The following is a 57,671-nucleotide window of genomic DNA, read 5'->3' on the forward strand; positions in this document are numbered from 1 at the left end:
AAACATTCATCGCTCATTTCAAATATGGGTGAAAACGGCGGTGAGTAGCCACAAACTGATAGAAAAAAGGGATAACAATTGTCATCCCTTTAAGAATCATTACAGCGATTAATGAAAATCGCACTTACTCATCAAAGTACCAGTATCCCTGATTGACCAAATCAGTGAGTTCAGCAACAAAGGCGGGATTATTCAGTGCATCACCCAGCTCTTTTTTACCTACCGTAGTATAACGGCACAGCGCATCGGCGGCTTCAGGCTCAACGGCGTCCATTGGCTCGCTGTTAACAAAGAAACTATCACCAATGTTCAGCACACGTAGACCGCTCAGGCGAGTTAAGACTTCATCGCCCAGCAACGCATCAAGGATTTCATCAGGTTCATAAGCCGGTTCAGCTGGTGCGATATCCAACTCATGACGCGGCGTAGTCGCAAAACGACCCAGCCATTGTTTGAAATCCTCAGGCTGATTGAGCATCTCGATCATCATCCCGCGCAGGCGATCGACTTCATATTCTTCGATACGACCTACATGTTCACGGCAGGTCAAATCAGGATCGCTGTAATGCTCACCGCCAAGATCGTTTTCCAGCGCATAGTCAGCAAAGCTGCTGATTAAATCTCTGCCGTTCGGCCCGCGAAAACCAACGGAGTAGTTCAACGCCGTTTCATGAGTGAAACCGTCATGCGGGAATCCAGGTGGAATATACAAAATATCCCCTGGTTCAAGATCTTCATCAATGATTGGCTCGAACGGATCAACATGCAAGAGCGCTGGGTGTGGGCAGAACTGACGCATAGGTAATTTGTCCCCCACGCGCCAGCGACGGCTGCCCATCCCTTGAATAATGAATACGTCGTACTGATCGATGTGAGGCCCAACGCCGCCGCCAGGAACAGAGAACGAAATCATCAGATCGTCTAAACGCCAGTCCGGCAATACGCGGAACGGACGCACCAGTTCTGCAGAAGGCGCATGCCAATGGTTAACAGCCTGAGCCAACAACGACCAGCCGGTTTCGCCCAAACCATCAAAGTGCTCGAATGGCCCGTTGCTCGCCTGCCATTCGCCGTTTTTCTGGCTAACTAAGCGACTATCCACTTCCGGCTCCATCGCCAAGCCTGCCAACTCATCCGGCGTGATTGGATCAACGAAGTTTGGGAAGGCGTTTTTCAATACAACAGGTTTTTTTTGCCAGTATTTCTCTAAAAATTCAGGCCAATTAAGATTCAGTTGATAAGCCATACTTTCACACCAGTGAGCAGATAAATGGGCTCGATTATAAAGAGGCTAATGGCTTGGGTACCTTGTCATTGGTCAAGGATAATGTTGAATAATTCGCGAGGGGTAAATCAGATGGGTGAAAAACAAAACGGCGTGCTGCACTATCTCTGCAGTACGCCGAATTAAAAGCGGCTTCCGTTAGAGGATAAAGTCTTTGTCATCAATAATCCGCAACGGATCGATATCACTCTCTTTCTTGATGACTAACCCCGTTTCAGAACGCACGCATACGCCGCCGTAGTGGCCGCCGACGGTAAAGGTACATAGCTGAATATAGCGTCCAGCAACTTCCGGCAAACACCAAAGCTGTTGGTAGATATTTTTCTGTTCAGCGAACTTACCGGACGTTTCATCCAGCACCCGATCTTCATGGCTGATTAGGCCGATGTTGTTACCACAGCGTCCAGCAATAGGTTTCACCGCGTAGCCGCTCTGCTCCAACTCTGCGTTCAGCTCAAAATCAGCGTCCAGCAGATAACGATGGTGCGGGAATAACGACCACAGAACCGGCAAAATGGCCTTATTGCTTGGGATCACGGTCCACAACGGCTCAAAGACCATCACTTCAGGACGCAACAACACGTCAATCAGACGCACTGCATTTTTAGGATGGCCAGTCCGGATCGGAAGCGCTGCGTGATCGGCCTCGCTCTCTTCACGCAATTGATCGAGAGCCGTTTCCCATGCCCATGTTTTCCACACACAGCTCACCGGACGGTTTTCACCATCCACCAATTGACCTGACTCAGCCCAATGCAGCTCGTCTAAACCATGCAAGATCTTACTTTCAAAACCGGCTTTCGTTAACGCACACTGCATAAACTGCGCGTGGTAGCTCTCTTCGGCGTCATGATCCTGAAGAATATGCACGAATGGCGTCGCATCACTGTGTTTCCACGTATTGGCTAACGCATCTAACAGATACTCGCCGGGATCGCTGCCAGACACCTCACCCGCCTGCTGCGCCCACTTGTCCAGAATCAGCCCAGTTTCAGCATGGCATGAGGCTGAATCCGCATTATATTCATAGACTTTTAGCCCGCGCTCATCCATGCAGAAGTCGAGACGACCGGTGATCATATGATGACGACGGCGCTGCCAAGAAAGTCGCAGGCGCGGCCATAACGCTTCTGGAATATCAAACAGCGCCAGCAGATTGTCATCCTTGAGCACCTTGTCGGTCGCGTGCAAATACATCAAATGCAGCTCGTTAGTGGCGTGGATCAACTCTTGTTCGGCGCTGCGAGAAACGGCGAAATAGCGATAAGGATCGGCATTTAGCGTATGCCCACCGTTAGCCTGAACGTAGGTATGCTCCAATGGATCCTGCTCGTTCAGCCAAGTTCCAGCAAACTGCCCGTGGTTTTCAACACGTTCACAGTGGATCGCCAAATACGGTGCCGGTGTCTGAGGCTGCGGTAAGCTGTGGCGATCATCGGCGGTCTGGGTCATCCAGCCCAGAATCTCGGTATCGTCAAAGGTATCTTGGATAGCGTACTTTCCATCGCGATAAGTCAGCGGCAACTCGCGTGTCCACTGCTGCCCTGCGGGCAACGGATGATGAATGACATTCTGCTCAACGACACGAATTTTGTTATCCAATACCTGAGTGATAATCGCGACGTGCCCCGTGTGTTCAAACTCACCGCCCTGCTGCCAAATGAGCAACGAACCGGCAACTGGCGGGCGCAGGCAGCCATTAGGAAACGCTTGTAGCGGTAAAATATTGTCATTCACCACTTGGCGCAGATAACGCAATGAGAAGATCTCATAGGCCATTCTGACATCGGTGAAAACCGTGCCATAGTTGAGATAAAGAAAGCGGCGAGCGAACTCAACGCACTGCCACTTATAACCCATATATTCTTTATCCAGATAGTGACGGAATGACGCATCATCCATCTGTTCCAGATCTTTAAGGGATTCATAATTCGAAGAGTAAATCGCTACGCCTCCAGGGGCATAGCCTAACAGCGTACCAAAAGGGGCGTGTTTTTCTGTCGTGTTTACACACATAGCGGAAGCCTTACGCGAATATCACTGTCGCGACGACAGTTGGAGGAAAAATCCATCTTAAAACCACTGGCCATCATCACCATGATTTACAGCCCGTTGCAGGTGGACAACATATCAATAAGTTGCCTGACTCCTTCAAAACCTGAATCAATATGATAGCACCGTTGAAGGTGTGGGAAAGATGAATTGGGCGACGTGATAGTGGTTCTGTTGTGATGCAAAATGAACAGGCCGAGCTCGGCCTGTTCGCAAGGAGATAAATTATAATGGATAAGATGAGCTAATTTTTGCCGCGATATCTCGCATAGCATTTCGCGCAGTCGGGCTAATACCGCCAAGCTGGAAAAACCCGTGGATCACACCAAGATAACGCTGTGCACTACAGCTAACGCCCTGCTCCGTCATACGGGCGAACAACACTTCACCGTCATCACATAACGGATCGTATTCGGCCGTGAGAATATGTACCGGAGGTAAACCGAAAAAGTCATCACGCCACAGCGGACTGACTTCTGGATGCATCAACTCAGTCTGTGGGAAATAGGCTTCAAAACCGCTGAGCAGCGTGTCACGGGTGAGTACATAATCATCACCATTGCGCTTATAACTTTCAGACGATGCTGTTGCATCAATCATCGGATAAATCAGAACCAGCTGCTGAGGCAACCACTGATTAGCATCACGCAGGCGCAGAGCAGTTATCAAAGCAAGATGACCGCCCGCGCTGTCACCTGCCAATGTGATCTGACTGCGTTCAATGTTCAGCTCATCGGCATATTGCCAGATAAGATCCGCAGCACGTTCCGCATCGTCATGAGCGGCAGGATAAGTGTGCTCCGGCGCTAAACGATATTGTACGGCAATGACCCTACAACCACTGAGAAAGGCCAACTGCCTTAGCTGGTTGTCATGGGTCGCAAAACCTCCGCTGACAAAGCATCCACCGTGATAATAAATAACGGCAGGCAGCTTACCTTCAGCGTTGAGAGGCGAAACCACGCGCAGCGAAATCCCAGCAATTTCCCTATCTTCAACGGTGACTCGCTGTTCTATCTCCCCCGCTAAAACCGTGCTAGCGACATATCCGGCGCGACGTTCATCAAAGGTTTGATGACGAGATGAGGGACGTCCCTTGGTAATAAAATCAGCGACTAACTCTGCAATTGCGGGTTCAAGTGCCATTGACTCTGCTCCATGAGTGAAGTTTTTTTCTAAAGCGAAAACGGCTCACCATAATATATGATCTAGTCTCAAGCCTGTGGCTGAAAATAATGATTAATGATTTCAACCATCTGGTCGAGAACATGTTGTACTCGATATGGCAGATAGTCGCGCTTTTTGAATATAACGACTAACTCCAGCATCCAATCCTCATTTTGGCTAAAACATGGCATGAGTCTGCCCGCCTCAAGATCGGCTTCTATGCTTTGCCTCGAAGCAAAAACAATCCCCATGCCATGGCGAGCCAGCTCTGTTGCCGCATAAATGTTGTCGCAAATATATTTCCCCGTCACCTTATACTCTTTTCGCTCATCGCGTCCATGCTGACAAAAGTTCCAAATATTATTGTCATTAATCAGCATTGATTGCATCAGGATGCAGGAGTGATTAGCGAGTTGCTCAGGGCTTTCGATCGGGTGCTGTGCAAGATATTCAGGACTAGCATATGCACTGAAAGCAAAGGAGGCGAGTGAACAGGCCACCAGCGACTCATCTTTGGGACGTGCATAGGTAAGCAGAATATCCGCATCATCAGGAAACGTGACACCATCGTAGAATTCATTGCGGCCAAGGTTTAATGTGCGCAGTTCAATGCGGATCTCCCCACTGTCGGCCAATTTGGGAATAACATGCTGTGACAAAAAAATCACAATGCCCGTTGGGGCGTAAAGAGTGACCTTACCTCGCTTTTCTTTTTTGTAATCAGTAATAAAACTTTCCAAGTCATCCGTTTGACTCAGATATTGATTCACTTTGGGGAGAAGATGTTCACCGAACGGCGTCAATGAGATGCGGCGAGTCGTCCGTTCAAATACTTTTAAGCCAACCCGGCCTTCAAAATCGGAAAGGTATTTACTGATATTAGCCTGTGCAATACAGAGAATTGTAGAAGCCTGGCTCAAGCTGCCACTTGATGCTACAACAGAAAAAACCTTTAGTTCGTTCATTTTAAAACGAATTTGACTCATTACTCTTCTCCGCACACCATTTCCGCACGCCGCTAATGAATTATATAAATTTATATATAATCCTATATAAACATATTTATTGCTGTTTTATTCCGGACATAGGGATAATACCAAGTACTAAAGAGGTTCGGAATAGTCTCTACAATAGTTATCCATTTTAATTTAAAGGTGCAACATCGTGATTGTTCGCGCATGTACTTGTGTTGGTATTTCTCTGGCAGTTTTGATATCTGCCAATGCATCAGCCAATGAGCTTTCTGTTGGCCTCGGCGGCATATATCACATATCGCCTTATGCAGATTATACAAAAGATTTTAGCGCGATTCCTTTTGCCCATTATGAAAGTGATAAGATATATTTTAGAGAAACGTCTCTTGGCTATATTATTTCTCATGACGATAAAAATGAGTTCAGCGCGACGCTATCTTATTTACCTTATGAATTTAAACCCGGTGATAGCGATAAAAAATCACTACAACAACTGGACAAAAGAGAGACTACCGCGTTGGCTGGCATGTCTTATTATCGACATGAGAAATGGGGAACGGTAAAATTCTCTTTTTCAGGAGACATTCTTGATAAGAGCAATGGGTTTATCGGTGAAGCCAGTTGGATGCAAGCAATAAAAATGGGCAAATTGAGCATTATCCCCTCTGCTGGGATCACTTGGTATAGCAACAGCTTTACTCAATATTATTACGGCATATCCGACCATGAATCACATGATAGCGGATTAAAAAAATACCAGCCAGAAGATAGCTGGAATCCGTTCTTAGGCCTCAGTGTTAGCTATAAATTATTACCCCGACTCACGTTGCTGAGCTCGGCGCGCTATACGATGCTGGATAACCAAATCAAGAATAGCCCAATGGTTGATAGTGCCTATGATTTTAGCCTCTTTACTGGCGTAAGCTGGAGCTTCTAAATAAATAGGCAGAACACTGGTGATATACAAAGACGTCATGTTGTCTTATATCGCCAGTGCTCCGTTATTTTTCTAATCTTTCAACCTAGCATCTTGCAACCTAGCCTTCGTTGCTGTCTCTCATTGGAAAACTGTCAATTATCCATTCAATATCAAGTTGTATAAATCTCAGCAGAAGACCTATTGCTGCAGCATAAAAGCCAAAATTATCACGCTGGTAGCTACGTTTAGAGAATAATGGTAGCCAAACCAAAAGATGTTGGCGCAAAAAATGATACTGCTGCGCCAACAATATTTCAGAGTGAGGGTCGCCTTCGATCAACGCAGCCATCAGTCCGAGTTGAATGGCGATATGGTCGGCCGCTTCATTGTTTTCCGGGGCGAGTTCCAACTCCACCAGCCATTGACGCATGATTCTGCGTTCCTCGGAAGGCGTCGTATGTGGATAATGTCCGGCGTATGGAGATACCCCTGTAGGTGACGGCAGCAAAAACAGCGACGCAAAATCAGCAGCTAACTCCTGCTGACGAGCTTTACGCTTAAGGGCCGCGCACAGTCGTCGCTGGAACTGCCGTGTAGGCAACAGCAGTTCAGGAATAAACTTCAAACCATTCATCAGCGCCAGATTGTTTTTGTCGCGCAATCCAGCCAGAGCCTCATCTGAAAGTTCTTGAAACAAAAGCAGCGAGAACCAACGATAAATTTGGGCTCGTTGCCGAGCCATATCATCAAATAGCTGCATGAGCTCCTCCGTTCTCTGACTTAACCTCCAGTGGTCCACCGAATCCGGTGACAGCAGGAAGCTCCTCGCGATACCGTTCCACCTGAACCAAAGCAGTATGCGCCGATGGCCCCTGAGCTAGCTGTGATGTGCCAATGTCTGCACTTAAAACGTTAGGATCGCCGTAGGTACACAATGTTCCTGCTTTACCACCCACCAACGGCGAATACCATGCACCTTCGTGAATACGTACAACTCCTGATGCATAATCGCTACTTATCACAACGCCGGCCAATACCTGCCCACGATCGTTGAATACTCTCGCTACATCGCCCGCTTTTAGCCCACGAGATTTTGCGTCTTTGGGGCTGATATAGAGTGGTTCACGCCCTGCTACAGAATACGTTTTACGAAACTCCTCGCTGGAACACAGCTGTGAGTGCAGCCGCTTATCGGGATGACACGATTGCAGATGCAGCGGGTATTTTTCAGCACCTTTGCCGCCATGGCTGCGCTCAAACGGCTCCATCCACACCGGATGCCCCGGACAACCTTCATAATGAAAATCGGCAATGGTTTTACTGTAAATTTCAATTAGCCCTGATGGCGTACCTAATGGATTGAGATCGGGTTGTTCACGGAAATCACCGTGACGTACCCAAGGCTGTCCTGCGGGATATTCAATATAGCCATCGCCATTCCAGAAAGTATCAAAATCTGGCATGGGAACACCGGTAGCCTCACCTTGCTTTACCCCCTCTTGGTAAATAGCCTTGATCCATTGCATTTCATCGCGCTTTTCGCTGTAAACATCATCCCGCCCGAAGCGCTGGCACAAACCACGAAACACATCGAAATCGTGACGAGCTTCGAACTGTGGTTTAACGATCTGGCGGATCGCCATCAACCCTTTATTAGAATGGGTGCCAAACTGTTCCACGTCATTGCGTTCATAGCGCGTCGTCACCGGCAATACAATATCGGCAAATCGACAAGAGGCGGTCCACTGATGATCCAGCACGACCACCGTTTCCAGCTTTTTCCAAGCCTCGATCATACGGTTACGATCCTGCTGGGCATGAAATGGATTGGCCGCACTATAAATAGCCATTTTGATATCGGGGTACGTCAATGTTTCACCGTTAAACGCCACTTTTTTTCCCGGCGAAAGCAAACAGTCAATCAAACGTGAAACCGGAATGTGCTCTGAAGCGCCACGAAAATCGGCCGCATGAATCGGCGGTGGAGGATTCGTAATACTCCCCAAACCAGATAAGACTGGCCCCAACGATGTTATCGTGCCACCGCCGTTGTAATGCCAGCCAAATCCCACCCCGCCACCAGGTAAGCCGATCTGCCCCACCATGCTGGCTAATACCACCAGCATCCATGGATACTGTTCGCCGTGATGCATACGCTGGGCGCACCAGCCCCCCATAAACTGAGTGCGGCCTTTGACCAATAAACGGGCAAACTCACGGATTTGGTCAGCGTCTAAGCCACAAATTTTCGCCGCCCACTCGGCATCTTTTGGCTGTTTATCACTCTCTCCCAACAGGTAGGGCAGGAACTGTTCAAAACCAACGCAATAATCTTTGATAAAAGCAGCGTCGTAAATTTTTTCCTGATATAGCGTATGCGCTATACCAAGCATTAATGCGACGTCAGTTTGCGGATTTAACGCCAACTGCTCACCGTTGAGATAATTTTGAGTTTTATTACGCACCGGATCGACGCTGATCACCCGCATTTTCCCCTGCGCAACTCGCTCTTTAATTTGCAACCAATAACCAAAGGGATCGTGATCGGGTACCAGATACTCAATTTGCAGATTTTTGATCGGATCACACCCCCACAGAACGATGGTGTTAGTGTTTTCAATCACTAAAGGTAGCGACGTTTGCTGTTCGTAAACCTCCAGTGAACCAATAACGTGCGGTAAGATCACCTGAGCCGCTGCCGCCGAGTAATCTCCGACGGTCGTCACATAACTTCCATGCAAACCCAGCCCGCGATCCATCGCACCACCTGCTTTGTGCAATTTGCCAACCATTTGCCAATCGGCAAGGCCGGTAAAAACGCCGGATGAGCCGTAATGCTTTTGGACTCTCTCAAGCTCTTGGTAAACCAAATCGAGAGCCTGATCCCAACTTACCCGTACAAAGCGGTTATCCCCACGCTGGCTTCGATCAGACTTATCACGATTACGTAGCCAGTCGAGACGCACCATCGGATAGCGCGTACGCGATGGGTTATAGACAATTTCCCTTACCGCTTTGAGCATATCGCACGGAAATTTATCATGCTTGAATGGCCGAGTATCAATCCACTCGCCGTTACTCACCCTAGCTTCAAAGGCACCAAAATGTGAACCAGACTGTATCCAAAGATCCGTTTTTTCATCTGCAGCCCATACGCGGCTTAGCAGTGGCTGAGGGGAAAGGATATTTGCCGCGCCAACGGCCAATACCCCGGTAATAAATCGCCTGCGTGAAGGGCTGAAATCGTTAAAGTCCATCATTATTTCCTCGATTGCTCATGGAGTTAGCTTTCTAATTTGTTGTTTTAATTGGAGCGACTTTCACCCGTGTCGCTGGCGTGCGTTTGCAGGTATTTCAATAAGGTGCGTTCTTCCTGCTGATTCAGACGATAGTAGGCCGACATCGCTTTTAGCCCGGCAATCCAGCCATTAGCGTTATAACGCGTTGTCGGGGGCACGCTATGACAAGCACTACAGGTTGATTGCAACATTTGATCTGCGTATTGCCACACAGGCTCGATGCTGGCAGTAAAGCCATCATTCGACGTCCATGCCGCTACGCTGATTTGTTGCCACTCTTGATGAGAGATAGGATCTACTTCAGTTTTGAGGATCTTTACCGCAGGCATCAACGAAGGATCCAATACCGCAGCAAACACGCGTTTTCCGAGGTATTGAGTAATCACGCGTCCACGTCCACTGCTCTCACGCCAGCCCACAATCTGAATCTGTACTTTGTTACCTTGTTTTTGCAGAACGGCAACCTCCGTAGCAGGCATGAGTAGCGCTTTATCCGCAGAGCCGTCGACGGTAGCACTAAGCGATTTTTCACTCAGGGCATACAACGTGGATGCGTTAGGTAGGCTTGAACTCTGCTGAACGAGCATTTTGTATTGATCGCGAAACCCGTTGCTTGTGTTCGGTTTGTGATGGGCAATGCCTTTGTGACAATCGATACAGTTGCTGTCTTTTAGGGCTGCGGGTGTCATTTGTGCGGCTGCATTGGCCGACTGTTTACTGTGATCCATCGCATCATAGGCATGACAGGATTTACAGGCGGCCGAACGGTTCTCACTCATACGCTTCCATTCGCGCTGCGCCAATTCAGCTCGCTTGCTTTCAAACTTTTGCGGGGTATTAATCGATGGAGAGACAAACTCGTGATAAATATCGTTAATCGCTTCAGTTTTACGTACTAATGTTGGAATAATTCCTGGTGGAATATGGCAATCCTTACACTCAGCACGTACACCAGAGGCGTTTTTAAAATGTATACTCGCCTTATACTCCTGCCCGACACTACTCATCGAATGGCAAGATAAACAAAATTCTGTCGTGCTGGTCTGATGTACTCCCTGCCAGCCGCCCCATACCAGCATGAGCATCGCTGCTGCTCCAGCAATAAAGAGCCAAAGCGTTTTCTTTCGTATCCATGACATTATGGTATTGCCTCAGTTTTCATTATTTATAGCGACTAAGCTAACGGAGAAAACATGCATTCAAATAGATACGGGCGGCGGCAAAAATAGGGCCAGATACCACATTATGAGTAGAGTCAAACTATGGGGTGGCAAAGCGAAGTAATGTACAGAGCTTGATTATGTAAAAAGAGACAAGGCTAATAATTTTATGCAGGAAATCGAACTTGATAGGCAATGTGATATACCACTGCAATTACAGATTTTTCAATACTACTATCAGGCGATAACGCATGGAGAATGTATTGCTGGTGATATGTTGCCATCAATTCGTGAATTATCCCGCAGATTAAAAATTGCGCGAATTACAGTGACATTGGCTTATGAGAAACTAGTCGCTAATGGCTATATAAAAAGCCGCCCCGGAGTGGGTTATCACGTCTGTTTTGCACGGCCGGTCAAACCCGTTGGTCGCAAAATTCCCTACTTTAAAGGCCCAGCGCCCACAAGTCTGGTACCTGCAGAGGTGCCGGTAGATTTATATAGCCAGCCGGCCGCTGAGGTTTACTGTAAAATGGGCATTCCTGACCCTAATGCTTTTCCTTGGTCTAGTTGGCGAAAATGGAATAATGCACCATCAAATCTCAAAGAACAGTTAGTCACACGCTACCACTCGCCACAAGGCCTACTTTCTCTACGCCAAGAGATTGTTCGCTATTTGCGCTTTTCTCGCGGCGTTGATACCCAATCTGAAAACATCATTATTACCAACGGAGTACAAGAGGGATTATCACTGCTCAGCCAACTCTTTGTGCTTAATAAATTAGCCACAAAAGCCGCTCCCTGCCACGTGGTGACGGAGTCTCCATGCTACTCCGGCGCTTGGCATATATTTAATTACCATGGAGCCACCATCACCGCTGTAAATGTCGATAAACATGGATTGTGTGTAGCTCAACTACCAGAACATCCAACACAACTCTGCTACGTGACTCCTTCTCATCAATATCCATTAGGCTGTCGCCTATCGCTTTCTCGGCGTAAAGCATTGTTGCTTTGGGCACAACGCGTTGGAGCTTATGTAATAGAAGACGATTATGACTCTGCATTTTCCTATGAAGAAAATCCGCTGCCTGCGCTCAAAACAATGGATACCCAAGATCGGGTCATTTATGCCGGAACCTTTTCAAAAACGCTAGGGCCAGGAATTCGCTTAGGCTATTTAGTTTGCCCAGATGCGCTTCTACCCGCAGTAAAAAATATGAAGGGGCTTAGTAATAGCGGTAGCAACTGGCTATTACAGCAATTCCTAGCAGACTTTATGCATAGTCAGGTTTTTTATACCCATTTAAGTAAGTTAGCCTGCGAATACGAAGTACGGCAGCGAGTGCTATTCAAAGGTCTACAACACTTATTTCCTCAAGGAAAAATATGGGGGCACTACGCTGGACTACACCTAACGTTGTTGACGTCGCTTTCTCCTGAAATCATTCAACAACTACGTGCCCGCTGCCTATTATCAGCGGTACGCTTTGACACGCTGCACGAACTAAAAAATGGGTCAGAAGAAGTATGGGAAGGTCACAGTGCAGAAACAGCAATTTTTTTTGGTTTTGGAGGGCTGAACGCAACACAGTTGCAAAAAGTATTGATGGTTATCGAGCAAGAACTACCGTTTCTCACATAAAGCGATTTACCTTAAGCTTAGTGATCATCCTAGAGAAAGTTTTGTCGCTATCGCTTACCTAATACAATTACTTACAAAATCAGAAGCCCAATATTGGATTGTTTTTTGTATACCTTAGTCATTTTTCACTGATATATACTTGTTTCAACGTAAATGTAATAAGTTTGTGATGATTGATTCAACTCAGTCAGGAACAATTATCATTTTGCGCATGGATATGGTGTTGATTATCGCAGCATCACCTCTTTAAATATCGCTTTAATAATTACACTCCATATAAATGAATCCGTCGTTTACATACTCAATTTCAATATAATCTATGCTAAATCTCATTTCCTACACAGAAAATTACTATCTTGAAAGTGCTGTTCGCAGGCTATGCATTTTAGATAATGCCACCAGCATAGAATTACGTAAGGATTTGGCTCTCCCGCAAAACAGCCTTGAACATATAGTTCTCATCAATGATAAAGCGCCTTCAGACAGCCTACTGCATCTTGCCGAGTATCGCGGTTTTAAAGCTGGCGATAGAATTCTCGTTATTTCCGATATTGTTAGTGCCCAAGTGGCCGCCCGCTTTATTACAAAGACATGCCATCTCGTCGTTCAAAACAACAAAAGTATGCCCTCTAAATGGTTAAGCACATGCGAAAACCAAACCGTAGTCACCAGTGGGTCTTATCCCACAACATTGTTAACCGCTAGAGAAAAGAGGTTCTTGCATGTATTTGGAACAACTCAGTTCACTCACGAGCAAAGTAAATCTTTAGGCGTGAGTGAAAAATCGATCAGTGCTCGTAAGCGTAGCATTATGAGAAAGTTAGGAGTTAATCATACTATTCAATTACTGAATTACATGAATACCACTAATCTTTCTAAGGTTCTTATTTATCTTTAAGACCTGCATACTCAGCGAGTAAAGTTCCTCAACTGGCCACAACACATTAAATACTTTTATTAAATAACAGTTATAGCAACATCCCCACTCATTTATTACCGCATCTAATTTAACAATAGAAACGGTGTTTAACGCTATCTGACTGGTATTCAGAGTCATATTGGCAAGCCGCTGTAGATTCAAAAACCAGTTAAGTAAAAATGTTGATTAATATTTTCAAAAAAGATAATGAGATATTGAGTTAAGTTGAATATTCATGATAATTATAAATCGTGACGAATAATTTTTCTAATCAAATCCATTTCATTGGTTTTATTAGGATTTAATACCCACACACCCAACAATGATTAAAATTTTCTTTTTTTGGATTTTTGCATTATATAGACCATATGCTAAACTGTTTTTGAATAAATAATATATATAAAGATTAGCTTATCTTATGAAGATACTACTCCTGTATATACTCTCCACCCCAATATGCAGGATAATTCCTAATTTTATTCATTTGACACTCTTTATTTTCCTACTCAAATACAAGGAAGATACTCGCTCAAACTAGAACAGGGATGCATTTAATATGTTTAAAATTAGCACTAAATTGTTTTACCTTATACTTTAATTGCATAAACCTCGGATTTATCTCAATGTTATTGAACCGTAGAAAATCATGATGATTAAATAACAAAAAAATTAACAGAGCATGTGATAATGTTACAGACTCCAGACTCATCGATTAAAGCACTCTTCCAATGTATCGCTAATGAAGCACAGCCAATTCTTATCGCCGAAGGTGAAGAGATTATGGACTTCTCTAATGGCTCAGAGCCCCTGTTTTATTTCATTGAAACAGGCCAAATTCGCTATGAGTTTGTAAATAATCAATATTGGCTAGGTTCACTGAGAGCCCCCGCACTAGTAGGTATTGTCGGTTATTATTATCCAGAGCGTGCGGGTCGTTTTTTTGCAGAAATCGATTGCTCGGGATACTGCATTTCAGCCAAACGGGCTATTGAGCTAATTAATCTTAACAATCTCTGGCCTGATACGGTGAACTACCTTACCTACCTGATTAAAAAGCTTTTAGAACATGAAATGACTATGTCGTCAGGAAGTTCTTATTCAGCAATATGTTATCTACTGCGTCAACTCGAAAATGAGCCTGAAAGTGTGAGAGGAAAGATCAGCGTATTGCAATACTTATATAAAAGGACAGGGTACTCTAAGAGTATAATTTCATTGGTGATTAGTGAGCTAAAAAAAGGACGATACATTGAAACCAAAAAGAGTCATCTAGTAAAGATAAACCATCTCCCTGAAAAGTTTTAAGCATCTCAAAAAATTTAAACTGGCTAAAAAGCGAAGTCTTGTATTACTACCGCATACTCTGACACCTAGCGTACTGTCTTTTTCATTGCGATGAGGTTAGAGACTCATTACTCGCGAAAGAGTTGAGTCTTCTTTTTTAGCCAGATTAAACAACATTGAACTATTCTTATAGTCCCCCCACTATACTCATGAATATCCTACCCTATCTCTATAAGCATGATAACTTTCCCATTTGCATAATAATTTTCTCACACTCAATTCAACGCAGTCCCTCATCTAAAAATATAAACGGGGTTAATAGTCTACCATAACGCTACCGACATTAATCCCCAGCAAAATTCCTAATTTTTCTCTCATTTACGAATAATACAAAAACGGAATTATATAAAAAAATCCAATTTTGGGTTTCATATATAAATAACTTGAACCAAATGATAGCTATTGATTAACTATTTGTGCTTTCTGCGACAGGAGCAATACGGATAGTTCATTGATAATTTTCTTCGTTGTTCGCGTAGATTCGTATGTTTTTGTTCTTTATTTAAATCAAAGTCACATCGTATAGATGATTGGGGAAATTCAATTGAAAAGTAATAGTAAGTTTCATGTATCCCGCCTAGCAATTGCTTGTTCTGTCGCGTTAGCCTTTCAGGCGTCAGCAACAGATATTTCAAATGGCACTTGGGATACGTTTTCTTATGATGCTACAACCGGTGCCGTTTCTTACCAAGGATATGTTGGTTGGAACGGTGATTCTGATAGCGATTATCAAGCAGAGATTTATCCTGTTATTAATAACGCCGTCGTTAATGGTGTTATTTCAACAAACTACTTAAATCAAGATACAACTAATTCAAATTCGTTATCTATCAGTAATAGCACCGTTCATGGAATGATCACAAGTCAGTGCATGACGACCGATTGCTCCGAGGTACAGGGTTATAATGATCCATTGTCATTGACCGTTGATAATACAACGATTGATGACAGTTTTGAGCATTATGACTATACCGATGCCACAGATACTACTGGTAGAGTTAATACCTATAACCTAGGTACAGCTATTACGCTGGATGAAGAAAGCAATATCGTTATTGAAAATAATTCACACGTTGCAGGCATTACTCTGGTTCAGGGACCTCAGCAATATGATGAGAATGTTGGTAACGATACATTCAATAATACCCTAACGGTAAATGATTCAACGGTTACCTCAGGTGCATGGACCGAGCTGGACACCACCGGTTTCTACGGTCAATCAGAACGCCCTGAAGACTATAACGGCAATTTGGTTATGCCGGTTAATTACGATGTGAACCAAGACGGTGTTATTAATGCAAATGACACCATCATTAACATGAATGACGTAGCGCTAGCGGTAATTGATGATCCTACCGCGACGGAATCCATGAAAAACAATGCAACCTTCAATAATTCCACCTTAACTGGAGATGTATTGTTTGTCAGCGACTTCAATGCAGGTTTTGCTCCACAGGGCGCAGACACCAATGCTGATGGTATCATTGACTCCAATCTGGGCTATGCAGACGATGCATTAAACACAGATGAAATGAACCTCACCTTGGATAATGGCAGCAAATGGGTTGGTGCAGCGATTTCTGATGTGCAGGCAACTGCAGATCTCTATGATGTTGCGGCGAACAGCCTGTGGCCAGATTCGACCTACGATGGAACCACTGGATATGTAAATGGCGCTGAAGTATTCCAGAGCGGCGTATTTAATGTCACATTGGATCATGGTTCTGAGTGGGATACACGCAAAGCGTCTGACATTGATACATTAACCGTTTCCAATGGTTCTCAAGTCAACGTCGAGAGCTCTAGCCTGTTAGCTGATACGATCAATCTGAACAGCTACTCCTCTATGAATATCGGTGATGACGGTAAAGTTGCTGCGAACAGCATCAATATCGATGGCTATAGCACCGTTGATTTAACCGAAGAAACTGCCTCTCTGTATGCCAACCAGATCAGCGTTACAAACGGCGCAACTCTGGCGTTAGGTTTGGGTCAGGTAGACACTCATAATCTGGTACTCAGCAATGGCGGCGTTCTGGATGTTGCTAGCCGTGATTATGTACTGAACAGTGATATGAACACTGGCTATACCAACGGCAGCACTGACAACTCCGCTGATTATGGTGTTATTGGATTAAATTCTGATGGTCATTTAGCCGTTAATGGTGACGTGGCAGGCAACTATCAAGTTCGTATCGATAACGCGACAGGGGCTGGTTCTATTGCTGATTACAAAGGCAACGAGCTGGTACGCGTTTATGATGACAACGCCGATACTCACGCAACCTTTACCGCAGCAAACAAAGCTGACTTGGGTGCATATCAGTATGAAGCCCAACAGCAAGGCGACAGCGTTGTTCTCAAACAAGATGGCTTAACTGACTATGCCAATATGGCACTCAGCATTCCTTCTGCAAACACCAACATTTGGAACCTGGAACAAGATACTTTAGCTAACCGTCTCGACAATGGACGTAATGCACAGGCGAAAGATACTGGTGGCGCTTGGATCGCATATACCGGTGGTCATTTCAATGCTGACACTAATACTCTCAGCTACGATCAGAGCGTCAGTGGTGTGATGGTCGGCTTAGATAAGCAGATTGAAGGCAACTACGCGCAGTGGATTGTGGGTGCCGCAGCTGGTTTTGCTAAAGGCGATATTGATGATGCATCAGGTAAGGTTGACCAAGACAGCCAGTCCGCTCGTATCTACAGCTCAGCCTTGTTCACTAACAACATCTTTGTCGATGGTTCTCTGAGCTATAGCCGCTTTAGCAACGATCTTTCTGCAACGATGAGCAACGGTGATTCTGTCAACGGCGACAGCATTTCATCCGATGCTTGGGGCTTCAGCCTGAAAACTGGCTATGACTGGAAATTTAATGAGCACGGTCATCTGACTCCGTACGCAAGCGTTTCTGGCCTATTCCAAGATGGTGATAGCTACCAGCTAAGCAACGATATGAGTGTCGATAACCAATCTTATGACAGCATGCGCTATGAAGCTGGGGTTAACGCCGGTTATACCTTTGATTTTGGTGACCAATCCTTTACTCCATATGCAAAACTGGCATACGTGTATGACGACGCTAATAGCAACAGCGCTGATGTCAATGGAGATAGTATCGATAATGGCGTTGAAGGCTCTGCTGTACGCGCTGGTATTGGTGGTCAATTCAACTTTACCCAAAACTTCAGTGCTTATGCTGGCAGTGATTATCTTGGCGGCGGCGACGTCGAACAGGACTGGTCTGCAAACGTCGGCGTAAAATATAGCTGGTAATTTTTGTGGTTAAAAAGGCCTCTTGTCGATAATGCCGATCAGTTAAAGCTCGGTTGACCGATTCAGTGGCTGTGTAAGAATCCGTAATCTCTCAGGGATTACGGATTTTTTTATGTTTGGGCATTGCCTGACATAGACTCGCACGATGGAAAAGCCCACTGACCTTTTATTGGACACCTCTTTTATATTGGAGATAACTTATCATCCTTATTCAGTGTCCAAGCTTATTAGGTCGCAACAAAAAACATTATCAAACAGAGATATACCTGCAAGTGTATCCACAGCAGTAGGTTGATGTAGATTAAACTAGGTTAAAAAATGGGGAAAGCCTTGCAGGGAACGAGGTTCTGGCACAAAAAAAGACGTCCGTTGACGTCTATTGATGTTCCGATGGGAAGGCCGCACCGCGATTTACACCATAATCAATTGAAATAAAAGAGTTTATAAAAATAGGGATTGTTTGTTTTGTAGTCCCAGCTTAACCCTTTAAACACATTGATAATGCCGCGCTCGAACGCATCCTGTTTGTTGTGGTGTAACTGCTCAAAGGTGCTAAGGATATTGGCCTCACGGATTTCCGGTAGATTGCCCTCTTCCGGATTTTGCTCCCACTGACTGCGGGCTTCAGCGTCCATCAGACTCAACATGCCGGATTTCAACATCATTTCGCGCCAGATGCTGCAGTCGATATTACGGGTGATTACCGGCATCGCTTTGTCCACGGTCCACGGACTGCACCAGCCAGCAGTCAAAAGAATGCCTCTGACGCATCGCCCAGTAATCCGCCACATTACCGCCAATTGCGAAAGTCAGGCGTGAGATATTGTCGAGTTGGCGGATCAACATTTCAATCTGCTTCAGCGCAGCGTCGCGCCCGGTGACAATGCGCTCAATACTGGTCGAGCAAATCAGTTCGTTATGTTCGGTTAACACTTCAGCTTCTGTTTGCATGGTATTTAGTCCATATAAAAGCAAACGCGCCTGCCAAGTGTGGCAAGCGCATTATGCGGTGAATAAGGGGATTAGGAAGGTCAGAAAGTTAAATCGGGAAAGCAGTTCGCAGGAAATATCGCAGGTTTGCATTTGTTCCATCTTGCTACGTAAAGCAGCCCACCAACAGATCGTAAAACTTGAACAGGTTTAATTTCTTCCCCTACTTTTATTTTCAATATATAGATAACTGAGGATCGCAATACCCCTCAGCAAAATCCATGAGTTCTAGAACAACATTTTCCTCAGAAATAGATCTGAGATGACTCAGGCATAAAAGCATTTCATCTTTAGGCATACCCCGATTTTTGAAACAAACAAGCAGCTCTCTTAGCGTCATAAGAGCAGAGTAGGAAGCTATTTCATGGGATATAACATCAATAAATTCTTCTCTTAATCGCATAATTTCACTTCCTTTTCGTCGAAGACGATGCTCTTTGATACTTATCCAAGTTTAATCCATTTAATTGGGTTTGGCGCATACTGGTAAAAGTTTAACTCCCCCACCAGCCCTATCAGATCATCAGAGTGATTCGGACGAAACCGTACTTTTCAACACGCTACCACCACCATAACCTATCCTTATTCACTCTCGCTGAAGGGAGTTAAAAATGGTGTGTGTGATGCTCTGGATAATAGTGACTAAATAAAGTTAATCAGGAAGATGAGAGATCTTACCTAGCTTTTCTTATTTTAATATTACATCTTTTGGTTTTTTATCAGCGGATATAAGCAAAGAGTCAAGGTAGTTGGGGTCGTAAAAATTATCCCATATACCTAATTTATAGTAAGCTTTCATTAATTTAATGATAATACCTGAGCCTATAGAACTAACACCAATAAACTCTTTGTGTCGAAGAGAATATAAATCAATATATTTAATGAGTGGAAATTCGTCAGTACAATGTGAGAACACCTGCCAGTCGCCAGAGTCAAGTAAATCTCTTGTAACAAAAAGAATAGATATTAGTTCATCTTCACTTAAATTTAATTCCATATTAGGAAAAACATCTACTCGGTGAGCATAAAATGCACACACCGCACTATTTAATGCTTCTGGCTCATAACCAACAACTCTTCCAATAGAATATGTTCCATCTGCTAACGGAATAGTAAATAAATCACCAATATTCCACGTCTGCTTACGTCTTCTTTTCTTTACTGTCATATGTTCCCTCTATTATTATCGTACCAGCGTCGCGCTGCTATTATCCTTATAGCTTTATCCTGACATTTTATGATGTTTATTGGCTCACAGGCTACCTTTTTGTGTTCCACAGAATGTCTCTTTTATTCCTACAAATTCTCTAATTTTCGTTTCTTCCAGAACGTACAGCGCATTACCTGGTTTAGCCTTTCGCGTGTTCTACACTTGAGTCGGGGCATGTTCCCCTTACTGGGTGTATAGAGGACTTTCACCTTCGGCTCGTCTTTTGACTACCACAGTCAAAGGACAGTGCCTGTCAGGGCACTCCGCGTCATGACCGGCGCACCATAAAATGAGCGGGAAAGATCAGAGGATCCTTCCCGCCCAAATAGTTTCATATACGGCTATATATTGTTCTTAATTCATTTGCAAAACTTTTGTAGCCAGCTATTTTTCTTTTCTTCAAGTAACCATCTAGCTCATCTTGTTTATTTTTTAGCATGTAATAATCGACGAGATGGCCTATGAGAAAGTTTCTATAAAAAGGAACGATTTCTAAAGTTTCACTATCGTCATCCTCATCTTTTTCATCACCAATTATTTCTGAGAAATAAAGATCAATGAATTTTATTATTTTATCTTTATCATCACATAATTTCACCAAGTCATTAACCGTTATATTTGCATTATTCACATCACTAGCGTAAATATTAAAAACCTGACTGGACGGCTCTTTTTCATTCATGACAAGGTTGAGCCCTAAAACAACAGAATTCATCAAATCAATATAGCCATCTGTTTTTACAAACCTTCTTAGATCATTGGTCGTTACCATGCGTTTGTCTCCTTTATAATTCTTATCACTTTATAACCTGTATGCCTATAAAGCTCCATTGCCTCATCCCCCCACAGAGTGGCTTTTTCCAGATCCCATGATTCATTAATTTTTGGAGTACGGCCTCGCTACAGCAAGCTTCTATGATGTATTTCCATACTGACATCTTTAATGTCTATTTCTATTTCTATTTCTATTTCTATTTCTATTTCTTGTAATTAAACACTTTAACTCTCATTTAAGCGCAAGGCCATCCTTCATTCTAGCGAGGTTTTCCGATGAATATTTATGATAATTAATATTAGATTAATTTATTTCAAAAGTGTTTTCTTGCTGTTTATCAACACTTAATACCTAACGGATCGATCCAATTTAATGGATTCGGCCTATAAGCATACAGGTTTAGCTCGCCTCGCAACGAAATAGGATCCTAGCTGATAAACCACCTGCATTCTGGTGAATAATTTCTGAACTGATTGTAATGCAGCTCCGTTTCTTCGTCAAAATACTAGCCCGTCATCTTCAGTGGCGACTGAACGTATTCTGAATAAATGGATGACCTGAAGCATGACCAGGAAGCCCTTCCCAAGCAACTGCGGGGGGATATTAAGCAGGCTAACAGGGATATGAAGAACGCCGCTAAAGTGGTGCTCCGGGGGATAAAGGTTTAATATACTGAAAGGCTAAAAATAGCCAGATAGATGTAAATATATACGATACTCTAGTCATCAAGTGAGGAGGAAAGGATAAATAAGAGTTGTGTAAATTCAATTTATTACACAGGTTTTCATCCTCGAAGTTAATCAGTATGCATCTCGAAATCCGTTACTTGTAGGGTATTTTATAAAGAAAGACAGATTTTTTTATCTTTTATTACAACACAAAATATCCTCTCATTTGCATTTTTTAGTCTTAGATCGTATTCTTGTATTTTTTCTTCCACCTCGTCTAAAAGCGATAAGGCCATTCCATTCAAAATATCATCGTAATCCATTATAAGATTATACAAATCATCAGGGAGTTTAAAGTCTAACACCATTCCTTTATAATAATATTTAACATCGCTATCCTTTTCATAATAAATTGCAGCGTATATTTCCTTATTCTTATGAGAAAAAATATAATCAAGCATTCTATCCTCCACAACATTTGAAAATACTAGTAAGCTTCCATTTATTAGCATTAAATCCTTCGAATCCATCAGGATGAATTAATCTCGCATGATTTTCCCTCATTCTCCCTTTGAAGATGGGTCATGAATAACATTATAGCCGGCGGTTCTAAGAGCTCCAGAACTTCCAGTCCTAATTGCGGAGACTCCTTGAGGATTTAATCTTCCACTATTAATTGCATCAATTTCTCGTGGGTTAAATCAAAATTGTAAGGACCATCTGTGCTAATTCTATAAACTTTGGTTCCATCAGGCAGAGACGCACCTTTTTCAAGAGGTGTTCCCGTTAATCCAAGCAGAACAATCCACCCCAGCGAATTCAGCCTCCCGCAACCCTATCAGATCAACTTACGTAATCATCCCCACACGAACATCATACGACTAGACTCGTTTGCACACTCCCGAGACTATCACATCATAGTTCATATGTTACCGCCATCCACGGATAATTAAGTTATAGCATAAAAATAATAATCCTATGATTTATCTATTGCAGTAATAATTCCGTCTCCGACGATTTTACCATCTCTTATATTAAATTTCGTACCAATACTTATATATGGGAAAATTTTATCTGGAGATAAAAAGGCGACAGGAACATTCTCCATCGTCTCACCGGGACAGATCCCTCTTTTGCCTTCATTAAAAAATATCCGACAGTCATATGGATAATGAGATAGTTCATCTATATTTTTAAAAAGCAGTAAACACCTAAACGGGATAAGTGGGATTGGGCCTCTTCTCCCCCCGTCTTCTGTACTATGTAAATGTATAGTAACGTATACTTTCCTCACTCGCACCTCACGGCAAAGCTGAATAGTCTAGAACAGTATGTTTCACCATAGTATATGGCTCATCACCAAACTCCAGCACTGCTTTTTTAACATACTCTGAAGCTTTTGTACCCTATGTTGCAAAGTATTAGTTTCTAATATCTGAGATAATTCATCTGGAGTAACAGTTCTATATAAGTTTACGTACTCTTCTGACTCTCTCTTACATAAACCAAGTGGCTCGATGTATTTCAGCGGATTCTTGACGTATGAGTATGTATTAATCCCACCCGACAGCCCTATCAGCTTACAAGTACGATTCTCCTCCCTGAATTTGTAATAACGTTAAATTGCCGGTGAAGACGGCTCCAGTATCGATGTAATGCTGGTTGGCAAACTGCAACAGCACATGAAGCGGCGTGTAGCCGAAGATAAACTGGTCTGCGCCGCTGATAGCCTTAACCCATCCACGATCTGACTCGGTAATGCGATCCCGATTCCAGATCACGTCATCTTCATTCACTGACTTGCCATATGCATAATAGTTGCCAGGATAATCGGCTTGGCAGATAACGTATTTTTTGTCTGGTGTGGCAACCTCGATAATCAACGGCAGCGCGACAATCTGCGGCAATAGTGCTCTGACCTGCCGTTCCTGCTCGCGCTTCAGCTCAAAAAACCAGCCGCCGCCGGTAAAGGCAGTGCTAGTATGTGTTGCATGTAAATTTCCTTGTTTATTCGACTGGGTAAATCGTTAGCTAGACATAACTGTAGCTACCGTTGGTATCAGCTTCACAGGTCAGGCCATTAAGGGTGAGGGTAAAACGACGGGAGTAACGTGGATCCAGCCCACCGTTTTTCAGCGCGACCTCCATCCGTTTTACAAACTTTGGAAAAGCGGTATTCAACGCCTTCAACTGCTTTGGGGTTAAATCACCGCAAAACCCAGCACGGTCAGCAAGGTAGTGTAGCCGATTGCCTTCTTGTACCAGTCTGGCTCCAAAGCAAGGATAAATGTCGCGCCGTAGACCCCATTCAGGGACTGGTGTCGGGTTATCTTCTGGATGCATAGGGTATCCTCATGGTGCGGGGAGCTCATCAGATTGCACGCAGCGAAATATCGTGCTGGCGATATCAATACACACCTCACTGGTCACGGTGCCCTAACGTGCGTCGCTTATCGTCGTTTCTGAATCGTCGGAAAGTCCACACAGGGTGGTCATGCCACTTAGCCATCCGGCGGGTAAGTGATTTTCCCCGTGCTCGTTGTCTGTGTGAATAATCGCCATGGTTTTTCTCCTTTATCATTAAATTAATAAGGGTGCTGTACCCTGTGATTGCTCCTAAATCAAACCGAGTTCGGTAAAAGATACTGGCAGGTTGTCACCGATGATTAAGTGGTACAGCACACGAACGTCTATCAATTCCAATCCCCCCATTAATTTTTGCGTCAATACGCGGTCAGCCTGACTCGGCTCGGTATTGCCGCTGGGGTGGTTGTGGGCAAGAATGACCGCTAAAGCGTTGTGGAACAGCGCCATTTTGAGTATTTCGCGGGGATAGACTTCGGTTGACCGAATGCTACCCAATGACGTGGTTTCGCTGGCGATGAGCCGATATTGCGTATCCAGATACAACACCATAAACACTTCACGTTCGAGCGGGGCAAGCTGGAGGTAGGCTTTGGTATTATCAGAAGAGGTAAAATAAGGTGCATTGGGTTCTTGCCTTAGGCGCGACGCCAGCAGCGTCAGCATATGGGCAATAGCGGCGTCGTCTTCCTTACTTTCGGGTGTGGGCAGTAAGGCGCAAGCTGTGACCAACTGATCGCAACGACCTGTTTATCACGAAAACCATCATAGAGTTTGCCGCCATCACCACGGATCATCCACATTTTACCAGCCATACTTTTCTCTTTATTATTAGTCTGTTAACGAGAAACTTAGCACAACACACTATGCCATTATGGAGGTAAGTCAATCTTCGCCATCAAACCTTAACTCCCCTGAACACCTCTCTCCAATGCCATTCAACAAACACATCGCTGGGATAATTATCCTTAACCTGCGGTAACGCGATCTCTTTCCCCGCAAAATCCCAGAATAGGCGTTGCACTACCCCACCACCATTCACCGCATCGGATACGACTACGCGCATATTTTCATCTAAACCAATAGAACCGCGATCAAACGCTTTGTGGTGGATAGCGCACAGTGCCAGACCATTAGGAACTTCACAGGGTCCGTGGTGTTGCTTCCATCTGATATGGGCGGCTTCCAGGGCTATTGGCGCATTGTCGTGTCGCATATTGAAGCCGCAAACCGCACACTGATAGTTATACGCGCGTAGCACTGCCTGACGGAACTTCGGATCACGTTGTCTGAGTGAATGCTGGATATCAAATCCCATCTCATCAGCAATATCATCCTGAATACTGGTAGGGAAATGAGCCTCAAGGAGCTGATGGGCAAGCGTGTCGATTAACTTACGATTTTTAACCAGCAGAGCAAAATTGCCGGCATCAAATCCACCAGCGACATTATGTTCGGTGAGTTCGCGCCGGGGAGGCTGCTGGCTGCCAGTGGTTGAACATCGTTCTGCATTTTCCAGTTCCCAGAAACCATCGCCCTTCAGACGCCAGAATGGCATATCCGGCCGCTGTTCACGGCGCTGTGGCCCGTAGCGTTCCAGGAGGTCTAACAGTGGCTCATGAATTTCAGCGCTATAATTAAACAGACGACCATGCCCCTGTCGGTAATGTGAAAGGACATACAGCAGTAATAACGGCTTATGCGGCGCTCGTTGTTCGCCTTTGCGCCAGATTGTGATGTTCGTTATCGCCTGCTTTAAAGTCTTATCGGAAGTCATCAGATCAGAGAGTCCACGTACATATATTTGCGATGATGCTCGCAACATACAGCGCAATCAAGGCGTTATTGCATAGAACGCGACCTCAGCTTGATCATTGAATGCGCCAACATGCTCGCAGCATTTATGGTTCCCTAACTGACCGCCCTTTCATACGTACGTGACCTATTCTACTGACAGACCAATGACATCAATGTTTTTCGGTCCTTCAATCAAAAGATCTCCTTCCTTCGATAAATAATCCTTGTTGTTGATCAGGTGTATCGATCGAACCGATCGATTCTTTTCACCAAATCTTTCAACGACTGGCAGTATGATCGTCGTTGCTGGTGTGTTGCTCGAAGAAGCGGTTGAAAAGCTTATTGCTGGTGTACCGTTTCTTACACCGATTGCCTCAATCATCACTGCGGTGCTTGTGGCAGTCTGACCGCAACAGCAATGGCGCTAGCCTGTTACCTGCTGGATCAGGCCGATCCGTTTGGTGCAATCCGCCGGGATAAAGAAGCATTTATTGCTTTCATCTTCCTTCAGACCCCACCTGACGATGGGCGGGCTCCTGCGCCCCCGAAAAAAATCGACGGCAGTGGGAAATACCTCAGGGGTAAAGGTTTCTGGATGTCATGACCTTACTAAAATGATTATTCAGCACAAATATTTTCGTGTTGCCACCATCCAGATTATGTAGGGATTCGAATCTAGACACTTTGAGAATTTACTATCAGTATCCAGCCAGAAAAATGCCATTTGCCAGCGCTTTCAGCTCCAAGGTTCGACCAACCAGTAACCGGCTGATAATGAACGATAACCTGACAGACAGGCGGTCATAATGATCATGTTATGTTTTCATGGTGAGAACAGTCCTGTACTCCCAAAATAACCTGATATTGATATGGGAGGTTATGACGTACTGGTTCGACACGTTATGTCGTACCAAAGGGAGGTGGATTGAAAAAATGGTGGGGGGTAACTGAAGCTATCTGGCAAAAAGTTTGCCCGTCGTTGACAGTGCTCTGCAGAAGGCCAAAGAAACCGGGCTACTTAAGCGTATGTATTGGAGTTTGAGAAACCGTGTTTTTGCCGCTTTTTTGCCTGAAACCTGCACCAGTACTGTGGATGAGAATGCTTTTAATAAAGCAGCAGAATTCCTAAATCAGCACTTCCACCTCGGTTTAGCACTGACCGGAAATTGGTTACAGAAAAACCATGAATTGAAGCAAGCCATACACGCACAATCTCCCAATGCAGATCCCTATTACGTGAATATGGCTATTTGGCATCTCTATGAATTATTACGCGAACGCGATAATGAGCAGAAACAGGAGAAAGTATCCAGCATCACATCAACAGCCAGCAGTGAGCTCACTGAAATTAATACCCGACAACATTCACCAACTAATGTGATCTTCTTTGGGCCCCCGGGCACTGGCAAGACCTTCACGTTACAGCAAAAAATGAAAGAGTACACCTCTCATGCTGTACCAGCCGATCGAGATGCCTGGCTGGATTCTCGCCTTGAATCGTTGAACTGGATGCAGGTCATAGTGTTAGTGTTGCTCGATCTTGGGAAACGAGCCAAAGTTCGCCAAATGACAGAACATCAGTGGTTTCAACGCAAAGCTCTATTGAACGGCCGTAGTAGCAACTTTTCGCAAACTGCCTGGGCGACGTTGCAATCCTTCACCATACCAGGATCAACTACAGTCGCTTACAAAGGTCGTCGTGAACCTGCGATCTTCGACAAAACAGCTGATAGTGAATGGTTCCTGGTTGAATCCCAGTTAGAGCAAGTGGATGAGCTGCTTTCTCTTTATGCAGAGTTAAAGCAAGGACCTAAATCTGCCGAAGCCATCCAACGTTTTGCGGTGGTTACGTTCCACCAATCTTACGGCTATGAAGAATTTATTGAAGGTATTCGCGCTCGCTCAGACGAAAGTGGCAATATCTCTTACCCTATTGAGCCGGGTATCTTTATGCGCCTTTGTCAGCGTGCCAATGCCGATCCAGCACATCGCTACGCCATTTTCATCGATGAGATCAATCGCGGCAACATATCCAAGATCTTTGGTGAACTGATCTCGCTCATTGAAGTAGACAAGCGTGCGGGCATGTCCAATGTAATGAGCTTGCAACTGTCTTATAGCGGTGATCACTTCAGCGTACCCGCCAATGTCGACATCATCGGAGCCATGAATACAGCGGATCGTTCTTTAGCTCTTATGGACACTGCTTTGCGCCGTCGCTTTGACTTTGTCGAAATGATGCCTGACCTCTCTTTATTGAGTGGAACCAAGGTGAAAGGCATAGAGCTCGAGCCGTTGTTAGAGAAACTCAATAGCCGCATTGAAGCGCTTTACGATCGTGAACATACGCTGGGGCATGCGTTCTTTATGCCAGTAAAAAATGCACTCGATGCCGATGATGAAGAAGCTGCGTTTAAACAATTGAAGATCGCATTCCAGAAAAAGATCATTCCGCTTTTACAGGAATACTTTTTCGACGACTGGAACAAGATCAGACTGGTGCTGGCAGACAACCAAAAGCAAGACGACAGCCTGCAATTCGTGATTGAGAAAACCGACGATCTCGATACGCTTTTTGGTAACAATCATGGTTTACGACGCCATGATCAGCAATCGACAGCTTACGAGCTCGAAGCATTTGATCAAGAGAACTGGAATATGCCACAGGCCTATCGTTCAATTTATCAGCCCCAGCAGAGCACTCCTGATGAGCAGGCTGTAAACCATGGGTGAAGTTATCTCAGTTTTTGAATATGACCTGCTGGGGAGTGGAAAAGCGGCTTCAGTTGGCGCAAAGCTGGTGCCTCAGCAGGTCTTTAATTATTTAGAAGCACTTAGCCTGGCAAGTATTCAAGGGAGCCAGTTTCTCAAACTCACCTCTCGCTCAGGCTTCAAATTGCTTCAGGTGCAAAACTACGCGGGGATGCTTTCAACACCTCACGGTTTCCAGCTTGAGATACTGCCCAAGATTGGTAAAAACCTCACAAGTGCGAGTGCGCGAGAAACACTCATCACGATGTTAAGTCACCTGCCTGGGTTTCGACATATTCAAACCCAACAGGCAACTCTGCAGGCTCAGCGCATGCCTTTGCTTGAGATTTTTATCAGTCAGTTTTTGCTTAGCGTCAGACAATTGCTTAGACAAGGTTTACGCTCCGACTATGTGAGCGAGCACGGTAATCTGGCTTTTATGAAGGGCAAGCTGATGCTTTCTGCACAGCTGCGACATAACGCGGTAAATCGCCATAAGTTTTGTGTCGATTATGATGAGTATATGCCTGATTGTGCTGCCAATCGGCTCTTACACTCCACACTGGATAAGTTACTTAGTCTGAAGCTGTCATCAGAGAATCAACGCTGGCTTTGCGAACTACGCTTTGCTTTTGACGGTATTCCACTTAGTAGGGATGTTGAGAGCGATATGAACAGCTTACGCATTGAGCGTGGTATGACTCATTACAGCGAGCCAATGGCTTGGGCGCAGTTGATCCTGAGAGGAATGAGCCCAAGTGCATTACAAGGAAACACCAAAGCGATATCACTTTTGTTTCCTATGGAAGCGGTATTTGAATCCTTTGTGGCACAGACCCTACCCTACGAATTACCTTCTCACCTAAAAGTTTTTCCTCAAGCAGCAACTTATTCTTTGGTAAAGCATGGACTTAAAGATTGCTTTAAGCTTCGCCCAGACTTGCTGGTTCAATCACGCCAACCAGTTCAAACCAAAATGGTGATGGACACGAAATGGAAGCTGGTGAACAGTAACGAGCAAAAAAAATCACTATATGGACTTGCGCAATCCGACTTTTATCAAATGTTTGCCTACGGCCAAAAATATCTTGATGGGAGCGGCGGAATGTATCTTATTTACCCTGCGCATGATGACTTTAGCCAACCGATACCGCAGCACTTTGCTTTTTCAGAGACTTTAAAATTATGGGTTGTGCCATACCGGATAATGGCAAAACGCGGTGAGAGGATGATGTGGCCGAGTGACGAGTCCTGTACAATGAGACCCAACCCAGATCGGATGGCTGCTTCAGTATCCTATAGTGGAGGCATGAGATGACCCATGAATACCAGCGGCAAAGCCTGGAACAACTAATTACTCAGCAAACAGCAGCGCCCAGAAGCGCTGCCGCTGTATTTAACGAGAACCAAACTCTCTGGCAAACCCTTGGCTTTAGCCAGTCTCAAGTTTCGCTATGGCTTGCCTCATTGCCTCAAAGTAATCATCTAAAAGAGTTCACAACGGCAACGTACCAGGTTACTCCTGATGTTGCGGCACATTTAGTATCATTGTTACAACAAGCTGGTGGCCGCATGCCCCTGGCACAAGTACTGAAAAAACTTCCTGCTGGTATTACAACCAGTGAACAGCAGATACGCAAACTAGCGCTGAAGCATGCGCAGTTAGAGACTAAAGGTCCCTTGCTCGTATTGATAAATTAGCCGGCACTTGTAGTAACCATTGGCTGTATTAAAGGATTTTAGAAAACATCATGGCAAAAGAAGCAAAAGCAAAAAAACAAGACCCGCAACAGCAGCTAGAAGCACTGTTCAATAAACTGGTCAAACAGCACACCGAGTTTACTCAGCCATTGGTCGAATTACCCGAACATGAATTCGCCAAGGCGGGTCTCATTCAAGGCTTGGTTGAAGGCAACTTAACGCCACCGGTCATGTTGATTGCGCTGGCAGAAGGCCATTGGGAATACGCCGCTGACACTGCAAAGTTTGATGATTTAGCCTACCAGCTGTTAAGCGATATCGAAGGTGACTGGCCAGTATTTGCCGTTGCGGACGATGGCATGAACCAACGTATTTTGGCCTTGTTCGGTGCCGATGGATCTGACGGTACCCACGGTGCAGATACCCTGCCAAGTCTGGAAGAATTACGTAGCTTTGATCGCATGGAGCGTGATCCAACCTTTCGCTGGTCAATGCGTGTTTATACACGCTTAATGCAACGATTTGATGCCTTCCATGAAAATGTTTACCGTGTCACAAAAGACAAGGTAAACGACAAGAACGACATTATTGAGGAAGTGGCTAAGCTTCTGTTTTTAGAAACTTTCCGTGTGCATCACGATGAAGATCTTACCTTTAAAGATGATGAGGGAAATACCCTGCGTTTTCGTGACGTCTATGATTGGCAATATGTGGCCAGGCACGGCGATAAAGCCGTTGCACAAATCAAAGCCGCGTTTGAGGAATTTAAAAGCCACGAAAACTACATTGTGATCTCAGATGATGGCTCACGTAATCCCATCTTTAGTAAAGAAACACACCTGCGCCTGTCTGTTGCGAAAAACTATCAGGATTTGCTGGAAGCAATACAAAACCTGGGGCCGGTAAAAACCAACGATGGCAAAACCACTAAAGAACAAGGCACGCTGGCTGATGTGTCAGGAGATTTACTCGGTAGAGTATTTGATGTCTTCCTACGCGCTAACTTTGAATCCAAAGGTGGCCTTGGCGTTTATTTAACACCTAACCCAGTAAAACAGGCCATGCTAGAAATTGCTATGCACGACATCGACGATGACGATGAAATGCGATCGCGCTTAGCCAATGGTGATTTTCGTTTCTGCGACCCAACCTGTGGCTCCTTTGGTTTTGGCTCGGTGGCGTTAAGCCAGATTGATAAATGGATCGATTTTAAGCTGGTGCTGGCCGACGATAAAAAAGAATCATTGAAACAAAAATTACGCGATTGTGCATTTACCGGTGCCGATGCTGCACCGCGCATGGTGATGCTGGCCCGCGTGAATATGGCATTACAAGGAGCCCCCAAAGCACAGATTTTCTATACCGACAACTCACTCACCACTAACGCTCTGAAGCCCAATAGCTTTGACCTCATTTGCACCAACCCGCCGTTCGGCACGCCTAAATTTGATAAAGGCAAAAATGGTCAAAACTCAAAAGCCAGTTACGAAGCCAATATGGAGCAAGTTCTCGGTGGTTTTCGTCCAACCCAAAAAGTCGTTGATGGCTACAACGCCTGGTATGACCACGTAAAAATGAAGTGGCAGGATATCGGTGATTTAGAGCTGGATGACAACGGCGAGCCTAAATGGGCGGGCTATCGTACCGATTTACGCAAAACTGGCGGTACTGATAAAAAGCCGTTTTACAGCCTGCAGCCTACAACCGCAGGGCTCGCGCTGGGCAGCAAACCCGATAGCAAGGGCAACTGGCAGCCGGTAGGTGCCACCATTGATCCGGCCGTACTGTTTATCGACCGCTGCCTGCAACTGCTTAAACCTGGTGGCCGCCTGTTAATAGTGCTGCCCGACGGTATTTTATGTAACTCCGGTGACCGCTATGTACGTGAGTACATCATGGGTAGAAAAGACGAAAAAACCGGCGAGTTTGTTGGCGGTAAAGCCATAGTCAAAGCGGTGATTTCTCTGCCAAGCGACTGCTTTAAGCTCTCCGGCACGGGCGCCAAAACCTCGATTTTGTATTTGCAAAAACGCCATGCTAACCCCAACCAGCCAGAGCAATTTTTGCCCGAGCCACAAACCGACGTGTTTATGGCAGTGGCTGAAACCTTGGGCTACGTGGTGAAAAACAACATCGAAGACTATAACGCCGGTGTCGCTAACGATCTGGATAAGATTGTCTCGGCTTATAAGCGGGGTGAGTAATGTTTGCAAAAAGATATAACGCTGACGAATTAATCGATATTATCGCTGCGCCAGCGTATAGCCCTGAACTTATTGAATATGTAAAGAAAGTAGCGAACGCTCCGTATCTATCACAGTTTTTGTCACAAAAACCAAAGCTAGGAATAACAGGCACAATCGCAAAAGACTACGTTAGTGCTGATACAAAAGATGCAGTCCCGTATGTATCGACTAAGCAAGTTAAGGGACTTCATGCTTACATGGATGATGCTAAATACATATCTAAAGAGGCAGATATTGAGTGGGCTAAATGTAGAGTAGATGATGGCGATATTATCATTAATAAAAGTGGTAATGTCGGTGCGGCTGCTGTCCTGTGTTGCGCACCATACAAATATGTAAACTCTGTTTCAGACATTATAAACATTAAACTCGATAAGACTGCCTCTATAGACCGTGATTTTCTTGTCGTCTATCTAAATAGTCCTTACGGGCAAAAGCAGTTACAACGCCTGAGTGGCGGCGCAATTTTTAGTCATGTTAGTTTGCATGCCATACCTGATATTCGCGTTTATCACTCTGATATTAAAGCCCAAAAATACATCGGGGATAAAGTTCGCCAAGCCGAGCAACTGCGCGCTTGGGCGAAACGACTGGAAGGAATGGCTGATAGCAAAATTAAAGATTTATTTCACTTCAACATTGTTGATTCATTAACATTGAAACCTAGAAGAATGAAACAACAGGTATTATCAGCAGTGTCTTTAGCTCCTGAGTTTGCACGTGCGACCGATAGTCAAAGGACCTTTAGGAATTCATCCAAACTATCTAATTTCATTAGTAAATGCAAATGTGGTGACCCTATCAAATCAGAAGACAGAGTACCTGGCCCATATTTTTACTATGGCGCATCAGGTCCAATAGATACTCATACCGAATTCAATTTCAACGGTAAATATCTGATTATTGCGCAAGACGGCTCTATTGGCTGTGCAAATGTAGCCGATGGAAAATTTTGGGCAAACAACCATGTTTGGGTTTTAAAAGTAAAAGATGAATATGATATTGAGTCTATTTGTAGATTCCTGGATAAACACTTTCCGTGTTGGAAAGGTGTTACTACTGGCAGCGTTGTACCAAAAGTGACTTCAGAAAACCTGTTAAATATTCTGATTCCGATTGACGTAGCGAAGAATAGAGAAATAGGAAGCAAGCTGAGACTAGCCGTTACTATGGCTGCATATGCAAAAAAGTTAACAGCATCTGCAAAAACCTTAGTCGAAGCCCTCATCGAAGGCCAACTGACCGAGCAGCAATTGATCAACGCCCAGCAAGCCCTGAAAGATGGCGATAACAGCTTAGACCTAGCGATTTTAAGCAAGTTGAGCGCTAAAGGTTATGCCATTGAAGGTGCCACACCACTATTTAGCGATGTGGATGAGTTATATAGCTTGCTGGAAGATGCGGAACAAGCTGAGGCTGAAGAGTAAAGATGGCAGTGAGCAGCATGGACAACAGTACAACCAGACAAAATAACGACATGTTAAAATGCGAAGCGACACTAAACCTCTGCCAGCAGCTTTGGCAACAAGGTGGTTTGATCGCCAACAAAGCAGCGTTGTTATTGGCGGCTGTGCCTGCCCTTAGGCCGCTGTTACAACCAATAATACAGCCGAAAGAGAACAACGCTGAAGCTGATAGCGTTAGTGCCTATAGCCTCACCGCGCCATTACTTGATGCTTTTAATGATTTAAGCCAGTCAGGTGAATGGCAATTAGCGTTGTTGGGCTTAAACCCAGATGTTCGCCAACATTGGATAAATTTAGCCGCCGCTCGCTGCCAGGAAGCAGGCGCGATGAATGACACAATGGTATTGGTTAAACTCATTCAGCAACTGGGCAATGCCAGTGAATGGGTCTTAGCCCAGTTGGAAAACTCAAACTCCTCGCCACAAATCATTGCAGGCCCATTGGCGCAAACCGAACGCGATTTACTCGGCCATAGCTTAAACGACAACGCTGCCATTCCCGCTCTATGCCGTATTTTGCGCACCAGCCATACCTTGTTTACCGTGAGCGAACAAAATGAACAACTGGCACCTATACAAGTAGTGGATGTCACAGCAAAACAACTGACAAATAACTGGTGTAGTGGGCGTTTGTTAGCACTCCCTAACACCTTGCTTGATGAACATGACCTTAAACCCAATGCCGATTGGTTATTGGTGTCCCGCTCAGGTTATGACAACGTGCCGTTTACCGCGCTATTTGCCCAACAGCCCTGGTTATTTTTACTCAGTCTCATTATCTTTGTGCAAGATGCCTGGGCTGCCGAGCAACGTGGCGGCTTGTTGCTCACCTTACCTGCCGGGCAAAATGCCTTTGTCCCCGGTCAAATAAATATGGCAGTACAGGGCATTGAAGGTGATGAGGTTAGCCTGGGCAGTTTGGCTGAGTTTCTTGTGCTTCTGCTCGGTGAGCTCAATATCCCCCTCTATCCGGCACTCGATGCGAACACAGAAAGCATCAACCGCCTAAACCGCGTCCTAAGTTCATTCATTCCCGAATTGTTGGCACAAAAAATCTGGCAATTTACCGAGGCTGGTCGTAGCGAGTCCGGCCAATATCGAATTCACACAAGCTTCAGCGATGCCTGTTATAGCCTGCCGTTAGCACCTCTATTTGGCTACAAAAGCCAAACGTTACAACGGGCCATTAAGCAACTGGCGCAAAACTGCTATGCCAATAAAAAACGCGCCGCCAATAGAATAAACCTTCAAGGATCGTCGTTATGAGTTTTGAATTAAACGAACAGATGGTTGATAGCCTGGCAAAACAACATCGCTGGGCGGCGACGGGCGTATCAGATTACCCACCTCGCGACCCGTTAGTGGGCCAGAGCCGATTTTTCAAACGCTTTCAAACCTTTTTGCATACGGTAGATCATGACGATGATCGCTTTGCTCATGTATTTGCCGTCGAGGCCGAATGGGGCCGGGGTAAATCACGTTTAGGCCATGAATTGGTCGCACAGATTAACGACTGTTCCAGGGGCTGGTTTGTCCGCGATGAACAAGGCCAACTGCACGATAAGCAGCTGTTTAATCGCGATACGCAAGATAAATACCTGGCGCTCTATATTCGCTACTCACAAGTGGCATCGGATTATCAAAACTCGGATAACTGGTTTGCTTTTGGTTTATACCAGGCGCTATTACCACTGGCCACCCAAACCTTTGATGGATCGATTCAAAGTGAAATTGCCAAACAAGCCTATGAACGCTTAATGCCATTTGGCTTTAAATCTGAACTGTTAGCAGATGCCTTACAGCTGAACGCCAACCACAGCGAAGAAGACCTCTATACTGACCAAACGCTGGTAGTCAGTTTGGTGCAAGCCGCCTATAAAGTATTAAAGAGCTTTGGCGTGCAGTATATGTTGGTGGTGCTGGATGAACTGGAAACCGTTGCAGAAGCCGCCACTTTTGGCCTGGAAGATGAACAAGATAAACGCCTCGATGGCCAGGCCATTCGCCTGATTGGTAAAGCAATTAAAGAGGAAGACCCTCGCCGTAAACTTCCATGGTTGCGCTATGTTGCGCTGTGTTCACCACTGCTTGGCCAGCAATTGCGCGAAATTCAATCGGTCGCACGCCGCTTTGAGTTAGTGGAACTTGAGCATAATGCCTTTGCCGATGTATCAGACTATGTGGCAAGCCTCTTAAAAGACGGCAAGCTGGGTTTTAATTACCCTGCTGGTTTAGTGGAAGCTGCTTACGCCATGAGTGGTGCCAACTTCGGTTGGTTTAACGTGGTCATGGCTAATGTGGATGCGGTGCTGAGTCAATACCAACAGGCAAGCCGCAGTATCAAGGATGTGGGCGATTTATTTGAAGCTGTTCTGGCCGGTTCTGGCCGCGTGGCCAGGCATGTGCTGGATAGAGGTGCGATAGAAGGCATTCAAACCCGCGACCAGGCACTATTGACCGAATGTCGAAGTTTGCTCTACGGCCAATTACCCGTGCGCTTAGCTGAAGTAAGCTATGCCACTGAATTGCTGGCGCTGAAAAACGAAGATCTGGAACCCATAGCCGCTCATTACCGCAAACTGAGCATTGACCGCCTACAGTGCCGACAAGCCCTGGAGCAAGCCAAATTCCGCCGTGATAAAGATGAATGGTACTACCCTGCAGTAGATCAAGCTCTGAGCTTAGATACTTTGCTGAATAACCTGCGTACTTTTTCGATTAAAGAACAAGCCGCAAGCGGCGATAAAGGCGCAGTATTACTGCCACTGTCAAAAGGTGAGTTTAAATACTTACTCAGCTTGCTGTATGACCACCCTGCGATTGAATTTGCTGCCGATGCCTTATGGCACAAGTTAGTGGGTGAAACTACCGAACTGGACGCCAGCGAAGCAACGCATATTGGCCCCAGTGTGGCGATGTTACTGCGCCTGGATTTGCGTTATCGCAGTGCCCAGCAAAACTCACTGATTTTTAAAGATCCCGCCATGGGCGATGCTCATGAACAGGCGATGAGTGAACTTAGCAAACAAAGTAGCCAGAAGCCGCTCATCAAGGCATTAGCCCGTGTAACGGGCTTTGTGAGATTACTGGATAACAACTGGACTTATGATGAAAACTTGCTGAGTAATAAAGCGGGCAGCGACGATGCACCTCTGGCCATTTTAACCGAGCCACGTGGCCGCCAGAGTGGTTTACTTACCCTGGATGGATTTAAGCTTCACCCAGAAGGTAAAGCCTTGTTTGCCTGGGTCAGTAACCTCATTGAGCTGAACAATCTTCACACCTTTGCGGCAAACCACAGCCACCAAAATGGTCGCACGCCAGTATTAGCGTTAACCGCATCTGCACATCTCATGGAGCAATACAGCCGACTGGATGAAAGAAATGAGTTACGTGATGCGATACTGCTGCATTATGTCAACCCAAGCGAAGCAGACCAGTTAGAGCGTATTGGCTTAAGTCTGGCAGCATGCCAGTTGCACGGCGTGAATTTAACTGCCGACAGCTTTACCGCGAAATTCAAAAACAAGCTGCATGCCCTGACTACCTTTGCCACGGATGCCATTCACAAGTGGCGCCAGCGCTTGCAGAAGCGCGGTTTAATTACATGGCCGTTAAAGGTAGATGGTAAGTTATCACCGAATGACCGCGACCTGTTGTTTAAAGGCTGGTATCAGTTGGCCATTGCTCACCCTGAGTTAAACGGCATTCTCGATTTACAGCAGCAACACGGCGTGCCAGTGAATGAGCTAAGCAGCTTGTTGGATAAACTTAAAGTGCCGGGCAGCTATATTGCCAAAGGCTATACGGCCGATGAACATGCCGGGCTATTTACTGAACTTAATAATGTGCAGCGAAGCCACGCGCAGATCCCATTGTTTTTAGCCCGTATTGCTCACCCTAATAAAAAGCACAAGTGGCAATTCGAAGGCTTTAAGCAGCAGTTTTATTTCGCCTATGTGGCTGAAACGAGTATTACCGCCAAAGGCGTGTTTAATGACTGGATGTGGTGGTGTGGAGAGCTGAACTTACTCACTTTAACCAATCCAACCGAAAAACAGGCAATTTGGGAGCACTACCCGCGCACCCGCTTAGAAAATGCCATTAGAGAAGCACAAAACTGGTTCAGCGGTAACGATATGGGCAGCTACGCAGCCAATGTGAAAGTCATGAGCCGCGTGTATGGTTATGCACGCATTAATGAAATGTTCGCGCCTCTGGGTACAAATAAGCTAGGTTTTGTCACCGTGGAAGCTAAAGAGCAGCTGGGAAAAGCACAATCACTATTTAACGTGCTCAAACAGCAAGAAGAACAACTGGCTGATATTGCCGAGGCCAACGACACGCAAGTACTGGCTGAGCTTATCCACAAGCGTGCTGAAGTGCTGGAGCTAGTAGCAAAGGTTAAACCGCTTAATAGTTCCAAGCCCATGCTAAAAGATGCCCATATTCTTAGCTTAGAAGACAAAACGACCTCGCTTTATCAACGGATTGAACAGGCCTGTTTATTTGCCGAATTTGTTGAGCGCAGCGCTGAGCGTATCAACAACCGACTCGCTGATTTAATCATAGATGTTGAAACAGAGTGTGCCCCACTGACGAATTTCCCGAAACGTCTGTACACCAACACGCTGCGCACCATAGGTCATATTTTAGACGGCGCGTTAAAAGACGATACCAGCAGTGCCACTGGACAAAAAGAGCAGCAAGCAGACAGTGATACCTTACTGCATTACCTGCGTAAACTCGATTTAGGTAAAGCGCATGACAAGCTTTCAGCCTTAGCGCAGGAAGTGGGTTTAAACCTGCACAGTGAGCAACAGCTGCCGATAGCGGAGATCCAAGGACATATTTTATCTAGCTACCGCAACTGCAAAGAACGATTTGGGAAGCTGGTTAATAACCTCGCAGAGCAAAACCTACGTGCCCAACAACTGCAAGAATGGCTTAGTAGCGCCACGGCTGAGTATGAGTACGCTGATGACATTGTAGAGCTACCAAAACTGGTAATGAAATTACAGCTCATTGAAGACGCTATTGCCGATCTCCCCAACGATGCCGAGAGCAAGCGTCAAAGTATGCAAAACAGTTTGCGCAATGGGCAGTTTTCATCGTTACGGGATTTACCAGAAGAGCTCTTAAAACCGGCTCGCGGTCAACTTACACCGATTCAAGGCCAGCTACTTAAAATTGAAGAGCGTCTTAACCAAGTAAGACGCAACTCCATCGAGCAGGTAAACAGCTGGCTGCCGTTATTAAAACCGCTATTGGCTTCTCAAAAGCAAGCGGAACCAGCAGCGTTGACTCTGGGGGATGTGAGCAATTTTGGGGTCAGTGAACTTCAACTGATGTGTGAAAGCACCCAGGCCAAATGGCAGATTCAAGGTGAGCAAATATTAAAAGATACAGGCTTAACACTGGCGGATTGGCAACCAATTTATCAGGCTTTGAGTCAAAACCAAGAACCCGCGTTAACACCTGAGCAACAGAAAGGACTTGTAGACAAAGGCATTGTAAAAATGCGCCTTACCTTTGCCACTGGTTTATAGAGGTGACGCGATGAGTCTTTATTTATCTGCACCACTGTCCAGTAATCGTAAAGGCCGGTTTTTGCAAACTGTTGCGGGGGCAACCCCCTTAACGAAGGATTGGATTAGCTCGCCGCCAGCCAGCGGTTTGTTGTTAGTACAAGCAGAAGAGTTGACTGACGCTAATACTATGCAACGCCTATATCACTGGGCTATGCAGGCAGGTTGTGCCACTTTGGTGATAAACCTGAAGGCTGAACAATTTACCTTATTAGCGCACTTGTCCTCCCCACTAGATTGGCAGTTAGTACCAGCGGTCTTGAGGGTGCAAGAGCCAGGGCTAACCGCTTTGCTAGCCAGTGAAACAGACCAAGCTATTGCTGGCTTTACTGGCAGTGCAGATCGCCACCAACACCAGACTGGCGATGTGGTGCATACCCGTTACATACGAAAACACAGCAACAGTGGGCTATTAGCCTTTACCACGTTACCTTTATGGTCGCTAAATTTACTCGATCATAGTGAGATCCTGGTGAGCTGGTTGAATTGGTTTGTGGACCACGCTGGCATTGCTGAACGAATCATCGAACCTAACGCGCCATCAACTGACTACACACCAGATAAGCACGATCTGGTTGTATTGCTACTACTCTACGCAGGCACTGGCATGAGCTTACAAGCGTTGTCTGAGCATAATGCGGTTAAGCTGATGTTTGATGTTAGCAGCCTTAATATTGTCAAGCGGGGTGAGATGTTGCGGCAGCACGATTTTATCGACGACGCGGGCATAACAGCTACCGGTAAAACATGCCTACAAGCCTCGCAATATTGGGCTTATGCCCCATTACTTAGCGAGCAGCTACACACAGGAACGCTATAAGCATGAATGAGAACAAAACGATGAATTTAGCGCAATCGCTCGCCATCGATAGCCAGCTTCGCTTACCGGGAAGTGCAGGACGCTTGCTTAAACAGGTCCGTGATATTGAGCAAGTGGCGCCGCTGTTCCGTGATGCTGGCTTAGTGAAAGCGGTCCCCAAGCCCACAATCGTTAATTTACGCGTAGCCGGTATTGCGACTAAATCGTGCTTAGACAAGGTATTGGGTGGTTTTATTTATGCCAGTGCAGCAGTGCGCACAGATTTGCTAATAGATGACAATAAAGTCAGCACGGTGGGTAGCGACTCGGTATCAGAACTGGATGATATTGATTTCGAAGCTCAGCGTAAACGGCTTGATTTAATTGAAATTCGTCAGTCTTATCAGTTAGTTGAGAAAAAACTTTTAAGTTATGAGCCTGGCGATTTAATTTTGCTGGATACGCCGTTGTTTTTAGCACGAGATATGGCTCCGCTGGAGCGAAATGTCCGTCATAAACAAGAGTACGAAAAAACCAGACAAGTGATAGAAACTTTTTGGCAAAACCATCGCTCCAGAATTTTTCCCTGGAATCAAAATGGTGTAGTACTTGCGAGCATTTTGGCTGAGCGCTTTAGTGCCATTGTAAGTATCGCTAAACAAGATTTACGTACCGAACAAGGACGCAAACAAATTTTAGCATCTGATGGGTTTTCTAAAGAGTTGATGCAAAATCTGGAAGGACTGGATGAAAGTTTGGTTGGCGTGGGGGATTTGCGATTTATCAATGGCATTTTAGGCAACTATTCGCGCACCATCGCATTTCGTTTGTCTGAACAAGAAAAGCGCATTGAACCCAATATTGAAGCTAAGCAAGGTCTAATTGGTTTTCACTTCCGTAGTGCCCGAGGTGGACAGATAAAAATGGTGCAATTAGCGGGTGACGAACCAGAATGGAAAAGTGCTGATCTCGATTTAGTTGCCTCTCGCCTGATGGTGCTGGATATGCAAAACAAAGGTAATGCAATGCCGTTGCCACAATTACTTGGCTATCAACAGCTTGGTATTTTACCTAAATTTGCTACGTTTTATCGTCAGGGTTTACACCAGGCACTAAAGAAGAATGATATTGAGGCCGGGTGGTTGGCAGGCCTTGATGAGGGATTGAATAATGGCTTATAAAGTTTTAGGTAAATTAGTCGGTAACACTGGTGATGCCAGTCAGTTAACTATGGCTGTGCAAGACTCGTTTTCAGTACGCCGTGGTGAGTTTGTACGCATTATGCACCAGGAACGCAAAGATGAGGGGCAAGTCGCCGTACTGGGGCGAGTGACCAAGATAAGCCGTACTAATATGCTCTATAACGCCGGCTTTGGCGATGGTGTAACCGAGCTTGAGCTTTTGCCCGGTGCGAATGTAACTGGTGAGAATATGTTTGCTCAGGTCGAGCTGGTTGGTTACCGCGATCCTGTTACTCGTCAAATCAAAATTCCACGTCGCCCACTTAACCCGGGTACTGCTGTTGAAACCGTCGATTTTCAGTTTTTGAGTGATTTTTACGAATTTAATGAACACTCCAGTTTGCACTTGGGTAACTTAGTAGGCTACGACAAAGGCGAGAATACAGTTCCTGTTTTTATTGACGTGAACAAGTTGGTCACTGAGCATTTGGCTGTTCTGGCAATGACGGGTTCAGGTAAGTCTTATACAGTTGGCCGCATTATTGAGCGTTTAGTCGCGGTTAATAACGGTACGGTAGTAGTATTTGACCCACATGGTGAATACGGTAAAGCCCTCGCTGGCGGTAATCTGCAATTCTCAAGCTTCTTAGAAGCCACTGACGATAAGCGTGATCAAGAAGCACTGCCACTGATAAAACATACCTTTGAAAAGCTGCAAGCCGCCGGTGCAGGTATTCAGGTTTACTCGCCGCAGCACGAATCTTTTAAACATAAATACGCCAGTAAGAATACGCCATTAGCGCTTCAGTTTGACCATTTTGAAATGGACGATATTGCTGAAATATTACCTGGCTTAACGGAACCGCAGCAACGAGTACTCGATGTTGCAATTCGTTATTGGCGCTCTGCAGATAAGACTGAGCCACGAGATATTAACCGCCTACGCTTCTTATTAGGTGATGGTATTGAAGAGTTAAAAGAGTGGGACGACCTTTCTGAAGCTGAGGCGAAGGCGTTATCAGGCCGTAGTGCCGCCGTCGCCTCGATGAAGCTTTCACGCGTGCTTAATGAAGCCAAAAGTTTTTACAGTGCAACAATGGCTGAGCCAACTGATATTTACAAAATGGTGGGACGCCCGAGCAATCAACAGGGGCGTTTAGTCGTTGTTGACTTACAAGGTTTGAGTGATACCGCTAAGCAAGTCATTTGTGCACTGTTATCTAGTGAAATATTAAAGGCGGCCTCGAGCAAAACGGACCCGCTGCGCCCATGCTTTATCATTTACGAAGAAGGCCATAATTTTGCTCCGGCCGGTGGCAATGCAGTCAGCCACCGCATTATTAAAAAGATCGCCGGTGAAGGTCGTAAATTTGGTGTTGGATTTGGCATTGTGAGCCAGCGTCCATCGAAATTAGATTCAGATGTGACCTCTCAGTGCAATACGCTAATTACGATGCGCTTAAAGAACCCAGACGATCAACGATTTATAGCTAAAGCATCAGATATGGTGAGCAAAGCTGACCTGGAGGAACTTCCGAGTTTATCAACCGGTGAAGCTCTGGTGTGTGGTCGTTCAATCCCTGCACCACTGCTTGTTAAAGTTGGTAGTAAGGCATTAATTCACGGTGGTGAATCACCGGAGGTATTGCGTGTTTGGGGCTCTTTCAATGGCTAAGGTGCCTATGCCTGAAGTAGCTTGGGTAAATGAGACGTTTCCACTTTTAGCAAGCGGTAAGCTATTGGACCAGGATGTATTGGTCCACAGCTTAGGCTGTAGCGTTTGGAATACATTCGGGCATGAACAGTCATTTATGGCGGTAGTGGAATGTCCGGCTCCAGGTACATTTGGTGCTGATATTCGCTCAGACTCGGGCTGGTTTCATAAATCATCTGCATCACCTATGTGTTTAATCGAATTTGAACGCTTTGATGGTTCAGCGAAGGGGCAGCAAAAGCTAGAAGAAAAATTAAAAAACCTACTGGAAGCAGCGCAGCGCTGGAATCATTGCCCCAAAACCCTGGTCCTCAGTGCTTGGAGCCAAGGCTTAGTAGGTGCACCTGATACCCGAAAACTGAAAGACATTTGCCGCATGGGTTTTACTTCGTCCACTGGTACCCAAGTAAGCGCCGCTCCTGATGTTGAGGTGGTATTTAGTCGCTTTTTATTTATCAAAAATCTGAGCATGATTGTTTTGGACAGAATTCACTATGAGGTGTTGATGTGAATATAAAATCAGCACATTTTTTGCCAGGGACGAATAAACGCCTTGGTGATAAATACCTGTTACTTGAATGCCTTGGTGATGGCAGCCATGGTTGGGTATGGCGGGCGGAGCGCCTGCAAGATGGAAAAATTGTCGCAGTAAAAATCCCTAAGGATATTACTCGGGAAGACCGCCAGCTTGCCGAAGGTAAAGAGCTTTTAGACGTCGAGTCGCACGAAAATATTGTGCAAATTTTTGATATGGGCCGTATAGATAATGAATGGTTCTATATTGAAATGGAATATTTCCCAAGCCAAACCCTGGCGCAAAAGCTCGATGACAGGCAGCGTAATTTTGGCCAGACCTATGAACGTTTATTCAGAATATATCGTCAAGTGCTCTGTGCTGTACATTATTTGGCCGAGCTACCAATACCAATATCCCATGGAGATATTAAGCCACATAACATTTTGGTTGGCGAACGGGACCTGGTGAAGTTGACGGACTTTGGCAGCTCAGCTTTACCAGAAGAAATTTACGTTCGTACCCGAGAAAATGGCGGAACTGTGTTGTATTCGGCACCAGAGTTCTCCAACGTCGATAGCCGTAGAGGTAGTCTGGAAGAGCTACTATTAGGCGACATCTATAGCTTAGGTGTTTTGCTATACCAGCTGCTGACAGGAAAGCTTCCCCATGATACGCCAGCACAAGTTCAGCGCCACGCACCTTTCAAGCTTCCGACAGAGATTAATAGCTCTATTCATACGGCCCTGGAGCAAGTGGTTCTTACCTGCTTACAAAAACGAGCGGAGGATCGCTTTTCAACGATTTCCGACTTAATTCATGCATTTGATGCTGCTGCCACTAAGCAATTAAAAGTTGGTGCTATTGCTCCCGTTTTTCAGACTAAACCTCATCAGGACTGGTCAAGTGCGGTACTTGAAGCAATGTCCGATCAATCTTACCAAAAGGCTGCTCAGTTAGCGTCGCAGGAGTATAGCCGCAGTAAAGATCTACAAGCTTTACATCAGCAACTTATTGCCTTGTACCGCGCCAATCGCTTATTCGACTTTGAAAAAGTTGTAGAAGATAATAAAGCGATCTTGCTTGAGGATAAATTGACTCAACCAGCGGCTCTGTTCGAGCTGATAGTTAAGACGAACCTACAGTTGCGCAATATCAGTCAAGCAAAATCCTGGCTGTTGCAACGAAAGAAAATTGAAGCAGAAAACGCGACTACCATGTATTTAGAATCATCTATCCTTGGCCTTGAAGCAAAATATACTGAAGCGAGAGCACTATTGGAGAAAGTAAACCAAACAACCCCAATGAAGTTCCATGTGTTAAGCCAACTCATTTTAGTTTGCGAGCAAATGCGTGATTACTCTAGTGCTGCAGCTTATTTGAAAGCGGCATTACGAGTAGCGCCATTGGATAACAGCATGAAAGAGAAAAAAGAATTGTATGCAAAGCTTGGGGTTATTTGATTGAAAAGATGACCATTGCGCGAACAAGGCATAGTGGATATTTAACACTTCCGTTCACATACCGGACAAAAAAATAAAGTTTTACATAACGATTTCCTTCTTGATTGAGTTAAGACAAAAGCCTCTCCCCATTAGGGCGGAGGCTTCTCAGTTATAAGCTTTTAATTAACAAAGAGTGAATATTCAGACACTTAGTTAGTATTATCGAAAAGGACTATTAATCTTTGCATAGTCAAATAGAGTGATAGCTGCCATTCTATTCGCATCAAGATAATCCGCCCACCACTGCAGCATCAACCTGCGCTCCCCCAGATGCTCCGCCTTATGGATATAAGCCGCACGTACAGAGTTACGCTCCATATGGCTCATCTGCCGTTCAACCGCATCCCTCGACCACAATCCCGATTCTATCAATGAACTACAGGCCATTGTTCTGAAACCATGTCCACACACTTCTGTTTTAGTGTCATAGCCCATGACTCGCAGAGCCTTATTCACCGTATTCTCACTCATAGGCTTACGTGGATCGTGATCGCCAACGAAGATCAGCTCTCGATTCCCACTCATTTTTTTGATCTTTTCCAGAATGGCTAGAGCCTGCCGCGACAAGGGAACAAGATGTGGAGTCCGCATCTTCGAACCACGCTGAGAATGCTTAACTCCTTCCAGTGGCTCACGCTCGCCCGGAATCGTCCACATGGCCGTTTCAAAATCGACTTCTGGCCAGCGAGCAAAGCGCAGTTCACTCGAACGAATGAAGACCAGTAAAGTGAGTTCCACTGCCAACCTAGTTAACGGCCTGCCGGAGTAGTGATCAATGCGATGAAGTAATTCAGGAATGCGATTGAGTTCTAGCGCTGCGCGATGCTGTCTTTTCGCCGTAGCAACCGCACCAGCAATCTCTTGCGCAGGGTTGTAGTCGATTAATCCGCTCTGAACGGCAAAGCGCATAATCGCAGTAGTCCGCTGCTGTAAACGAGCGGCGACTTCAAGACGCCCGGATGACTCCACCGCTTTGATGGGTACAAGAAGATCCCGCGTCTTCAGTTCCGCAATGTTCCGCTTACCGATGGCAGCAAAGAGATTATCTTCGAGGCTTTTCAATACACGAGCGCTATGCGATGCAGACCACTTCTGATTGCTGGCGTGCCACTCTCTGGCTACCACTTCAAACGTTATCGCCTCTTGTTCCTGTTCTACCTTAACAGCTTTCTTGTTTTCACTGGGATCGACACCATTAGCTAAAAGCTTACGAGCCTCATCCCGGCGTGCCCGAGCATCAGCCAATGACACTTCAGGATATTTCCCCAACGCCAGCATCTTCTCTTTGCCGCCGAAGCGATAACGAAGTCGCCAATATTTAGAACCGTTAGGGTGAACCAGCAATACCATGCCGTCACCATCAGTAAGCTTATAAGCTCTTTCTTCTGGTTTAGCCGAACGAACCTTCACATCACTCAGAGCCATGATGAGTATCCTTTCAAGGGTTCTGTGTGGGTACAAACATTATCGAACCGGGATATACCCGCAGTTGTACCCGCATCAGTAAGTTGATGTAGATTGAATCAGGTTGACTTAGGTTGAGTGAAAAAGCGAGGAAAGCCTTGCGGATACTGGATTTCAGGCACAAAAAAAGACGTCCGTTGACGTCTATTGATGTTCCGATGGTGCCGAAGGCCGGACTCGAACCGGCACGTCTTTCAACGGTTGATTTTGAATCAACTGCGTCTACCGATTTCGCCACTTCGGCACGAAGAGGTATGCGGAAAACGTGTGCATTATACCTAGCCACGAACCTCACGCAATACTTATCCTGCATTCAATTGTTTAAGTGACCAAAAAAACGGCGAAGATGCGAGGGAAAGCGCGTTATCGCATGTTTTATCATCAATATGTCGTCACCCTTGCCATTCTTGTCGCGTGCTTTACACCTCTTTAAAGACGACATCCGTTTTATTAAATGTCAGCGTAAGAAGAAATTATCGCTTTTTCTGGCGGATGGCGTGAGTTGCGATAAGCTCACTCCACGTTAGCTTTAATTCATTGTGTAGTGCCCTCCTCATCGGGAAAATTTATGTCATCTAACAATCCTTATATTGTTGAAGTAATTGAATCACATGAGTTGATTCAGCAGTGGTTTGCAAATACGGCGGTGGAGGCTGATGTCTGTACACGCTTGCTGTCGCATTTTAGTCCTAGCTTCACCATGGTTGGCGTCAGCGGCCACGCATTAAACTACCCCGCGCTGTGTGCATTCTTTCAGGCTAATGGCGGCGCTAAGCAAGGGCTTAAGATTGAAGTATCGGCGATAAAGATTATCAGCGAGTGGGAAAACGGTGCGGTGCTCAGCTATCAAGAGCAGCAGTCATTGCCAGAACAGGCGGCTTCGCTGAGATACTCAACGGTGGTGTTTGAGAAAGACCTTCAGGGGAAAGTGCTGTGGCGGCATCTGCATGAAACTAAGGCCAATAGCGGGACTTAAAACGTAAAAAAGGCGGGAAATATCCCGCCTTTCGTTTTTTATCAACCAGTATTAATTAGTTGATTTTGATTGGCATACCAGAGCGTGCTGCAACGGCATTATCAACCGCGCTTGTTTGAACGCTTGGATCTGCAATCACTTTATTAATCGCATCGGTTAATACCACTGGAACCGGCGCATCAGAGTTGAACTGCTGCTCTGTCGTCGACAGCGGGTTGTGTACCTCGATGTAACGAGAACCATCGGGCTCAACGGTCGCTTTTACAGGCTCATTGATAAACTGTAAACGGGTGCCGACTGGCACGTGGTCAAACAGGTATTTGATATCGTCATCGCGCAGACGCACACAGCCGTGGCTTACGCGCAGACCGATACCAAAGTTGGCGTTAGTACCGTGAATTGCATACAAACGCCCAATATACAGTGCGTACAGCCCCATTGGGTTGTCAGGACCTGCTGGGAATACCTGTGGAAGAATCTCGCCATTGGCAGCGTACTCTTCATGCATTTTTTTGGTCGGTGTCCACGTTGGCCCCGCTTTCTTACGCTGAACAGAGGTTACCCAGTTCATTGGCGTATCGCGACCTAGTTCACCAATCCCAATAGGCAGAACGACAACGGTTTTAGAGCCTTTTGGATAGTAATACAGACGCATCTCTGCACTGTTGATGATAATGCCTTCACGCGGAGCATTTGGCAGGATCAGTTGGTGTGGAATAGTCAGCGTCATACCCGGTTTTGGCAGATAGGTATCCACTCCTGGGTTAGCTTCCAGCATGTTACTCAGGCCCATCTGATACTGAGCAGCAAAGTGCTCCAGAGGCAGTTTGCTGTCATCTGGAACTTTTACTTGGATATTCTCACCGATCAAGCGGCTATTATTCGCAGGTAAAGGGTATACAACGGCAAATGCGGACTGCATACAAGCAGTTGCTGCCAGAAGCACCGTGAAGAGCGCACGGATACTCATTTTCATGTTTATATTCCTGTTGAGTGCTAGACCGCGCGCAGGCGGTTGTCAATGTTAGTCAGAGAAGACTGGATGCGCATTATATGTGCACAAACGCAAAAGAGGAAAACATTCGTGTGTATCTTCTTAACAACGTATTTTTTCCATCACTAAACCAAACTGTGCATATCTTAAGATTAGCGCTGCCAGTGAGCTAGATCACAACCATTTTTGTTTCCATATGTAGCGTTTGGTTTTATTTACAAAAAATCAATGAATTCTGCTCTGCGACCGCTCTTGTTAGCATTAATATGTCCCCACTAAAAATCTGACCAAACCTATTGCCTGAAAAAATGGATAAACGCGTGTTGAAATTTTTCCCTGCGACACTGCTGGCTGTCGCCTGTGCGCTAATACCAATTAGTGCCTTTGCCCAACAACCTGAACCCTTGGCCTCTCAGGTTGTTGACGGGTACGCCGAGCACATTTTCTATAACAGCGGTGCTGCTGCGATGGCTTTAGTGGCCATTGATAACAATCAACAGGTGTTTAGAAGCTTTGGTGAAACTCGTCCAGGGAACGATATTCGTCCGCGCAAAGACTCACTCATCCGTATCGCATCACTCACTAAGTTGATGACCAGTGAAGTCCTCGTGAAACTGGCGGATGAAAGAAAAGTCAGTCTGTACGACCCATTAAGGAAATATGCGCCTAAGGGCATGCGGGTGCCTTCCTATAGCGCCAATCAGCCAATCATCCTGATGAATTTGGCCTCTCATACCAGCGGACTCCCTCGTGAACAACCAGGGGGAGCACCTCATCGCGATGTCTTTACGTGGCCAACCAAATCTGATCGTTGGCAATGGTTGAAAAGTGCCAAAATAACCGTGCCACCGGGCGTACGCGCATCTTATTCCAATCTGGCTTTCGACCTGCTGGCAGACGCCCTCGCTCAAGCTACGGGGAAATCCTATCCGAGTTTATTGAAAGAGAAAGTCACCCAACCACTCGGTATGAAAGACACCACCTACACGCCGTCCCCAGAGCAATGCTCGCGGATGATCGTACCCGCTCGCGGTGCTAGCCCATGCCAAAGCAGCCTTGCCGCCATCGGTAGCGGTGGAATTTATTCCACCCCAGAAGATATGCAGCGTTGGATGCAACAGTTCCTATCGTCATCTACTCAGCCACGTAGCCCCTATGCACAACAGTTGCTGAAAATGTATTACCAGCGTGAAAAACTGACGATGATTAAAGGTATGGATGTCCCTGGCAAAGCGGCAGCGTTAGGGCTAGGTTGGGTCTATATGGCACCGCAAAATGGTTTACCGGGAATGATTCAAAAGACCGGCGGCGGCGGTGGATTTATTACCTATATGGCGCTGATACCTGAGAAAAATGTCGGTGTATTCGTTGTGGTGGCTCGCACTGAACTCAGCAAGTTTACGAACATGAGCGATGGCGTTAATCAGCTTGTGAGTGAATTAGCCCAAAAAAACCAGTGAACTGCGTCAGTTTCAACCAATAAAAAACGGGCCTATCAAGGCCCGTTTTTATCTCATACTGAATAGAAGTACTGAATAGAAGAAGACTACGATTTTCTCAGCAGCATATAGACACTAATCAGCAGAAATAGCAGACTCGGTAGTATCGCACCCAGCACCGGCGGAACGCTGTACACCAAGCTTAGTGGTCCAAATATCTCATCGAGCACGTAGAAAAAGAAGCCAAAGCTAATACCGGTCAACACCCTTACGCCCATAGGCACACTACGCAGTGGACCAAAGATAAAGGAGAGTGCCATCAGCATCATTACCGCCACAGACAGCGGAGCGAAAATCTTGCTCCACATGTTTAGCTGATAACGCGAGGATTCCTGCCCACTTTGCTTCAAATACTTCACGTAATGATACAGACCGCTGATAGAAAGAGAGTCAGGACTCATGGCAACGACACCCAATTTGTCTGGGGTCAGATTGGTTTTCCAAACGCCGTTCAGCGTCTGTGAGCCGGTGATCCTTTTGCTGTCGGTCAGGTTAGATTCTTCAACCTGCGATAGCTTCCACTGGTGACCTTCAAACGTTGCAGAGTTGGCATAGCGTAATTTTTGCAAGTGACGTTCATTATCAAAGCTATAAATACTCACGCCCTGAATACTTTTCTCACCTGTAACACGCTGGATAAAGATAAAGTCGGTGCCATCTTTTGCCCACAACCCCGTTTGCGTAGAGAGCAATGATCCTCCATACATCTGCTGAGCACGATAGTTACGCGCAGCCTGCTCCCCTTGTGGAGCAACCCACTCGCCAATCGCCATCGTCAGGATAACCAACGGAATAGCGGTTTTCATCACTGAGGAGGCGATTTGCATGCGGGTATAACCCGCCGCCTGCATAACCACCAGCTCACTGCGTTGCGCAAGCATCCCGAGACCTAACAGCGCCCCGAGCAGAGCGGCCATAGGAAAGAAGACTTCAATGTCCTTTGGCACGCTTAACAGAGTGTAAAGCCCTGCGCCAGCGGCAGAGTAATCCCCCTGCCCGACCTTACGCAGCTGATCGACGAATTTGATAATTCCCGATAGCGACACCAGCATAAACAGCGTTGCCATGATGGTGCTGAAGATGGTGCGCCCAATGTAACGGTCTAATACTCCTAGCATCAGGCGACTCCTTTACCAGTCATTCGCGCACGGATTCGACGCATCGGCAGCGTATCCCAAATGTTCAACGCAATCGCGAGCAGCAGATAGAAGCCGTTCACTACCCATACCCAGATAAAGGGATCAATCTTGCCTTTGGCAGCGTTGGAACGCAGAGAGCTTTGCAGCAGGAAGAAGATGAGATACAGCAGCATCGCTGGCAGCATACTCAACACTCGACCTTGTCGCGGGTTAACCACGCTCAAAGGCACGACCATCAACGCCATCACAAAGACAGAGAATACCAACGTGATACGCCAGTGGAACTCAGCGCGGAAGTCTTTTTCGTTGGAATCCCACAGCGCCGTCATGGGTGCCTGATCGGCATTGCTTGGATTTAATACAACAGCCTGATGCCCAATAACCGCTTCATAGTTAACGAAATCGGTAATACGGAAGTCACGCAACAACGCGGTCCCTTCATAGCGAGTACCGGTATCGAGCACCACCTGTTGGGAGCCATCAGGACGCCCTTCCATATGGCCAGTATCTGCCACCACGACCGACGGGCGTTGCGTTCCATTAGGACGCAATTGCGCTAAAAAGACGTTTTCGAACTTTTTGCCCTTAACATCGCCCACAAACAGCACATAGTTGCCATCCTTTGAAGGCTGGAACTGCCCTTCAACCATGGATGCTAAACCGGGGTTGGCCTTGGCCTCCGCCATCACTTCATCGGAGTGGAATGACGACCATGGGCTCACCCAAAACGCGTTAACCAATGCAAACGCGCCCGTAATAAAGGCAAGAATCATCGCGGTTTTAATCAGCACGCCTTTGCCTAAGCCACAGGCATGCATAACCACGATTTCACTCTCGGTATAAAGTTTACCCAGCGTCATCAGTAGCCCGAGGAACAGGCTAAGAGGCAGAATAAGCTGGGCCATCTCAGGCACACCCAGCCCGAGGAGAGATAACACTAAGTTTGTCGGAATTTCGCCGTCAACTGCCGCACCGAGTATCCGCACCATCTTTTGACAAAAAAAGATCAGCAGCAGGATAAATAGGATAGCAATCTGACTCTTAAACGTTTCCCGTACCAGATATCTAATGATGATCACGCTTATTACGCCTGTGAAAACTTGTCTTTTTGCAGGAAAATAGATAATTTCTACGCTAACCCGCCATTTTTATGATGATTATGGCGGCGGTTACAATCAGAATAGCATTACAGCATGTGCCACAAGTGTAACCTATAGGAACACACTTATAACTGGCACTTTGTAGAGAGCGAATCGCCAACTACCTGTGATGTATACCCAAACTTGTTATCGTTGTCGCAAACAATGAACACAGCAACAACATAACGATAAGAAAGGTAAACTGATTGTACAGTAAAACAATTGTACCGTAATCGTTGGTAACGAAAACGAGAAAATAACTACCGATTGTACAACGTCCCTCTGCACAGCACATAAAGTGCCTAGCAGAATGAGAGAAAATCACGCCATTACCGATGAAAATGTGGACAAAAACCGCCATCGTCTGTGAAAAACGTGAATTAGTGTTCCAGTCAGTTCAACGGCAAGGGCCGACATAATAGTGACTTAAGCGGTATTTCTTGCAGTAAGAAATATCTCAATACCCCAAATAATTGTAGCTGCATCAAGGCGACAAGCGAGAAACCCTGAAAAGTTGGGTGAAGCATCGCAGTTAAGAAGACACGGCCTCAAGTATGCAAGGTATTATAGCTTAGTCATCACCCGCACCGTTGTCTTTAAGATTCAGGAGAGTGCATGGAGTTCAGTGTAAAAAGCGGTAGCCCGGAAAAACAACGTAGCGCCTGTATTGTCGTCGGTGTTTTCGAACCGCGCCGACTGTCCCCAATCGCAGAACAGCTCGATAAAATCAGCGATGGCTACATCAGTGCCCTACTGCGCCGTGGCGAACTGGAAGGTAAAGTGGGTCAAACTTTATTGTTGCACCACGTACCTAACGTACTCTCAGAACGCATTTTGCTGATTGGCTGTGGCAAAGAACGCGAGCTGGACGAACGTCAGTATAAACAAGTCATCCAAAAAACGATTAATACGCTGAACGACACGGGTTCAATGGAAGCGGTTTGCTTCCTGACTGAGCTGCATGTCAAAGGCCGTAATACTTACTGGAAAGTACGTCAGGCGGTCGAAACAGCCAAAGAAACGCTTTATACCTTCGATCAGTTGAAGAGCAATAAAGCCGAGCCACGTCGTCCACTGCGCAAAATGGTCTTCAACGTCCCAACCCGTCGTGAACTGACCAGCGGCGAACGAGCGATCCAGCACGGCTTAGCGATTGCCGCCGGTATTAAAGCCGCGAAAGATCTTGGCAATATGCCGCCGAATATCTGTAACGCAGGATATCTGGCATCTCAGGCGCGCCAATTAGCAGATAGCTTCAGCCCCAACGTCAGCACCCGTGTTATCGGCGAGCAGCAGATGAAAGAGCTGGGCATGAATGCTTATCTGGCCGTTGGGCAAGGTTCGCAAAATGAATCACTGATGTCTGTTATTGAGTATAAAGGCAGCAAGAACCCAGATGCCAAGCCTATCGTCTTGGTTGGTAAGGGATTAACCTTTGACTCCGGCGGTATTTCTATCAAACCAGCGGATAGCATGGATGAGATGAAATACGATATGTGCGGTGCAGCATCTGTCTATGGCGTAATGCGTATGGCCGCTGAGCTGCAACTGCCGCTGAATATCGTTGGCGTACTCGCGGGCTGTGAAAACATGCCAGGTGGGCGCTCATACCGTCCGGGTGACATATTAACCACGATGAACGGCCAAACCGTTGAAGTGCTTAATACCGATGCCGAAGGCCGTTTGGTGCTGTGTGATGTTCTAACCTACGTTGAACGCTTCGAGCCCGATGTGGTTATTGACGTTGCGACATTAACCGGTGCCTGCGTGATTGCTCTGGGTCATCATCTGACTGGGCTGATGGCCAACCATAACCCATTAGCATCAGAACTGATCAGTGCATCAGAACAGGCTGGTGACCGTGCGTGGCGTCTACCCATGATGGATGAGTTCCAAGAACAACTGGATTCTAACTTTGCTGATATGGCAAACATCGGTGGCCGTCCGGGCGGAGCAATTACCGCCGCTTGCTTCCTGTCTCGATTCACCCGTAAATACAGCTGGGCGCATCTGGATATCGCAGGTACGGCATGGCGTTCCGGTAAAGCCAAAGGCGCAACAGGCCGCCCTGTTGCTATGTTGTCTCAGTTCCTGCTCAATCGCGCAGGGCTGAATGGCGACGATTAAGGAAATTTAGTTAATAATGGAGACCCCGATTCGGCTTCCCCTTAACAGGGAATGGCCGGAAGGGGTCTTTAGTTGTTTTTATTTCACTACTTCATAAGTGCTGCATAAGCTTAAGGCTCAATCACATCATGAAACAGGCAACCTTCTATCTTCTGGAACATCATCAGCCTGATGGTGAACTGGATGCCGTTGAGGCGCTGGCCTGTGACCTTGCTGCCGAACAATGGCGTTCAGGTAAACGAATTCTCATTGCCTGCCAAAGTCAGGAACAGGCGGTAAAACTGGATGAGGCGCTATGGGCTCGAGATCCCCACCAGTTCGTGCCACATAATCTCGCTGGTGAAGGTCCGCATTACGGCGCGCCAGTGGAATTATCATGGCCAGGAAAACGCGGCAATGCACCGCGCGAACTGATGATCTGCCTACAGACCGAGTTCGCGGATTTTGCCACCGCTTTCCATGAAGTGATAGACTTCGTTCCTTATGAAGACGCTTTAAAGCAGTTGGCGCGCGAGCGCTATAAAATCTACCGCAGCGTCGGCTTCCAATTGACCACGGCTACGCCGCCAACTCACTGATCGATCAAAATCAAAGAACAGACGAACCATGGAAAAGACATATAACCCGCAAGACATTGAGCAGCCGCTCTACGAGCACTGGGAACAGCAGGGCTACTTCAAGCCGAATGGCGACACCAGCAAAGAAAGCTTCTGTATTATGATCCCGCCGCCGAACGTCACCGGCAGCCTGCATATGGGTCACGCTTTCCAGCAGACCATCATGGATACCATGATCCGCTATCAGCGCATGCAGGGTAAAAATACCCTGTGGCAGGTCGGTACTGACCACGCGGGTATCGCCACTCAAATGGTTGTCGAGCGTAAAATCGCAGCCGAAGAAGGCAAAACACGCCATGACTATGGTCGTGATGCCTTCATTGACAAAATTTGGCAATGGAAAGAAGAATCTGGCGGTACTATCACTCGCCAAATGCGTCGTCTGGGCAACTCCGTAGATTGGGAGCGCGAGCGCTTCACGATGGATGATGGGCTGTCTAACGCAGTTAAAGAAGTGTTCGTTCGTCTGTATAAAGAAGACCTGATTTACCGTGGCAAACGTCTGGTGAACTGGGATCCAAAACTGCGCACCGCAATCTCCGATCTGGAAGTTGAAAACCGCGAAACTAAAGGTTCCATGTGGCACCTGCGTTACCCGCTGGCTGACGGCGCAAAAACCGCCGATGGTAAAGACTATCTCGTTGTAGCAACTACCCGTCCTGAAACCCTGTTGGGTGATACTGGCGTAGCGGTAAACCCAGAAGATCCGCGTTATAAAGATTTGATCGGTAAATTCGTGGTACTGCCACTGGTTGGTCGTCGTATTCCTATCGTGGGCGATGAACACGCCGATATGGAAAAAGGCACCGGCTGTGTGAAAATCACCCCTGCCCACGACTTTAACGACTATGAAGTTGGTCGCCGCCATGCGCTACCGATGATCAACATTCTGACCTTCGATGGCGACATTCGCGACGAAGCAGAAGTGTTGGACACCAACGGCGAAGAAACCGACGTTTACAGCAACGAAATCCCAGCACAGTTCCGCGGCATGGAGCGTTTTGCCGCCCGCCGTGCCGTAGTAAAAGCCTGTGAAGAGGCTGGCCTGCTGGTTGAAATCAAGCCTCACGATCTCACCGTTCCTTACGGCGACCGCGGTGGCGTGGTTATCGAGCCAATGCTAACCGACCAATGGTACGTACGTACTGCGCCGCTGGCGAAAGTTGCGATCGAAGCCGTTGAACAGGGCGAAATTCAGTTCGTACCTAAGCAATACGAGAACATGTACTACTCTTGGATGCGCGACATTCAGGACTGGTGTATTTCTCGTCAGCTGTGGTGGGGTCATCGCATTCCAGCCTGGTACGACAATGAAGGCAACGTATTTGTAGGCCGTGACGAAGAAGAAGTTCGCCGCGAAAACAACCTGAGCGCTGACGTAGAACTGAAACAGGACGACGACGTTCTGGATACGTGGTTCTCTTCTGGTCTGTGGACCTTCTCAACGCTGGGCTGGCCTGAACAGACTGAAGCACTGAAAACGTTCCACCCAACCAACGTGTTGACCAGTGGCTTTGACATCATCTTCTTCTGGATCGCGCGCATGATCATGCTGACCATGCATTTCGTGAAAGATGAAAACGGCAAACCGCAGGTTCCATTCAAAACCGTGTATGTGACCGGCCTTATCCGTGATGACGAAGGGCAGAAAATGTCCAAATCCAAGGGTAACGTTATCGATCCGCTGGACATGATCGACGGTATTTCGCTTCCAGAACTGTTAGAAAAACGTACTGGCAATATGATGCAGCCACAGTTGGCTGAGAAAATTGCTAAACGTACCGAAAAACAGTTCCCAGAGGGCATTGAGCCACACGGCACCGACGCTCTGCGCTTCACTCTCGCAGCGCTGGCTTCAACCGGTCGCGACATTAACTGGGATATGAAGCGTCTGGAAGGTTATCGTAACTTCTGTAACAAGCTGTGGAATGCTAGCCGTTTCGTACTGATGAACACCGAAGATCAAGATTGTGGCCTGAACGGTGGTGAAATGGTGCTGTCTCTGGCCGATCGCTGGATCCTCTCTGAATTCAACCAGACAGTAAAAGCGTACCGCGAAGCACTGGATAACTACCGCTTCGATCTGGCGGCTAATATTCTGTACGAATTCACTTGGAACCAATTCTGCGACTGGTATCTGGAGCTGACTAAGCCAGTTATGAACGGGGGTTCTGATGCTGAACTGCGAGGCACTCGCCACACGCTGGTGACCGTACTGGAAGCACTGTTGCGCTTAGCGCATCCAGTTATTCCGTATATCACCGAAACAATCTGGCAGCGAGTGAAAGGCCTGAAGGGAATTACTGCTGATACCATCATGCTGCAGCCGTTCCCTGAGTTCGACGCTTCTCAGGTTGACGAGAAAGCGTTGGCGGATCTGGAGTGGATTAAACAAGCC

At 46.1% G+C, this 57,671-nt stretch carries 42 protein-coding genes, 1 tRNA gene and 4 pseudogenes (1 of these 47 running past the window's edge); 23 read left to right on the forward strand and 24 right to left on the reverse strand.

Features of this window, described 5'->3' with window-relative positions; genetic code table 11:
* Positions 1–124: 124 nt before the first annotated feature.
* From HMPREF3091_RS19185 to HMPREF3091_RS19200, 4 genes are all read right to left on the reverse strand, one after another.
* Positions 125–1,246 (reverse strand): ribosomal protein uL16 3-hydroxylase, encoded by a 1,122-nt coding sequence (locus tag HMPREF3091_RS19185; RefSeq protein WP_070718088.1) that lies wholly within the window; start codon positions 1,244–1,246, stop codon positions 125–127.
* Between the two features lie 177 nt (positions 1,247–1,423).
* Complete coding sequence (gss, locus tag HMPREF3091_RS19190; protein WP_070718091.1) at positions 1,424–3,301, reverse strand: bifunctional glutathionylspermidine amidase/synthase; 1,878 nt, start codon at positions 3,299–3,301, stop codon at positions 1,424–1,426.
* A 261-nt stretch (positions 3,302–3,562) separates the two neighbouring features.
* Positions 3,563–4,483, reverse strand: coding sequence for an alpha/beta hydrolase (locus tag HMPREF3091_RS19195; protein WP_070718094.1), 921 nt, complete (start codon positions 4,481–4,483; stop codon positions 3,563–3,565).
* A gap of 68 nt (positions 4,484–4,551) precedes the next feature.
* On the reverse strand, positions 4,552–5,490 hold the full coding sequence (locus tag HMPREF3091_RS19200) for a LysR family transcriptional regulator (RefSeq protein ID WP_070718096.1): 939 nt from the start codon (positions 5,488–5,490) through the stop codon (positions 4,552–4,554).
* Positions 5,491–5,668: 178 nt separating this feature from the next.
* Between HMPREF3091_RS19200 and HMPREF3091_RS19205 the strand changes: the two genes are divergently transcribed.
* Positions 5,669–6,415: a MipA/OmpV family protein gene (locus tag HMPREF3091_RS19205; protein ID WP_246840027.1), complete on the forward strand. Its 747-nt coding sequence runs from the start codon at positions 5,669–5,671 to the stop codon at positions 6,413–6,415.
* A gap of 100 nt (positions 6,416–6,515) precedes the next feature.
* On the opposite strand, the gene torD is transcribed toward HMPREF3091_RS19205, so the two are convergent.
* From torD to torC, 3 genes are read right to left on the reverse strand one after another with little or no spacing between them, the layout of a single operon-like run.
* Positions 6,516–7,157 (reverse strand): molecular chaperone TorD, encoded by a 642-nt coding sequence (gene torD, locus HMPREF3091_RS19210; protein ID WP_070718099.1) that lies wholly within the window; start codon positions 7,155–7,157, stop codon positions 6,516–6,518.
* Positions 7,144–9,654 (reverse strand): trimethylamine-N-oxide reductase TorA, encoded by a 2,511-nt coding sequence (gene torA, locus HMPREF3091_RS19215; RefSeq protein ID WP_070718102.1) that lies wholly within the window; start codon positions 9,652–9,654, stop codon positions 7,144–7,146. The genes torD and torA overlap by 14 nt, the downstream gene beginning before the upstream one ends.
* 47 nt (positions 9,655–9,701) lie before the next feature.
* On the reverse strand, positions 9,702–10,835 hold the full coding sequence (gene torC, locus HMPREF3091_RS19220) for a pentaheme c-type cytochrome TorC (RefSeq protein WP_070718105.1): 1,134 nt from the start codon (positions 10,833–10,835) through the stop codon (positions 9,702–9,704).
* A 190-nt stretch (positions 10,836–11,025) separates the two neighbouring features.
* Between torC and HMPREF3091_RS19225 the strand changes: the two genes are divergently transcribed.
* The 4 genes from HMPREF3091_RS19225 to HMPREF3091_RS19240 all read left to right on the forward strand — a co-directional run bounded on the left by HMPREF3091_RS19225 (position 11,026) and on the right by HMPREF3091_RS19240 (position 18,050).
* Positions 11,026–12,501, forward strand: coding sequence for a MocR-like pyridoxine biosynthesis transcription factor PdxR (locus HMPREF3091_RS19225; RefSeq protein WP_070718108.1), 1,476 nt, complete (start codon positions 11,026–11,028; stop codon positions 12,499–12,501).
* A gap of 319 nt (positions 12,502–12,820) precedes the next feature.
* On the forward strand, positions 12,821–13,399 hold the full coding sequence (locus tag HMPREF3091_RS19230; RefSeq protein ID WP_070718110.1) for a LuxR C-terminal-related transcriptional regulator: 579 nt from the start codon (positions 12,821–12,823) through the stop codon (positions 13,397–13,399).
* A gap of 708 nt (positions 13,400–14,107) precedes the next feature.
* Entirely contained in the window at positions 14,108–14,725 is a 618-nt protein-coding gene (locus HMPREF3091_RS19235; protein ID WP_004097260.1) for a helix-turn-helix domain-containing protein, read from the forward strand.
* Between the two features lie 565 nt (positions 14,726–15,290).
* A complete protein-coding gene (locus HMPREF3091_RS19240; protein ID WP_070718113.1) occupies positions 15,291–18,050 on the forward strand; it encodes an autotransporter outer membrane beta-barrel domain-containing protein in 2,760 nt (919 codons plus the stop codon).
* Positions 18,051–18,475: 425 nt separating this feature from the next.
* On the opposite strand, the pseudogene HMPREF3091_RS19245 reads toward HMPREF3091_RS19240, so the two are convergent.
* From HMPREF3091_RS19245 to HMPREF3091_RS19285, 12 genes and pseudogenes are all read right to left on the reverse strand, one after another.
* Positions 18,476–19,001: pseudogene (locus HMPREF3091_RS19245) on the reverse strand (DUF4942 domain-containing protein); the annotation flags it as partial.
* A 214-nt stretch (positions 19,002–19,215) separates the two neighbouring features.
* On the reverse strand, positions 19,216–19,443 hold the full coding sequence (locus tag HMPREF3091_RS19250) for a hypothetical protein (RefSeq protein WP_070718114.1): 228 nt from the start codon (positions 19,441–19,443) through the stop codon (positions 19,216–19,218).
* A gap of 285 nt (positions 19,444–19,728) precedes the next feature.
* Positions 19,729–20,208, reverse strand: a complete 480-nt coding sequence (locus tag HMPREF3091_RS19255; protein ID WP_070718116.1) for an Imm26 family immunity protein — start codon at positions 20,206–20,208, stop codon at positions 19,729–19,731.
* Between the two features lie 373 nt (positions 20,209–20,581).
* Complete coding sequence (locus HMPREF3091_RS22335) at positions 20,582–21,022, reverse strand: hypothetical protein (RefSeq protein WP_083321469.1); 441 nt, start codon at positions 21,020–21,022, stop codon at positions 20,582–20,584.
* Positions 21,023–21,371: 349 nt separating this feature from the next.
* Positions 21,372–21,536: pseudogene (locus HMPREF3091_RS22965) on the reverse strand (RHS repeat-associated core domain-containing protein); the annotation flags it as partial.
* A gap of 327 nt (positions 21,537–21,863) precedes the next feature.
* The gene (locus HMPREF3091_RS19265) at positions 21,864–22,223 is read right to left on the reverse strand and encodes a hypothetical protein (RefSeq protein ID WP_070718120.1); all 360 of its coding nucleotides are present in this window, start codon (positions 22,221–22,223) and stop codon (positions 21,864–21,866) included.
* A 1,050-nt stretch (positions 22,224–23,273) separates the two neighbouring features.
* Positions 23,274–23,600, reverse strand: a complete 327-nt coding sequence (locus tag HMPREF3091_RS19270; RefSeq protein WP_070718122.1) for a metallophosphoesterase family protein — start codon at positions 23,598–23,600, stop codon at positions 23,274–23,276.
* A 124-nt stretch (positions 23,601–23,724) separates the two neighbouring features.
* Positions 23,725–24,036: a type IV toxin-antitoxin system YeeU family antitoxin gene (locus HMPREF3091_RS19275; protein WP_070718124.1), complete on the reverse strand. Its 312-nt coding sequence runs from the start codon at positions 24,034–24,036 to the stop codon at positions 23,725–23,727.
* A 93-nt stretch (positions 24,037–24,129) separates the two neighbouring features.
* On the reverse strand, positions 24,130–24,255 hold the full coding sequence (locus HMPREF3091_RS23015; protein ID WP_256385892.1) for a hypothetical protein: 126 nt from the start codon (positions 24,253–24,255) through the stop codon (positions 24,130–24,132).
* A gap of 54 nt (positions 24,256–24,309) precedes the next feature.
* Positions 24,310–24,723 (reverse strand): JAB domain-containing protein, encoded by a 414-nt coding sequence (locus HMPREF3091_RS19280; RefSeq protein WP_070718127.1) that lies wholly within the window; start codon positions 24,721–24,723, stop codon positions 24,310–24,312.
* A gap of 47 nt (positions 24,724–24,770) precedes the next feature.
* Positions 24,771–24,872: pseudogene (locus tag HMPREF3091_RS22545) on the reverse strand (restriction endonuclease); the annotation flags it as partial.
* Between the two features lie 83 nt (positions 24,873–24,955).
* Complete coding sequence (locus tag HMPREF3091_RS19285; RefSeq protein ID WP_070718133.1) at positions 24,956–25,834, reverse strand: phosphorothioated DNA-binding restriction endonuclease; 879 nt, start codon at positions 25,832–25,834, stop codon at positions 24,956–24,958.
* Positions 25,835–26,272: 438 nt separating this feature from the next.
* Between HMPREF3091_RS19285 and HMPREF3091_RS19290 the strand changes: the two genes are divergently transcribed.
* The 13 genes and pseudogenes from HMPREF3091_RS19290 (at position 26,273) to HMPREF3091_RS19350 (ending at position 45,276) form a co-directional block, all read left to right on the forward strand.
* Positions 26,273–26,458 carry a hypothetical protein gene (locus HMPREF3091_RS19290; protein ID WP_070718134.1) on the forward strand — a complete coding sequence of 62 codons (186 nt, stop codon included), beginning with the start codon at positions 26,273–26,275 and terminating at the stop codon, positions 26,456–26,458.
* Positions 26,459–26,832: 374 nt separating this feature from the next.
* Positions 26,833–28,587: pseudogene (locus tag HMPREF3091_RS19295) on the forward strand (AAA family ATPase); the annotation flags it as partial.
* A complete protein-coding gene (locus tag HMPREF3091_RS19300) occupies positions 28,580–29,923 on the forward strand; it encodes an McrC family protein (RefSeq protein ID WP_070718140.1) in 1,344 nt (447 codons plus the stop codon). The pseudogene HMPREF3091_RS19295 and the gene HMPREF3091_RS19300, both read left to right, overlap by 8 nt.
* Entirely contained in the window at positions 29,920–30,306 is a 387-nt protein-coding gene (locus tag HMPREF3091_RS19305) for a hypothetical protein (protein WP_070718142.1), read from the forward strand. The genes HMPREF3091_RS19300 and HMPREF3091_RS19305 overlap by 4 nt, the downstream gene beginning before the upstream one ends.
* 50 nt (positions 30,307–30,356) lie before the next feature.
* On the forward strand, positions 30,357–32,510 hold the full coding sequence (locus tag HMPREF3091_RS19310; RefSeq protein ID WP_070718144.1) for an HsdM family class I SAM-dependent methyltransferase: 2,154 nt from the start codon (positions 30,357–30,359) through the stop codon (positions 32,508–32,510).
* Complete coding sequence (locus HMPREF3091_RS19315) at positions 32,510–33,979, forward strand: restriction endonuclease subunit S (protein WP_070718147.1); 1,470 nt, start codon at positions 32,510–32,512, stop codon at positions 33,977–33,979. The genes HMPREF3091_RS19310 and HMPREF3091_RS19315 overlap by 1 nt, the downstream gene beginning before the upstream one ends.
* A 17-nt stretch (positions 33,980–33,996) precedes the next feature.
* Entirely contained in the window at positions 33,997–35,283 is a 1,287-nt protein-coding gene (locus HMPREF3091_RS19320; protein WP_070718399.1) for a hypothetical protein, read from the forward strand.
* The gene (locus HMPREF3091_RS19325) at positions 35,280–39,566 is read left to right on the forward strand and encodes a hypothetical protein (RefSeq protein WP_070718150.1); all 4,287 of its coding nucleotides are present in this window, start codon (positions 35,280–35,282) and stop codon (positions 39,564–39,566) included. The genes HMPREF3091_RS19320 and HMPREF3091_RS19325 overlap by 4 nt, the downstream gene beginning before the upstream one ends.
* Before the next feature lie 10 nt (positions 39,567–39,576).
* Positions 39,577–40,425 carry a hypothetical protein gene (locus HMPREF3091_RS19330; RefSeq protein ID WP_070718153.1) on the forward strand — a complete coding sequence of 283 codons (849 nt, stop codon included), beginning with the start codon at positions 39,577–39,579 and terminating at the stop codon, positions 40,423–40,425.
* Between the two features lie 2 nt (positions 40,426–40,427).
* The gene (locus HMPREF3091_RS19335) at positions 40,428–41,585 is read left to right on the forward strand and encodes a hypothetical protein (protein ID WP_070718156.1); all 1,158 of its coding nucleotides are present in this window, start codon (positions 40,428–40,430) and stop codon (positions 41,583–41,585) included.
* Complete coding sequence (locus HMPREF3091_RS19340) at positions 41,575–43,260, forward strand: helicase HerA domain-containing protein (RefSeq protein WP_070718159.1); 1,686 nt, start codon at positions 41,575–41,577, stop codon at positions 43,258–43,260. Before HMPREF3091_RS19335 ends, HMPREF3091_RS19340 begins: the two co-directional genes overlap by 11 nt.
* A 7-nt stretch (positions 43,261–43,267) precedes the next feature.
* Positions 43,268–43,810 carry a hypothetical protein gene (locus HMPREF3091_RS19345; RefSeq protein WP_227545134.1) on the forward strand — a complete coding sequence of 181 codons (543 nt, stop codon included), beginning with the start codon at positions 43,268–43,270 and terminating at the stop codon, positions 43,808–43,810.
* Positions 43,807–45,276, forward strand: a complete 1,470-nt coding sequence (locus tag HMPREF3091_RS19350) for a serine/threonine-protein kinase (protein ID WP_070718162.1) — start codon at positions 43,807–43,809, stop codon at positions 45,274–45,276. The genes HMPREF3091_RS19345 and HMPREF3091_RS19350 overlap by 4 nt, the downstream gene beginning before the upstream one ends.
* A 201-nt stretch (positions 45,277–45,477) precedes the next feature.
* Here HMPREF3091_RS19350 and HMPREF3091_RS19355 read toward each other — a convergent pair whose 3' ends face one another.
* Positions 45,478–46,743: a tyrosine-type recombinase/integrase gene (locus HMPREF3091_RS19355; RefSeq protein ID WP_070718165.1), complete on the reverse strand. Its 1,266-nt coding sequence runs from the start codon at positions 46,741–46,743 to the stop codon at positions 45,478–45,480.
* A gap of 198 nt (positions 46,744–46,941) precedes the next feature.
* Positions 46,942–47,026: transfer RNA gene (locus HMPREF3091_RS19360), tRNA-Leu, on the reverse strand.
* A gap of 324 nt (positions 47,027–47,350) precedes the next feature.
* On the opposite strand from HMPREF3091_RS19360, the gene HMPREF3091_RS19365 reads away from it, so the two are divergent.
* Positions 47,351–47,758: a DUF4440 domain-containing protein gene (locus HMPREF3091_RS19365; protein WP_070718168.1), complete on the forward strand. Its 408-nt coding sequence runs from the start codon at positions 47,351–47,353 to the stop codon at positions 47,756–47,758.
* Between the two features lie 55 nt (positions 47,759–47,813).
* On the opposite strand, the gene HMPREF3091_RS19370 is transcribed toward HMPREF3091_RS19365, so the two are convergent.
* Complete coding sequence (locus HMPREF3091_RS19370) at positions 47,814–48,734, reverse strand: L,D-transpeptidase family protein (RefSeq protein ID WP_004097249.1); 921 nt, start codon at positions 48,732–48,734, stop codon at positions 47,814–47,816.
* A 326-nt stretch (positions 48,735–49,060) separates the two neighbouring features.
* Between HMPREF3091_RS19370 and ampH the strand changes: the two genes are divergently transcribed.
* Positions 49,061–50,212 (forward strand): D-alanyl-D-alanine-carboxypeptidase/endopeptidase AmpH, encoded by a 1,152-nt coding sequence (gene ampH / locus HMPREF3091_RS19375; protein ID WP_070718171.1) that lies wholly within the window; start codon positions 49,061–49,063, stop codon positions 50,210–50,212.
* Between the two features lie 86 nt (positions 50,213–50,298).
* Here ampH and lptG read toward each other — a convergent pair whose 3' ends face one another.
* Positions 50,299–51,369 (reverse strand): LPS export ABC transporter permease LptG, encoded by a 1,071-nt coding sequence (lptG, locus tag HMPREF3091_RS19380; protein WP_004097246.1) that lies wholly within the window; start codon positions 51,367–51,369, stop codon positions 50,299–50,301.
* Positions 51,369–52,469: an LPS export ABC transporter permease LptF gene (lptF, locus tag HMPREF3091_RS19385; protein WP_004097245.1), complete on the reverse strand. Its 1,101-nt coding sequence runs from the start codon at positions 52,467–52,469 to the stop codon at positions 51,369–51,371. The genes lptG and lptF overlap by 1 nt, the downstream gene beginning before the upstream one ends.
* A 675-nt stretch (positions 52,470–53,144) precedes the next feature.
* On the opposite strand from lptF, the gene pepA reads away from it, so the two are divergent.
* The 3 genes from pepA to HMPREF3091_RS19400 all read left to right on the forward strand — a co-directional run.
* A complete protein-coding gene (gene pepA / locus HMPREF3091_RS19390; protein WP_070718175.1) occupies positions 53,145–54,656 on the forward strand; it encodes a leucyl aminopeptidase in 1,512 nt (503 codons plus the stop codon).
* 128 nt (positions 54,657–54,784) lie between these two features.
* A complete protein-coding gene (locus HMPREF3091_RS19395) occupies positions 54,785–55,234 on the forward strand; it encodes a DNA polymerase III subunit chi (protein ID WP_004097243.1) in 450 nt (149 codons plus the stop codon).
* A 28-nt stretch (positions 55,235–55,262) separates the two neighbouring features.
* A protein-coding gene (locus HMPREF3091_RS19400) for a valine--tRNA ligase (protein ID WP_070718177.1) crosses the window boundary here: on the forward strand, positions 55,263–57,671 show its 5' portion. It continues 447 nt past the right edge of the window; only the first 2,409 of its 2,856 coding nucleotides appear in the window; its start codon is at positions 55,263–55,265; the stop codon falls past the right edge of the window.

The sequence above is a fragment of the Hafnia sp. HMSC23F03 genome, assembly GCF_001816025.1.
GTDB classification, from domain to species: domain Bacteria; phylum Pseudomonadota; class Gammaproteobacteria; order Enterobacterales; family Enterobacteriaceae; genus Hafnia; species Hafnia paralvei.

Bases quoted from the DNA above. Each gene is read 5' to 3' on its own strand.
- HMPREF3091_RS19185 (WP_070718088.1), bottom strand. From the start codon at position 1,246: ATGGCTTATCAACTGAATCTTAATTGGCCTGAATTTTTAGAGAAATAC.
- gss (WP_070718091.1), bottom strand. From the start codon at position 3,301: ATGTGTGTAAACACGACAGAAAAACACGCCCCTTTTGGTACGCTGTTA.
- HMPREF3091_RS19195 (WP_070718094.1), bottom strand. From the start codon at position 4,483: ATGGCACTTGAACCCGCAATTGCAGAGTTAGTCGCTGATTTTATTACC.
- HMPREF3091_RS19200 (WP_070718096.1), bottom strand. From the start codon at position 5,490: ATGAGTCAAATTCGTTTTAAAATGAACGAACTAAAGGTTTTTTCTGTT.
- torD (WP_070718099.1), bottom strand. From the start codon at position 7,157: ATGCAGCTATTTGATGATATGGCTCGGCAACGAGCCCAAATTTATCGT.
- torA (WP_070718102.1), bottom strand. From the start codon at position 9,654: ATGGACTTTAACGATTTCAGCCCTTCACGCAGGCGATTTATTACCGGG.
- torC (WP_070718105.1), bottom strand. From the start codon at position 10,835: ATGTCATGGATACGAAAGAAAACGCTTTGGCTCTTTATTGCTGGAGCA.
- HMPREF3091_RS19225 (WP_070718108.1), top strand. From the start codon at position 11,026: ATGCAGGAAATCGAACTTGATAGGCAATGTGATATACCACTGCAATTA.
- HMPREF3091_RS19230 (WP_070718110.1), top strand. From the start codon at position 12,821: ATGCTAAATCTCATTTCCTACACAGAAAATTACTATCTTGAAAGTGCT.
- HMPREF3091_RS19235 (WP_004097260.1), top strand. From the start codon at position 14,108: ATGTTACAGACTCCAGACTCATCGATTAAAGCACTCTTCCAATGTATC.
- HMPREF3091_RS19240 (WP_070718113.1), top strand. From the start codon at position 15,291: ATGATTGGGGAAATTCAATTGAAAAGTAATAGTAAGTTTCATGTATCC.
- HMPREF3091_RS19250 (WP_070718114.1), bottom strand. From the start codon at position 19,443: ATGCGATTAAGAGAAGAATTTATTGATGTTATATCCCATGAAATAGCT.
- HMPREF3091_RS19255 (WP_070718116.1), bottom strand. From the start codon at position 20,208: ATGACAGTAAAGAAAAGAAGACGTAAGCAGACGTGGAATATTGGTGAT.
- HMPREF3091_RS22335 (WP_083321469.1), bottom strand. From the start codon at position 21,022: ATGGTAACGACCAATGATCTAAGAAGGTTTGTAAAAACAGATGGCTAT.
- HMPREF3091_RS19265 (WP_070718120.1), bottom strand. From the start codon at position 22,223: ATGGATTCGAAGGATTTAATGCTAATAAATGGAAGCTTACTAGTATTT.
- HMPREF3091_RS19275 (WP_070718124.1), bottom strand. From the start codon at position 24,036: ATGCATCCAGAAGATAACCCGACACCAGTCCCTGAATGGGGTCTACGG.
- HMPREF3091_RS23015 (WP_256385892.1), bottom strand. From the start codon at position 24,255: ATGGCGATTATTCACACAGACAACGAGCACGGGGAAAATCACTTACCC.
- HMPREF3091_RS19280 (WP_070718127.1), bottom strand. From the start codon at position 24,723: ATGCTGACGCTGCTGGCGTCGCGCCTAAGGCAAGAACCCAATGCACCT.
- HMPREF3091_RS19285 (WP_070718133.1), bottom strand. From the start codon at position 25,834: ATGACTTCCGATAAGACTTTAAAGCAGGCGATAACGAACATCACAATC.
- HMPREF3091_RS19290 (WP_070718134.1), top strand. From the start codon at position 26,273: ATGGCGCTAGCCTGTTACCTGCTGGATCAGGCCGATCCGTTTGGTGCA.
- HMPREF3091_RS19300 (WP_070718140.1), top strand. From the start codon at position 28,580: ATGGGTGAAGTTATCTCAGTTTTTGAATATGACCTGCTGGGGAGTGGA.
- HMPREF3091_RS19305 (WP_070718142.1), top strand. From the start codon at position 29,920: ATGACCCATGAATACCAGCGGCAAAGCCTGGAACAACTAATTACTCAG.
- HMPREF3091_RS19310 (WP_070718144.1), top strand. From the start codon at position 30,357: ATGGCAAAAGAAGCAAAAGCAAAAAAACAAGACCCGCAACAGCAGCTA.
- HMPREF3091_RS19315 (WP_070718147.1), top strand. From the start codon at position 32,510: ATGTTTGCAAAAAGATATAACGCTGACGAATTAATCGATATTATCGCT.
- HMPREF3091_RS19320 (WP_070718399.1), top strand. From the start codon at position 33,997: ATGGACAACAGTACAACCAGACAAAATAACGACATGTTAAAATGCGAA.
- HMPREF3091_RS19325 (WP_070718150.1), top strand. From the start codon at position 35,280: ATGAGTTTTGAATTAAACGAACAGATGGTTGATAGCCTGGCAAAACAA.
- HMPREF3091_RS19330 (WP_070718153.1), top strand. From the start codon at position 39,577: ATGAGTCTTTATTTATCTGCACCACTGTCCAGTAATCGTAAAGGCCGG.
- HMPREF3091_RS19335 (WP_070718156.1), top strand. From the start codon at position 40,428: ATGAATGAGAACAAAACGATGAATTTAGCGCAATCGCTCGCCATCGAT.
- HMPREF3091_RS19340 (WP_070718159.1), top strand. From the start codon at position 41,575: ATGGCTTATAAAGTTTTAGGTAAATTAGTCGGTAACACTGGTGATGCC.
- HMPREF3091_RS19345 (WP_227545134.1), top strand. From the start codon at position 43,268: ATGCCTGAAGTAGCTTGGGTAAATGAGACGTTTCCACTTTTAGCAAGC.
- HMPREF3091_RS19355 (WP_070718165.1), bottom strand. From the start codon at position 46,743: ATGGCTCTGAGTGATGTGAAGGTTCGTTCGGCTAAACCAGAAGAAAGA.
- HMPREF3091_RS19365 (WP_070718168.1), top strand. From the start codon at position 47,351: ATGTCATCTAACAATCCTTATATTGTTGAAGTAATTGAATCACATGAG.
- HMPREF3091_RS19370 (WP_004097249.1), bottom strand. From the start codon at position 48,734: ATGAAAATGAGTATCCGTGCGCTCTTCACGGTGCTTCTGGCAGCAACT.
- ampH (WP_070718171.1), top strand. From the start codon at position 49,061: ATGGATAAACGCGTGTTGAAATTTTTCCCTGCGACACTGCTGGCTGTC.
- lptG (WP_004097246.1), bottom strand. From the start codon at position 51,369: ATGCTAGGAGTATTAGACCGTTACATTGGGCGCACCATCTTCAGCACC.
- pepA (WP_070718175.1), top strand. From the start codon at position 53,145: ATGGAGTTCAGTGTAAAAAGCGGTAGCCCGGAAAAACAACGTAGCGCC.
- HMPREF3091_RS19395 (WP_004097243.1), top strand. From the start codon at position 54,785: ATGAAACAGGCAACCTTCTATCTTCTGGAACATCATCAGCCTGATGGT.